We start from the raw sequence: 56711 nt of genomic DNA on the forward strand, positions 1-56711 counted from the left end.
AGCCGCCGCTCGGCGTCCTCGATCTGGGCGCGCGGCGGCATGTCGACCGGCGCGTCGTAGGCGATGTTGACCATGTCCTCGCCGATGCGGATCAGGTTCCGGCGGACGGCGAGTTCCTGGATGACACGGCCGTAGTCCTCGGCGTTGATGACGGTCGTCGCGTCGGAGGCGAGGCGCAGCAGATACTGCGTGACGCTCATCTCGGCGATCTGCGCCTCGGCCGGGAAGAAGGTCTTCAACGTGATCGGCGAGGCGACCTTGCCGGCCCGGATCAGCTGGCCGATGCGCTCGTAGATGGCACGATGCGGCTCCAGCAGGAAGTGCCCCGGCTCCAGGAAGTCGGAGACGCGATAATAGGTCTCGTTGTTGACCAGGATCGCCCCGAGCAGCTGCCTTTCGGCCTCGGCATTGTGGGGAGCGATACGGGCGAGCGCCGGGACGGTGTCCTCGACGCGACGGATCGGAGCTTTCATGGGGCGCTTGTACGGTCGTCGGCTGGGGCGGAACGAAGGTTGAGAAAGTCTTAACGACCCCCGCTCTGCCCCGGAAGCGGCGAGGCTTTCATACCGCTTCTTCCACAGGAATGATTCGGCCGTCGAGTTTATCCGACTTGACCGCTGCGCCGGTCACGGATCGACGCCGAGTCGGTCCCGTGCCGCGGTCCGGCGCGAACGAAGAGAGCCGAGCGTCGCCGCTCGGCTCTGTCGTGTCTCGGCGCCGCAGGTTCGGGCGAGCCGCCCGCCCCGCCTCACTCCGCGGCGACCTCGAAGCGCGGCGCGACGCCCTTTTCCGTCGCCTCCATCACCCGCTCCTCGTCGAGCGGCATGTGGTCGAGGCGGTAGAGGACGGCGATCAGCACTGCCGTGGCGGCGAGCATCATGTAGGGGCCGAAGAGCCACAGCACGAGCGGCACCAGCAGGAAGTAGGTGCGCATGCCGAACCAGTAGAAGCGGCCGGAACGCTCCAGCTGGGCGACCACCGTGTCGAGCGGGATGCGGCCATACTTGCCCGACAGCGGCACGTTGATCATGTAGCCGACGTGGTGGAACTGTCGGATCGCCATGGTGAAGGAGAGGAAGGCGGCGAAGAGGTCGACCAGCAGGATCAGCGTCTTGACCGTCCACAGCACCGCGCCGCTCGGTCCCATCGGGTTCAAGACGTGCCAGCTCGCCTCCAGCCGCTCGCCCTGCGCCGACAGGGTCAGCACGCCGATGATCAAGAGCACCGCGGTCGACGCCATGAAGGTCGCCGCCATGGTCGAGTTGCGCAGCGTCTGCACGGCGAGGACGTCCTTGCCCTCCGCCATGACGGCGCGCACCCAGGCGGCGCGGGACTTCGTCATCGTCGCCTGGAAGGTGAAGTTCTTGTTGTGGCGGACCTTGAAGCCGAGGAACACGTGGTAGCCGACGAGAGCCGTCAGCGTGACCAAGAGGGCCGCCAGATCGATCGCCATCGCGAGCGTCGGTTCGAAAGGCATGAGACCGGTTCCCTTCGTCGCGTCATTCGCCGAAGAAGGGGAAGGGCTTGGCGAGCGGGCTGCGCTTCTCGTCGTCGCCCTTGCGCGGCTCGCCGGAAACCCAGGCGAGGAGGCGGCGCAGGAGCGACGTGCTCTCGTCGACGGCGCGCCGATGGCGGGAGGGAAGGACTCCGAGCGAGTTGGTCAGGGCGGTCATGGGAACTCCGGCATTTTCCATCGGGCGATGCTCGGGAAGATACGGAGTCGGACTGACGTCGCCCTGCAAATATCATGAAATCGTTGTCAGGTTTCCTCGGCGTGATCGTCAGGTGCAGCGGCGAAGGCGAGGGTGACGACGAGACCGGGCCGATTGTCGCCGAGGTCGAGGCGGCCGCCGTGGTGGCGCACCACCGCATCGACCACCGAGAGCCCGAGGCCGGTGCCGCGCTGGTGGCGGCTGGCGTCGAGGCGGACGAACCGTTCGAGTACCCGTTTGCGCTCCGCCGCCGGGATCCCCGGTCCGCTGTCGGCGACACGGATCTCCACCTCCGCGCCCACTCGCCGCGTCGAGACGAGCACCCGCCCGCCTTCCGGCGTGTAGCGGATGGCATTGTCGACGACGTTGGAGAGCGCCTGGAAGAGGAGATGCCGGTCGGCCTCCACCGCCGGTGCGCCGTCCGTCGCCAGAACGAGGTCGAGCGACTTGTCCTCGGCGAGCGGCGAGAAATAGTCGACGAGATCGTCGAGCATGTGCGCCACGTCGACCCGCTCGCGCGTCGACGGCGCGCCGTGGTCGATCCGCGCGATCGACAGCAGCGATTCCAGCGTCTCCAGCAGCGTGTCGAGATCGGCCACCGATTCGGCGAGCGACGTCTCCAGCGCCTCCGGCGTCGGCTCCGAGATCTGCAACAGCTCCAGCCGGCCGCGCACCCGCGACAGCGGGCCGCGCAGATCGTGGGCGATGTTGTCGGTCACCTGCCGCGTCGCCGTCATCAGCTCCGAGATGCGGTCGAGCGCCTCGTTGAGATTGGCGCCGAGCTGGTCGAACTCGTCGCCGGAGCCGGAGATCGGCATGCGCTCGTCGATGTGGCCGTGCAGGATACGATGGGCGGAGGCGTTGAAGCCGGCGAGCCGTCGCACCACGGCGCGGCTGGTGAGGAGCCCGGCCAACACCGCCAGGAAGGTCATCGCCACCGCCGCGATCGCCGAGGATTCGCCGATGATGCGCCGCAGTTGGTCCTCCTCGGTGAGGTCGCGGCCGAGCTGCAGCGTCAACCGGTCCCTCAGGCTCACCGCGAGGAGCCGCGCCTCGTGTTCGCCGTCGGCCGGCCCGCGCCGCATGACGATGTTGGAATAGCCACCGGGCGCCGGCACGGCGCCGCGCACGATGGAGAAGTTCTCGATCAGCTCGCCGCCGTCGGCATCGACCACTCGGTAGAGACGAGCGCTGCCGCGCTCGGCGAAGATCCGGCTCTGCACCGCCTGGAGGATGCCGCTGCGGTCGGACCCGGCGAGTTCGGTCGTCAGCCGCTCGCTCTCCGCCACCAGCCCGACGTCGACCCGATGCTCCATCGCCGCCTGGGTCGAGAAGAACACGAAGGCGATGAGCGCCCAACCCGCCAGGAGATAGAGCGGCGCGGTCAGCACCGTCAGCCGGAAGGTCGCGGTCAGGATCGGGTCACGCTTCACTTCTCAGACAATATCCCGCGCCCCGCACCGTGAAGAGCATGGGCTTGGGATATCCCTTTTCGAGCTTCTGCCGCAGCCGGGAGATGTGGACGTCGAGCGTGTTGGTCTGCGGGTGGAAGTGATAGTCCCACACCGCCTCGAGCAACATGGTGCGGGTGACCACCTGATCGGCGTGGCGCATCAGGTATTCGAGCAGCATGAACTCGCGCGGATGCAGCGCCAGCGGCTGGCCGGCGCGTCTGGCCGTGCGGGTCGCAAGATCGAGCTCGAGATCGCCCACCTTCAGCACGGTCTGGGGCTGCGCTCCCTGACGCCGCCGCACGATGGCGTCGAGCCGGGCGTGCAACTCGGCGAGCACGTAGGGCTTGACCAGATAGTCGTCGCCTCCGGCCTTCAGCCCGCGGATGCGCTCGTCGACATGGGAGAGGGCGGAGAGGATGAGCACCGGCGTCACCACCCCTTCGCCGCGCAGCCGGCGGATCACTTCGAGCCCGTCGAGCCCCGGCAACATCCGATCGACGACGAGCGCGTCGTAGACCGGATCGCGGGCGAGCGCCAACCCGTCGAGCCCGTTGTCGACATGGTCGACGACGACGCCGAATTCCCCGAGGCCCCGCTTCAGGTAATTGGCGACCTCGCGATCGTCCTCGATGATCAGGATCCGCATCGTCCGTGTTTCTCTCCTTGCGGGAGACCCTAGCCGATGCCGCCGACCGTCGGCAACGCACGCCGAGCCGCAGGTGCCGCCGTTCACCCCGCCTTCGAAACACGAAGAGCCGGGCGTCGCCGCCCGGCTCCTGGTGATGTCGTATCGTCCGGAAGGATCGCCGGGACGCCTCGTGCCCCGGATCTCCGTCGCGAAGAGGCTCACGCCTCCTCGTGATAGCCTTCCTCGTCGGTGATCGGGCCGACTTCGCGCTCGAACAGGTTCTCGTTGTCGCGGGTCAGGACCTCTTCGCCGCGCGCCTGACGCTCGGCTTCTTCGGCCGAACGGGCGACGTTGACGGTCACCTTGGCCTCGACCTCCGGATGGAGGGCGATGAGGACGGTGTGCAGGCCGATGGCCTTGATCGGCGCCTTGAGCTCGACCTGGTTGCGGGCGACCGAGAAGCCGCCGGCGGTGATCAGGTCGGCGATGTCGCGGTTCGACACCGAGCCGTAGAGATGGCCCATCTCGCCGGCCGAACGGACGACGATGAAGCTCTGACCGTCGAGCTTCTCGGCGACCGCGGCCGCCTCGGCCTTGCGCTCGAGGTTGCGGGCTTCGAGCTGCACCTTCTGGCTCTCGAAGAACTCCTTGTTGGCCTTGGTGGCGCGCAGCGCCTTGCCGCGCGGCAGCAGGAAGTTGCGGGCGTAGCCCGGCTTGACCTTCACCACTTCGCCCATCTGGCCGAGATTGGCGACGCGCTCGAGGAGGATGAGTTCCATGTGTGTGCTCCTTCCGGTGTGTTCGGATGTCGATGTTCAGAACGGGCCGGCCGACGGTTTGCGCCGGCGCAGGCCCACGTAGGGTTCGAGGAGGCCGACGAGCGCCACGAACGCCGCCGGCAGAGTGAAGAGCAGGACCAGCCCCCAGATGAAGGCGAGGATGATGATCCGCGCCTGCGACCGCCGGGCGAGCGTGTGGATCACGCCGGCGCCGACGAGGAAATGCGCCGAGAACAGCGTTCCCGCGACGATCGAGGCGAGGACCCCGAGCGATCCCTCGGCGAAGGCGGCCGCGAACGCCGCGGCGAAGGCGAGGCCGGCGGCGGGCGGCAGTTCCACCGCGGCGGCATCGTCGAACGGTCGCGTGAGGCGCCCCGACTTGGCGACGATCTTCACCGCCGCCCACAGGTCGAAGACGATCACCAGGAGCCAGCTCGCCGGGAAGAAGGCCGGGAACAGCAGGACCGTTCCTCGCACCATCGGGTCGATCAGCGAGGCGTCCGGGATCTCCGCCGGCGAGACGCCGCCGCGCACCATCATGTGACGATAGGCGGTGGAGACCTGCTTCGCCGTCTCCTGCGGATCGAAGCCGATGGAGATGCCGCCGATCACGGTCGCGACCGCCACGGTGACGCAGATCGCCAGGAGCGCCCGCCCGAGCGGATACCACTCGCGGGACGCCGGATCGGCGGGATCGCTCTGTCGCGCCAGTCCGAGGAGATGGGCCGCCGCGAGGGTCGGCAGAGCGTCGAGCAGGAGGAGCGACACGCCCGCCGGGGTGCCGAAGCCCACCCACACGGTCGCCGCCGCGGTCGCCGTCGCGACGAGCCCGGCGATCGTCCCCCAGCCGATCGCGGCGATGCCGAGCGGCAGCGGCGCGAGCAGGAAGAGCGGCAGCGCGAGCATGGTTCCGCCCACCAGCGCGGCGAAGAGCAGCGCGGTCGCGAAGCCGGCTCCGAGGCCGATCAACAGAGGAGGGGCCGAGAGGGATCTCGTCATGTCGCCCAGCTGTCCCGTCTCTCACGAGAACGGTTAGAGGCGGTCCCGCCCCAACCCGATCGTTCCGACGCCTGTTGTCTCGCGGGCCGGTCGTGTCGCCCGTACGCCCCGGCACATCGCTCGGGGAGGAGAGGCGGGCCTGGTCGCCCGCCTCGATCTCGTCACCGCGCGTGAGACCGCGCGGGTCGTCGCGTCACATCACTTGATGACGAACGGCAGCAGGCCGAGGAAGCGGGCGCGCTTGATCGCCTTGGCGAGTTCGCGCTGCTTCTTGGCCGACACCGCGGTGATGCGGGACGGAACGATCTTGCCGCGCTCGGAGATGAAGCGCTGCAAGAGCTTCACGTCCTTGTAGTCGATCTTCGGCGCGTTGGCGCCGGAGAACGGGCAGGTCTTGCGACGGCGGAAGAAGGGGCGGCGGGCCGCCTGAGAGGTTTCGGCCATCACTCGTTCTCCTCGCCACCGAACTCGGCGTCTTCACGACGCGGACCACGATCACGGCGCGGGCCACGATCGCCACGGTCACCACGCTCACCACCACGACGGTCGTCGCGGCGCTCGTCGCGATCACGCTTCTGCAGCATGACCGACTGGCCTTCCTCGAGCTCGTCGACGCGGATGGTGAGGAAGCGCAGCACGTCTTCCGACAGGCGCTCCTGACGCTCGACCTCGGCGATCGCCGCGGCCGGGGCCTCGATGTTCATCAGGGCGTAGTGCGCCTTACGGTTCTTCTTGATCCGGTAGGCGAGGGACTTCAGACCCCAGTTCTCGACCTTGGTGACCTTGCCACCGAGGCCTTCGACGATGGTCTTGTACTGGCCGATCAGGGTGTCGACGGCCTGCGCCGACACGTCCTGGCGAGCCAGGAACACGTGCTCGTAGAGCGGCATGTGAAACCTTTCTGCGCTCGGGTTCCGACGCTCCCGTGTGGAACGTCGACCGCTGGGCACCGGCGCCAAGCCTCCCGGGACCCTCCGAGGAAGAGCCCGAAAACGATGACTGTCGGTGAGCGGAGACACGGGACGACGGATCGGAACCCCGATCCTGCCGCATCGATTCCCGGGGTTCCCCCCATGAAATGAACGCGACCGTCCGTTCAGCCCCCGGCCGAGTGCCCGACGGAATGGGCGGGTTCTACAGGTTTTGACGCGGGATGCAAGGGGAATTGCCGGAGCACTCACGGGAACTCGATCTCGCGGCCCCAAGACCGGCGAGACGGAGGCAGGGCGTCACATTCGGTCCCGGTGTGGTCTTTGGCGCGCCTCTCGAAGGGTGTAATGTCGTCATGGCAACCGGAGGGAGAAATGACGAAGAACATCGTGATCTTCTCGGACGGCACCGGTCAACGCAGTGGCGAGCGCTTCGAGGAGAACCGGACCAACGTCTACAAATTGTATCGCGCGACGAAGTGCGGTCCCGACTCCTCCGTCGACCCGAACGAACAGTTCGCCTTCTACGATCCGGGAATCGGGACGGTTCCGCCGATGTATGGTTTCTTCGGCGCGGTTTGGGCGACGGTCTGGAACCTGGTCTGCCAAGCGACGGGATTAGGACTCACCCGTAACATCAAGGATTGTTACAAGGCCATCGTTGCGACCTACGAGCCCGGTGACAGGATCTTCCTCTTCGGCTTCAGTCGCGGCGCCTATACGGTGCGTTGTTTGGCGACCGTATTGAAATACTGCGGCGTTCCGACCCGGGCACCCGGCGGAGGGCCCCTGATCAAAAGCGACGGTGCGCTGGAATGCGTGGCGACCGAAGCGGTCGAGCGGGTCTACCAGCACGTCGCTTGGGGGCGGGAGTCTCGTGTCTACTCCGCACGGTTCCTCGAACAGCGCCGGCTGCTCGCCGATCGGTTCCGCCAGCGCTGGTCGAGCGAAGAGGTCCACGCCCATTTCATAGGCGTCTTCGACACGGTGGCGACCGTCGGCAATCGGGTTTCACAGGTGATTGTTGCGATCCTGGCCCTCGTCGCGGCCACATTTGCCGCGTGGGCCGCCGCGGCCGTCATCGGCGGACCCTATTTCCACTGGTTCTTGCGCCTGGTGTGCTACGGCGCGGTCGTCGGTCTCCTCTGGTTTCTCGCGACACACCTCAAGATCGCATTCGGGTTGCCGGGGCACCCATGGTGGAAGACGCTGCACATCAACCCGATCCGCATGCAGTTCTACGACAAGACTCTCGATTCGCAGGTCGGTTGGGCGCGGCATGCTCTCGCTGTCGACGAACATCGCGCCGATTTCGATCGCGTCGAATGGGGGGATGAGACCACTCTGCGTGAAGTCCGCCCCGGTGAGCCGGAGTCGCTGATCCAGCTCTGGTTCGCCGGCAACCATGCCGACATCGGCGGTGGCTACCCGGAGCCCGAATCGCGTCTTTCGGACGCCGCTCTCGCCTGGATGGTCGGTGAAGCGACGTCGATTCCCGACCCCCTGCTCGTCGATCGTTCCGTCCTGAGAGACTACCCCTCGCCTGCGGGCATGCAACACGACGAAACGCTGTCCTGGAAGTTCCGTTTCGCGAAGAAGAAGATTCGGAGCATCGATCACGATGCCCCGTTGGACGGTGTCGTCCTTTCCCGCTTCGAACTCGGAGCCGTCCTTCAATCCGATGAAAGGAGGCCGTATCGGCCCGAGAACCTTCGCTTCCACGATCGCACGAAGGCCTATTACCAGGGTTCATCGAGTTCCTGAGAGCGCCGTCGCCGAGCCGTAGGCGAACCACAGCATCAGGACGCCGGTCAGTGCCTTCACCGTGATGCCCCACCAGTCGCGTGTCCCGCCCTGGTCGAAGCGGCGGTGGAGGAACACCACCGAGGCCGACCACAAGAGGCCCCAGACCAGGGCGCCGGCGAGCACGGACGCCGCGACGATCAGCAGCGAGGACATGCCGAGCGCCGTCATCTCCGGCCGGCCGATGGCGGCGAGCCAGAAGGCGACGTTCCAGGGGCTGGTCAGCGCCATCATCGCGCCGAGGAGGACGCTGGCGCGGTTCGATTCGAACCGGCTCGGCCCGGCCGGTGCAGCGCCGGCCGGGGTCCGCCACGACGACCACGCCCCGAGAAGGAAGAGCACCGCCAGCGCGATCAGCAATCCGATCGACAGGACCCCCATGACCAGCCGTGTCGTCTCGCCGGTGAACAGCGTGCCGACCCCGAGCGCCACCAGGATCGCCCACAGGGCATCGCCCGCGCAGGCGCCGAACAGCACCCCGAAGCCCGACCAGAAGCCGTTGGCGAGGCAGCGACGGGCGATCTCGGCGTTGATCGGCCCGGGCGGCCAGGCGACCGACCAGCCGAGGACGAAACCGGTGGCGACGAGGGAGAGGAGGGTGGGTTCCATGACCGCCTCTCAATCACGCCCGGCGCCGCCCCGCAAGCGGCGGCTGCGGGCGTGTCGTCGCAGCGCACCTCATCGGTGGCGGTGGTCGTGGATGTCATGGGTCTTCACGCCCTCCGCGATCGACGGCGGCGTGAACCAGTCGCGCCGCTTCAGCGTGGCGACGGCGTCGGCGCGGCCGGCGGCGCGATGCTCTCGCGCCGAGCGGACCGAGAACTCGTAGTCCTTGCTGTCGCGCGTCCCGGCGCGGGCGCGATAGATGAGGTGGAGGATGTCGACCACCCCCGGGGCCCTGAGGTCGGCGAGCAGCCGTTCGTCTTCCTCCGTGCGCGAGGGAACCCGCTCGAGCGCCGCGCGCAGTTGCTGGCGCAGACAGAAGGTCTGGGCGAAGCGGGTGGTGCCGGCGCGGGTCCGGCTGGAGTAGGTGATGTCCTTCTGGCGGGTCAGCACCTCGTTCATGTCCTGCGGCATCGCGCCTTGCGCCGGGAAGAGATCGACCTGGAAGACCAACGCCGAACAATCGCCGTCCTGATCGAGCAGATATTCGAGCGGCGTGTTGGAGACGATGCCGCCGTCCCAGTAGTGCAGATCGCCGATCTTCACCGCTGGAAGCGCCGGCGGCAGCGCGCCGCTCGCCATGATGTGGCGCACCCCGATTCGGGTCGGCTTCGTCGGATGCCGGGTGTCGAACCATTCGAGATTGCCGGTTTCCACCGCCACCGCCCCGACCGAGACCCGCATCGGCCCCTCGTTGAGCAGCCGGAAGTCGACCAGTTCCTCGAGCGTCTCGGCCAGCGCCCCCGTCTCGTAGAAACTCGTCGCCCCGTCGGAGCCACGCGGCATCAGCCAGGGGCTCGGCAGACGCGGCTTGAAGAACCCCGGTTGGCCGAGCGTCATCGCCGCGAAGGCGTTCCAGCCGTCGATCATCGGCCGCAGGAAGTCGAAGGAGCCGAGGCCGCCGAGCTGATCGTTGCGGGTGATCCTCTTCCAGAAGGTTTCGAGCCGCTCGAGCCGCCGCTCCGGCGGGTTGCCGGCGATGAGCGCGGTGTTGATCGCGCCGATCGACACGCCCGAGATCCAGGTCGGCTCGATCCCCGCTTCGGCCAGCGTCTCGTAGACCCCGACCTGATAGGAGCCGAGCGCGCCACCGCCCTGCAGGAGCAGAGCCACCCGGTCGTAGGGTGCGAGCAGCTCCGAGAAGTCGCTCGCGGCCGTGGGGTGATCGGTCGCGGACGGGGGACGGATGTCGTCGGCCATGGAACCTCGTCGTATTTCGGGGGGCGCGCGAAAGGCGGGGGCGGGGCGATCGGACCCGACGGTGAGGCTGGACCGCGCTCGTGGCGCGACTGTGACCGCCGATCGATGACGGGCGTGTCGCGGCCACGGTCTCGGCAATTCGTGGATGGGAACGGCCTCGAGGGGCTCCGGAGCCGGCCCGCCCCTTGACTTCTCCCCCTCATCGGGCTCATTCGCCGACCCCGGGGCTGGAAAATGCCGCCGCGGGCCGCCGAGGCCCGCCCCGAAAAGAACACGACCGAGGCGACCCGCATGACCATCGCGTTCACCTTCCCCGGACAGGGTTCCCAGGCCGTCGGCATGGGCAAGGCCCTCGCCGACGCCTATCCGACCGCCGCCCGCGTCTTCGCCGAGGTCGACGAGGCGCTCGGACAGAAGCTGTCGACGCTGATGTGGGAAGGCCCGGAAGCGGAATTGACGCTCACCGAGAACGCCCAGCCGGCGCTGATGGCCGTGTCGCTCGCCGCCATGCGGGTGCTGGAGGAGAAGGGCGTCCGGGTGAAGCGCGAGGCCGCCTACGTCGCCGGTCATTCGCTCGGTGAATATTCGGCGCTCGCCGCGGCGGGCGCCTTCTCGATCGCCGATGCGGCGCGCCTGCTCAAGATCCGCGGCCGCGCCATGCAGGCCGCCGTGCCGGTCGGTGAGGGCGCCATGGCCGCGCTTCTCGGCCTCGATTTCGCCGCCGCGGCGGAAGTCGCGGCCGAAGCGGCGCAGGGTGATGTCTGTCAGGCCGCCAACGACAACGCCGACGGTCAGGTCGTCGTCTCCGGCGCCAAGGCGGCGGTCGAGCGCGCCGTCGAGATCGCCAAGGGCCGCGGCGCCAAGCGCGCGATGCTCCTCAACGTCTCCGCCCCCTTCCATTGCGCCCTGATGCGGCCGGCCGCCGACGCCATGGCCGAGGCATTGGCGAGGGTCGAGATCCACCGCCCGATCGTGCCGGTCGTCTCCAACGTCCTCGCCTCGGCGATCTCCGACCCGGACGAGATCCGCAAGCGTCTGGTCGAGCAGGTCACCGGCACGGTGCGTTGGCGCGAGAGCGTCGTCTATCTCCAGCGCCACGGCGTCACCCGCCTCTACGAGATCGGCTCCGGCAAGGTTCTGACCGGCCTCGTCAAGCGCATCGTCGAAGGCGTCGAGGGCGTCGCCGTCAACACCCCCGACGACATCGAGAAGATGGTCGCCGCGCTCGTCTGAAGAAGACAGCGGGTCCGCCCGCTGCTTCGCTTCGATCCTGTTTCGAGACCCAGGAGGTCCCCCATGTTCGATCTGACCGGCAAGGTCGCTCTCGTCACCGGCGCCACCGGCGGCATCGGCGCGGCCATCGCCCGCGCCCTCCATGCCCGCGGCGCCACCGTCGCCCTCTCCGGCACCCGCGAGGCGGTTCTGAACGAGCTGAAGGCCGAACTCGGCGACCGCGCCGAAGTGTTCGTCGCCAATCTCGGCGACCGCGCCTCCGTCGACGCTCTGGTGCCGGCGGTCGAGGCGAAGTTCGGCAGGCTCGACATCCTGGTCAACAACGCCGGCATCACCAAGGACAACCTCTCCATGCGCATGAAGGACGAGGAGTGGGATCAGGTGGTCGAGGTCAACCTCACCTCCGGCTTCCGCCTGATCCGATCGGCGCTCAAGGGGATGATGAAGCGCCGTTCGGGCCGCATCGTCGGCATCACCTCGGTGGTCGGCGTCACCGGCAACGCCGGCCAGGCCAACTACGCCGCCACCAAGGCCGGCATGATCGGCATGACCAAGTCGCTCGCCCAGGAAGTGGCGAGCCGCAACATCACCGTGAACTGCGTCGCGCCCGGCTTCATCGAGACGCCGATGACCGATGTGCTCAACGACAAGCAGAAGGAAGGGATCCTCGGCGCGGTGCCGGCCGGCCGCCTCGGCACGCCGGCCGAGATCGCCGCCGCGGTGGTCTTCCTCGCCGCCGACGAAAGCGCCTACGTGACCGGTCAGACGATTCACGTCAACGGCGGTATGGCTATGATCTGATTGATGAATTCGGCAATCTTGCAGATTGCCGAGGTGGGCCTCCCACCATCCCGTCGGTCACTGGTCAAGGCCGGGAAAGTGTGCTAGCACGACCCGGTCCGGCCCGAAGAGGGCGGGGAGAGGACGTTCGGCTTTGGGAGCCGGGCGACACCTTCTCCCGAGTTTCGCCGGGGGGCGGAGAAGGACGTGGGAAGTTTTCCCGTGGTGGCTCATCCCGAGGGACGCCGCGCGGGGTCGAAGGATCGCTCCGGCGCGCGCCGGGTCGGTCCTCTCCGGGGTGCCTCACCGCACTCGGGGTCGAGCGCGAAGTCGCGAGGCGCCATCCGGAGGTTCACATCGGGGCGCCGGCGAAATGCCGGTGGTTCGGGGTCGGTTTATCCTGTTCTGGGAAGATAAGCACATGAGCGACATCGCTGAACGCGTGAAGAAGATCGTTGTCGAGCACCTCGGCGTCGACGCCGAGAAGGTGACCGAGAACGCGAGCTTCATCGACGACCTCGGCTCCGACTCGCTGGACGTGGTCGAGCTGGTCATGGCGTTCGAGGAAGAATTCGGCGTCGAGATTCCGGACGATGCCGCCGAGACGATTCTGACCGTCGGCGACGCGGTCAAGTTCCTCGAGAAGAACGTGGCGGCCTGAGTTCGGCTGCTCGGCCCGCGTCGGCTCCCGAGCCGCGCGAAGCGAGCGCGAACCGGTCCATGAAGATGTCGCGCCGGCCCTCGTGGCCGGCGTGCACGCGTCGGGCGACATCTGTCGGCCCGTCGCAGGGATGTCGGAACGGCGGCGCCGTGCCGCGTCGGAGTGACCGGGGGCGAGTCCCTCGGGACTTCGTCGTGTCGCGGCGCTCGAACCGTTTCCGGTGAAGTCACGAATGGTCATTGACGAGGTGAGGTCGCGATGCGTCGGGTGGTCGTCACGGGTCTGGGCATGGTCACGCCGCTCGGCTGCGGTGTCGAGGCGACTTGGTCGAACGTTCTGGCCGGCAAGAGCGGCGCCGTCCGCATCTCCGACTTCGAAGTCGAGGATCTCGCCTGCAAGATCGCGGCGCGCATCCCGCGTGGCGACGGCACCAACGGCACCTACGATCCCGACCGGTGGCAGGACCCCAAGGAACAGCGCAAGGTCGACGAGTTCATCACCTTCGCCATGGCGGCCGCCACGCAGGCCCTCGACGACGCCGACTGGCACCCCGAGAGCGAGGACGACCAGTTCTCGACCGGTGTCCTCATCGGCTCCGGCATCGGCGGCATCGGCGGCATCTACGATGCCTCGATCACGCTCAAGGAGCGCGGGCCTCGTCGCGTCTCGCCGTTCTTCATCCCCGGCCGCCTGATCAACCTCGCCGGCGGCTACGTCTCGATCCAGCACGGCCTCAAGGGTCCGAACCATGCGGTGGTCACCGCCTGCTCGACCGGCACCCACGCCATCGGCGACGCCGCCCGTCTCATCGCGCTGGGCGATGCCGAGGTGATGGTCGCTGGCGGCACCGAGAGCCCGGTCAATCGCCTGTCGATCGCCGGCTTCGCCGCCTGCCGGGCGCTTGCCACCGCCTACAACGACGAGCCGACTCGCGCCTCGCGTCCCTACGACAAGGACCGTGACGGCTTCCTGATGGGCGAGGGCGCCGGTGTGGTGGTGCTCGAGGAGTACGAGCACGCCAAGGCGCGCGGCGCCAAGATCTACGCCGAGGTCATCGGCTACGGCATGTCCGGCGACGCCTTCCACATCACCGCGCCGAGCGAGGACGGCAACGGCGCCTACCGCTGCATGGCCGCCGCCATCAAGCGCGCCGAGATCTCGCCCGCCGACATCGACTACATCAACGCCCACGGCACCTCGACCATGGCCGACGGCATCGAACTCGCCGCGGTCGAGCGCATCCTCGGCAACCACGCCGCCAACGTGGCGATGTCCTCGACCAAGTCGATGACCGGCCATCTGCTCGGCGCCGCCGGCGCCATCGAGGCGATCTTCTCGATCCTCGCCATCCGCGACCAGATCTGCCCGCCGACCATCAACCTCGACAATCCCTCGGTGGAGACGGCGCTCGACCTCGTGCCGCACGTGGCCAAACAGAAGAAGATCGACGTCGCGCTGTCCAACTCCTTCGGCTTCGGCGGCACCAACGCCACGGTGATCTTCCGCAAGGTCGACTGATACCGAGCGGATGAAGTTCCGACCTGTTCGGAACGTCATCCGCGAAGGCAAGCCCGAACGGGCGTCGGCCGGTCGGGCCGCAACCCACGAAATTCGGACGAGTCCGAATTTCGTGAACTCGGTATGAGACGTCGCGTCCGCGCGCCTCGGCTTGCGCCGGGGCGCCGGGGTGGTCCTAATGGGCCCGCGAGATTCGGTCGGCCGCCGCGTCCCTCGAGGAGGCGCCGGCGCGGCGAAGATACGGGATCGACGCGTTTTCGCCGCGATCGTCCCGCATCTCGACGAGACCGAACGTCAGGTAGCCACGAGCCCCGAGGTGACATGACCTCCGAGAAGACCGATCACCAGGCGGAAGCGGCCGAAGGCGCGACCCACACGCCCGATCCCGTCGCCCTCGATGCGGCGAAGGACATGAAGTCCGTCGAGGCCGCGGCCCGCGAGATCGTACCGCCCGCCACCGAGCCCACTTCCGAGTCGGTGCGCAGCGTGCCCAAGAGCCCGCGTGCCGCGATCGAACCGGCCGAGGTACCGCCGCCGCCGGCGAAGACCCGCTCGAAGGCCGCGCGCAACCCGACCATCGTCTTCCTCAACGGCGTCTTCTCGTTCCTCACCATTCTCGCCGTGGCGATCGGCGGCTTCGTTCTCTACGCCAAGCAGCGCTTCGAGGCCGCCGGTCCGCTTTCCGCGCCGGTGGTGGTGGTGATCCCCAACAACGCCTCGCCGAGCGGCATCGCCGATCTCCTCGAGAAGAACGGCGTCGTCGCCGATGCCACCACCTTCCACCTCGGCACCCGCCTGATGAAGGCGGCTGAACACCTCAAGGCCGGCGAATACGAATTCCCGCCGCACATTTCGATGCGCGACGCGCTCGAGATCATCACCGAGGGACGCTCGGTCCAGCATCGCATCACCTTCCCCGAAGGCTGGTCGAGCGACCAGATCGTGCGCCGCCTGCTCGACGATACGATCCTCACCGGCAAGATCGCCGCGATCCCCGAAGAGGGGGCGCTGCTGCCGGAGACCTATTCCTACTCGCGCGGCACCACCACCCGCGAGCAGATCCTCGAGCAGATGAAGAAGGCCCAGGACCGCCGCCTCGCCGACATCTGGGCGCACCGCGCCGACGGCCTGCCGCTGGCCACCCCGCGCGACCTCGTCATCCTCGCCTCGATCGTCGAGAAGGAGACCTCGAAGGCCGACGAGCGACCGCGCGTCGCCGCCGTCTTCATCAATCGCCTGCGCAAGGGCATGCGGCTCGAGACCGATCCGACGGTGCTCTACGGCATCTACGGCGGCAAGGCCTGGCTCGAGGGGCGCACCATCACCCGCGCCGACCTCGCTTCGCCCAATCCCTACAACACCTATCGCATCCAGGGTCTGCCACCGGGTCCGATCTGCAATCCCGGTCGTGCGGCGATGGAAGCGGTGGCCAATCCGTCGCGCACCAACGAGCTCTTCTTCGTCGCCGACGGCACCGGAGGCCACGCCTTCGCCGAGACGCTCGACGAGCACAATCGCAACGTCGCCCGCTGGCGCGCCATCGAACAGGGCAAGGTGCCGCCGCCGGTCGCGCCGACCCGCAACGTCACGCCGAAGCCGGGGACGTCGAAGCAGAACTGATGCCGGAGGCCGAAGGTGCCGCCGCACCCGGCCTTTCGAGACGCGCGAATTTCTCATGTGCATCGGCGGCATGAGAAATTCGCGTCAGGAATACCATCGGTTCTTTCCGATGTCCGATGTCCGATGTTACGAGCCAACCTCGCGGAGGCCGGTCCGACCGGCGCCCGCTCGCCCGCGTCGAGGATCCGCGCCCATGTCGCTCCACAGCATGACCGGTTTCTCCCGCCTCGACGGCTCCGCCTGCGGCCAGCGCTGGACCTGGGAGCTGCGCTCCGTCAACGGCAAGGGTCTCGACGTCCGCCTGCGTCTGCCGCCCGGCCTCGACCGGCTGGAGATCCCGGCCCGCAACCGCATCGCCGAGCGCCTCGCCCGCGGCAACGTCCAGGTCTCGCTGACGCTCACGCGCGAGGCCGGCGCCACCACGCTGCGCGTCAACGAGGAGGTGCTCGCCGCCGTCCTCGCGGCGATGAACCGCATCGCCGAGAAGATCGACGCCACCGCGCCGACCCTCGACGGCATCCTCGGCATCAAGGGCGTGCTCGAGACCGCCGAGGTCGAGGACGACGAGGCGACCCGCGCCGCTCTCGATGCCGCCCTGCTCGCCGGGCTCGCGACCGCCGTCGACGGCCTGATCGCCGCGCGGGCGAGCGAAGGCGCCGCCGTCGGTCGAGTACTCACCGGCCACATCGACGAGATCGAACGCCTGACCGCGGCGGCCGAGGCTTGCCCGGCGCGTACGCCGCAAGCGATCCGCGCCCGCCTCGCCGAACAGGTGGCGGCGCTGATGGATCAGGTGCCGACCCTCGATCCGCAGCGCCTGCATCAGGAGGCGGTGCTGATCGCCACCCGCGCCGACATCCGCGAAGAGCTGGATCGCCTCGTCGCCCATGTCGCCGAGGCGCGCCGGCTGATGAGCGGCGGCGGCGCCGTCGGCCGTCGCCTCGACTTCCTCGCCCAGGAGTTCAACCGCGAGGTGAACACGCTCTGCTCCAAGGCGAACGACCGCGAACTGACCACCATCGGCCTCGATCTGAAGGCGGTGGTCGATCAGTTGCGCGAGCAGATCCAGAACATCGAATGATCTCGGCCGCCGGCGAGCCGGCCCCCGCCTCGGAACGACGCCCCATGACCTCGACCTCCGCCGATGCGCCCTCAGCCTCCTCGCCGCGCGAGGCCCGCCGCGGCCTCGGGCTGATCCTCGCCTCGCCCTCCGGCGCCGGCAAGTCGACCCTGTCGCGCCAGCTCCTGCAGGTGGAGAGGGACATCACCCTGTCGGTGTCGGTGACCACCCGCGGCAAGCGCTCGAGCGAGATCGACGGCGTCCACTACCACTTCATCGACCCGCGCCGCTTCACCGCGATGCGCGACCGCGGCGAGCTGCTCGAATGGGCCGAGGTCCACGGCAATTTCTACGGCACGCCGCGCGAGCCGGTGGAGGCCGCCTTCGCCGCCGGCCGCGACGTGCTCTTCGACATCGATTGGCAGGGCACCGTTCAGGTGGTCGAGAAGCTGCCCGACGACATCGTCACCGTCTTCATCCTGCCGCCGTCGATGAAGGAACTGGCGAGCCGCCTGCACCGCCGCGCCGAGGACACCGAAGAGGTCATCGCCAAGCGCCTCGCCAACGCCCGCACCGAGATCGCCGAGTGGCACCGCTTCGAATACATCGTCGTCAACGACGACCTCGGCCGCGCCTTCGAAGAGGTCCGGGCGATCCTCAAGGCCGAGCGCCTGAAGCGCGAGCGCCGCGTCGGCCTGGTCGACTTCGTCGATGGGCTGCTGAAGGCGGAATGAGCGCCCGCGCTCATCCCGCGGCGAAGACGTTCGCCAGCCTGACGAACCCGGCCACGTCGATCTCCTCGGCCCGGGCCGTCGGCAGGAGCCCGGCCGTCTCGATCGCCGCCACGCCCTTCGGTCCGAGGCTCTTCAGCGATTGCCGCAGCATCTTGCGGCGCTGGCCGAAGGCGGCGGCGACGACGCGCTCGAGCACATCCGGATCGACCGCGGCCGGGGAGGGGCGGGGGATCAGCTTCACCACCGAGGATGTGACCTTCGGCGGCGGCGTGAACGCCTGGGGGGAGAGATCGAAGAGGATGCGGCTCTCCGCCCGCCAGCCGGCGAGCACCGCCAGTCGGCCGTAATGGTCGTCGTCCGGCGTGGCGACGATCCGCTCGGCCACCTCGCGTTGGAACATCAGTGTCGCCACCGACCACCACGGCGGCCACGGCTCGGCGCGCAGCCAGCCGACCAGCAGCGGCGTCGCCACGTTGTAGGGCAGGTTGGCGCAGAGCCGTGCCCTGTGGGTCGCCGGATCGACGCCGAGCGCCGCCGCGTCCCTCCCGACGATCGCCGCGAAGTCGACCTCCAGCGCATCGCCCTCGATCACCTCGAGCCGGCCGGGATAATACGCCGCGATCTCGGCGAGGGCGTCGAGGCAGCGCCGGTCGCGCTCGATGGCGACCACCTTGCGCGCCCCTTCGGCGAGGAGGGCGCGGGTCAGGCCGCCGGGGCCGGGACCGACCTCGATCACCAACGCGCCGTCGAGCTTGCCGCCGGAGCGGGCGATGCGGGCGGTGAGGTTGAGATCGAGCAGGAAGTTCTGGCCGAGCGCCTTCAGCGCTGTGAGGCCGTGCGCTGCGATCACCTCGCGCAGCGGCGGCAGGTCGTCGATCTGCGCCATCACGCCGCTCCGGTCATCGTGGCGGCCATCTTCAGCGCCGCGATCAGACTGCCGGGATGGGCCTTGCCCGTGCCGGCGATGTCGAAGGCGGTGCCGTGATCCGGCGAGGTGCGGACGAAGGGCAGACCGAGCGTGACGTTCACCGTCTCGTCGAAGGCGAGGGTCTTGACCGGGATCAGCGCCTGATCGTGGGTCGGGCACAGCGCCACGTCGTAGCTCGCCCGCGCCCGTGCATGGAACAGGGTGTCGGCCGGCAGCGGCCCGCGCACGTCGATCCCTTCTCCCCGGAGCATCGCGATGGCGGGACGCATCACCTCGATCTCCTCGCGTCCCATCGCTCCGTCTTCTCCGGCGTGCGGATTGAGCCCGGCGACCACCAGACGCGGCGCGGCGAGGCCGAAGCGGCGCCTGAGATCGGCATCGACGATTCGCGCCGTCTCGACGATCAGATCGGTCGAGAGGTCGCGCGTCGCGCGGGCGAGCGACACGTGGACGGTGATCGGCACGGTGCGCAGATCCGGCCCGGCGAGCATCATCACCGGCCGCCACGCCCCGCCGTCGGCCGGCACGGCGAACCGCCCGGCGAGATCGCCGAGGAATTCGGTGTGTCCGGGATGGGTGAAGCCGGCGTCGTAGAGCGCGTGTTTGTGGATCGGATTGGTGACGACCGCCGCGGCGAGGCCGAGCCGTACCTCCTCGACCGCACCGTCGATCGACGCGATCACCGCCGCCGCGTCGCCGACCGTCGGCCGCCCCGGCTCGCCGACGACCGTCCGGCCGAGATCGACCACCGGCAGCCCGGTGGCGAAGGCGGGGATCGTCTCGTCCGCCGCCACGACATGGATGGGAACATCGAGCCCGAGCAGGGCGGCGCGGCGGCGCAGAAAGGCCGGATCGCCGATCACGTGGAAGGCCGGCAGACGTTCGGTCTCCCGGCGCATCCAGGCCGCGAGCGTCACGTCGGGGCCGACGCCGGCGGGCTCGCCCATGGTGAGCGCCAAGGGGAGGGCACGGGCATCGGTCACGGACGGGACCTCGCTCACTTCTTGTATTCGATCACCGCGATGCGCCGGAGGTCGTTCATGTAGCGCCGCGAGTAGACCTCGCCTTCCTGATTGCGCAGGTCCTGTTCGACCTTCGAGCGGATCGAGAAGTCGCCGGCGACCTCGCGCTTGTCGCAGATGATCAGCATCTCGTAGCCGATCGCCGAGCGGTTCGGCTTCGACAGCTTGCCGACCTCCATCTTGGCGAGCTCTTCGCGGAAGTTCTCCGGCAGTTCGTCGGCGGTGCGCTTGCCGAGGTTCTTCACCAGCGCTTCCTTGATCGGCTTGACGATGTCGACGAGGCCGGAGCATCCCGACACCCGGCTGCGCAGCGCTTCGACCTCGCGCAGTCGCCCGGCGGCGTCGCCGCCCTTGGCCGGCACGACGAAGATCACCTGCTGGATGTTGTATTCGGCGGTGGTGCCGGACACGGCGTCCTGCACCGCCTTGCCGCCGTCCTTCTTCGACAGCGCGTCGACGACCTGACTGTCGGTGACGGCGATCTGCTTCGAGAAGCGCCCCATCACCAGCTGCTGCCAGATCATCTGGGTGCGAATGCGGTTCTTCAGCGTATCGGCCGAAATGCCCTGCGCCGCGAGACCCTGGGTGAGCTGCGCCGGGGTCGCCTTCATGCGCTGCGCGATGCCGGCGAAGGCGCCGTCGACCTGCGCCTGCGAGACGGAGATGCCGACGCGCTTGGCCTCCTGCTGCTTCAGCTTCTCCTCGACCAGTTCCTCCATCGCCGCGCGGGTGACCGAGGCGGCGGTGGTCGAGCGGTCGACGAGGCGCAGGAAGCGCGCCCGGGTGGCGATCTCGTTGGAGGTGATGGCTTCGCCGTTCACCACCACCTTGATCGACGTCTGGGCGAGGGCGCCGCCAGCCGAAACCAGAAGGGCGATCGTCGCGCCGGCGAAGAAGGTGGCGAAGGCGGTTGCCCGGTTCGGTCTCTGCATGATCCCCTCGTCCCTCCTCTCGTTCCGGCCATCGGGCCGTTTTCCGTCGCTCGTCTCGGATGATCCGGCGAGATCGACGCGTTTCTCGCTCATGTATCCGTCGAAGGCATGGCGATATCGTGGTCGCCGCCGCTTTCGCAGCCGAATCGTCGTCCCGACGCTCAGTTCGTCGTCGACAGACTGTTGGACAGCTGGCCGTCGCCCAGCGTGCGGAAGCCGAAGCGCAGATAGAAGGTCTGATCGTGCACCGAACCGACCGTCACCGGCAGGGTCGAGGTGTCGACCGCGGTGTAGGTCGCGTCGCTGTAGGACAGTGAGATCGAGAAGCTGTCGTTGTCGTAGCCGATGCCGACGCTGTTGCCCGAGATGAACTTGCTCTTCAGGTCGTAACGCAGACCGCCGTAGAGGCGCCAGTTCGTCGCCAGACGCAGATTGGCGTGGGTCTGCAATTCCGACCGGGCATCCTTCAGCGCGTTGCGGATCGCCGCGGCGCCGGCCACGCCGGCCGCATCGTAGGCGGTGAGCAGATCGTAGAGTTCGCGCGGCGTCCTCAGATAGGCCCAGCCGACGCCGGCGGTGAGCGGACCGCTGGTGCCCGTCGCCTGGATGTCGGCGCGATTGAGCGTGAAGTCGGATTGGTCGAAGCGCGTCTGCGCGCCGATGCGGAAGCCGTTGGCGCTGTCGAGCGAGACGCGCGCGACCCAATCGGAGGCGTTGGTCTCGAGACCCGATCCGTAGGCGGTGAGCGGCACCGGCCGTCCCAGCGCCGCCTGCGCCATGAGCGTCGTGTAGTCGGGATAGGCGAAGGAGTTCGCCCCGGCGAGCAGGTAGGACCTGCCGAACAGCGCCGACAGCGAGCCGCCGGCGGGGCCGTGGAACGTGTACTGGCCGCCGACGTTGAGGCGTGTGCCGCCTTCCGAACGGTCCCAGCCGGCGAACTTGTCGGGCCGGAACAGGGTGGTGTCGTCGAACACGACGCTCTGTGCGTCCTCGTTCGGCAACTTACCCATCCACTGCTCGTTCGGCCGCATCACCAACTGGGCGATCGGCGAGAACGTGTGGGCGCCGAAGCTCGTCTGCGCGATGAACGGGAAGCGGTATTCGAGGCCGATGGTCGGCGTGATCCGCGCCAGCGTTCCGTTGTTGACGAAGCCGACCAGGGTCGGGTCCGCCGACTTGTCGAAGAAGACGTCGCCGCGCAGCGAGGCGAAGGGCGTCACGACCTGACCGAGATCGTCGATGATCTCGCGCCGCCAACCGACCATGCCGGAGACGCGCGTGAACGTACCGGCGATGCCGAGCACCCGCCCGTAGGTGTCGATGTCGGTCTTGTCGCGCGTCAGGCTGGTCAGGTTGAGGTGTGCCGAGACCTCGCCGCCGGCCACCGGATGTTCCGAGACGAAATCGTAGTCGACGACCGGATGCACCACCGGCTGCTTGTCCTGCAGATCGTTGCCGGAGCCGAACAGCAGCATGTTGCCGTACTTGTCGTAGGCGAGATCGTCGTTGAACACCGAGAAGCGGTAGAGCCGGGCGTCGAAATAGTTCCTCAGCCCCTGGCCGGTGAGGAACACGGTCGAGATCGTGCGATCGGCGCTGTAGGGAATGAGGTGGTAGTCGGTGAGGAAGCGACGGTCGGAGACGAGCGTCGCGTCCCAGCCCCAGCTCCAGTTCTCGTTGATCGAGAACTTGCCGGTCGTCAGGAGCGCGCCGCGGCGCTCGCGATCACCGCTGGTGAACTTGAAGGCGCTCGGGTCGACCTGGTCGATGCCGAGGGCCCGCGCGGTCACCATGCCGGACTCGAACCGATGGCGCACCTCGAGGTCGAGCAGCACGCCCTGGCGCGACAGCGCCACCGGCGAGAAGGTTGCATCCCAATCCGAGGTCGGCGCCCAGAAGAACGGCACCTGCACGCCGAGACCGAGCTTGGCGGAGTTGATCACCCGCGGCATCAGGAAGCCGGTCTTGTGGGTCTCCGACGGATCCGGGTGCTGGAAGTAGGGCACCCAGGCGATCGGCATACCCAGCATCTCGAGGCGCGCGTCCTCGTAGTAGACGGTCTTCTCTTTCTGCTTGTGGATGATCTTCGCCGCCTTGATCTGCCAGAACGGCGGCCGGGTCGGCTCGTTCACGCAGGTCTGGCAGGCGGTGTAGACGCCCTTCTCGAAGACGGTGACGTCGCCGTCCGACCGCGTCGCGCTCTCCGCGGCGAATCGCGACCGGTCGATGGTGTCGATGCGCAGGGATTCGACGAAGCCGTCGACGAAGCCGTCGGAGACGTCGAGCTTCGGCGAAGTGAGGACGTTGCCGTCCTTGTCGACGAGCCGGGCGTCGCCTTCCGCGATCACCCGCTTGGCGGCGCGCCGGTAGATCACCTTGCGCGCCGTGAGCGTGTTGCCCTTGTAGTAGATCTGCACCCGGCCGAGCGCCGTGACGGTGTCGGCGTCGTTGTCGTAGACGACCTGATCGGCCTCCACCACCATGTGGGAGTCGCGGGTGGTCGGCTTGGTCTCGAGCGGCTTCACCGCCGCCGGGATCGCCGGCTTCACCTTCGGCGCCACCGGCTTCGACTTCTGCGTCGCCGGCTTCACCTCCTGCGTCGCGGCGGGAGCCGGCGCGGTGAGGGCCACCGCCGTTATCAGCGCCAGGGCCGTGGTGGCGAGCGAGCGGCCGCGGAACGCGCCGAGCACCGAGAATTTCGACGAAAGAGGCTTCTTCGTGGAGGTCGTCGACGGACGACCGCCACCGTTCGGCGCGCCGAGGCGGCCGTTCGAACCCGGTGAACTCTGGTCGTGCCGATCGAGGACGGCGCGGAGCATGTCTAACCGTCCTCCAGATACAGCAGAATGGTGAAACCCATCGACGATGCGACCACGGCGGGCGACCAAGCTGCCAGAGCTGGCGGGACCATTCCCGCGCCCCCGAGACCCCGCGCGACCTCTCCGACGACATAAAGCACGAAGCCCGCAGCGACGCCACCGAGAATCATCCGCCCGATGTTGCCGAAGCGGAACACTCGGAGAGAAACCGTCGCCGCGATCGCCACCATCGCCACCAGGAGCAGCGGTCGTGCCAGAAGCAATTGATATTGAAGCTCGAATTGATAGGCCGGCAATCCGGCGTTGCGCGCCGTCTCGATGAACGACGGCAGCGCCCAGAACGACAGCGTGTCGGGCTGGGCGAGGCTCTCGCCGACCTGTTCGCGCTTCAATCGGGTCGACAGTCGGTAGACGTCGAAGACCTGTGGATCGTGCCCCGAGGCATGGACTCGCGCCTTGGAGAGCCGCCATTGGCCGTCGTCGTAATCGGCGCTCTCCGCCTCGATCCGCTCGCGGAACTTGCCGACCTTGTCGAAGGCGTAGATGTCGACGTCGGTCAGATGCAGGCCGCGGTCGACGGCGCGTCCGGCGCGGATGATCGATTCCCCGTCCTCGCCGTCCTGGCGCAGCCACACCGCCTGCGCGGTGTCGAGCATCGTCTTCTTCTCGGGCCCGGCGAGCTCCGACACCATACGGTCGGAGCGCTCCTTCATCGCCGCGGCGAAGGGATTGTAGACGAGTGTCGCGAACAGCCCGAGCCCGGCCGCCACCGCCAGCGCCGGGGCGGTGAACTGCCACACCGAGATACCGGCGGCGCGCGCCACCACCAGCTCGAGCTTGCGCGACAGCGCCAGGAACGCCGTCATCGCCCCGAACAGCGTGGCGAAGGGCAGCACCTGTTCGGAGAAGGTCGGGATGCGGAAGAACGACGCTTGGAAGGCGATCCCCCAGCGGAAACTCGGCCGGTCGACGGTGGCGCGGATCATGTCGAGGAAGTCGAACATGAAGACGATGGCGAAGGCGATGCCGAAGATCGAAAGGATCGCCATCAGGATCCGCCGTCCGAAGTAGAGGCCGAGCGTCGATCCGATCATGCCGTCTCTCCCCCGTTGCCGAGGCCGAGGCGATCGCCGATGCGGCGCGCGAGGAAGCCGACGCCGTCGCCGACGAGATCGAGGAAGCGGTCGACCGGCGCCGGCAGCGACGGCGTACGGTCCCCCGCCACCAGAGCGAGACCGGCGACGATCGCGACGCCCGGCACGCCATAGAGCACGACGACGGCGAGCGACGAGGTCGCCGCCGCGCTCGACGCGGCGAAGTGGGCGCCACGCAAGGCCCCGGAGACGACGATGGTGGTCAGAATGGCGAAGCCGCGCCCCTGACGGGTGGTGCGAGCGTCGCCCAGCGCCAGGAATGCGACGAGCGCGAAGGCGAGCGGCAGCAGCGGTTGCGACAACCGGTCGTGCAGTTCGGCGCGCAGACGCCCGGCGGCGCGCTGCGCCTGCGGATCGTTCTGCCCCGCATCGCTCGACGCCTGCCACAGTTCCGCCGTCGAGCGTTCCGACGGCCGATAGGTCGGCGCCACGTTGGTCGGCGTCAGGCCCGAGAGGTCGAACGCGTAGGATTCGAAGTCGACCAGCGACAGGTTGCCGTCCTTGTTGGTGCGCCGGTGGATGACGCCGTCGCGCATCACCAGCAGCGTCTTGCCGAACATCTCGACGATCGCGGCACGCTCGGCGATGTAGGCGAAGGCGACATCGGGATCGCGGCGATCCTCGACGAAGAGACCGGCGAGCGAGCCGTCGCCGGATCGATTGCGGATGTGGAAGGTGAGGCCGCCCTCGATGTCGACGAAGCGTCCGGGCTGGACGATGTTGGCGACGAGGTCGACGTTGACCTTGGTCAGTTCGTTGCGGAGCGCCCTGAGCGCCGTCGGCGAACCCCACGAAGTGAGGACGAGCATGACCAGGGCGGTCACGCCCGCCAGCGCCAGCAGCGGTTTCAGCACGACGAAGCGCGACGCGCCCGAAGCGTTGAGCACGACCAGTTCGCTCTCCGCATTGAAGGCGTTGAGCGTCTGCACGGCGGCGATGAGCAGCGCGAAGGGCGCGATGACGATCACCAGGAAGGGCAGGGCGAGCGCGGTGATCTCGAAGAAGACGAGGAGGGCGGCGCCCTTGGCGGTGATGATGTTCATCTGGCGCAGCGCCTGGGTCACCCAGACGACGCCGGCCAGCGCCATCAGGGTGAGCAGGAACGCGCCTGCCGTACGACGGAAGATGTAACGCTCGATGAGCCGCATATCTCTTCCGTGGTCCTCCATCATGGGGTACGCGCGCCGGGCGCCGTCGTCGACGCCATGTTCGCGCGTCATCACGCCGTGATCGTGGCCTCCGGCGGGCCGGATCGATCGGCGCGTGTCATCCCATGTCCCTGGCGTTCATCCAAGCGCGGAATGCCTAATCGATCGCCAAGAAACATGGTTGACGAAAGGTTGATGCCGCGCGGACACGGACCTCGATGCGCCTCGGCGCTTGCCGTTCGCGTCGCGGCGCTCCACATTCGCCCCGACTTCTTCCGCGTGTCGCACGCCCTTCGTCCCTCCGGAGTTCCCCTCGATGCCGCAGCCCGCCGTCTCCTTCTCCAAGCTCGCCGCCCCCGACACCGGTGTCCTCGTCGTCCTCGTCGCCGAGGATCTGGCGCTGGCGCCGGCCGCGGCCGCCTTCGACGCGAAGGCCGGCGGAGTGATCGCCCGCGCCGTTCAGAAGGCCGCCTTCAAGGGCAAGCAGTTCGCCACCCTCGACGTCGTCGCCCCCGCCGGCACGGAGCTCGATCGGGTGATCGTCGTCGGCCTCGGAAAGCCGGCCGATCTGGCCGAGAAGGACTGGGCGCGCCTCGGCGGGGCGGTCACCGCCAAGCTCATCGAGGTCAAGGCGACGAACGCCACCCTCTTCGTCGAACGCGCCGACGGCACCGCGATCACCGCCGATCAGGCCGCCGAGATCGGTCTCGGCGTGCGCCTGCGCGGCTGGAGCTTCGACGCCTACAAGTCGAAGAAGAAGGACGAGGACGAGCCGAAGCCGCTGAAGCTCACCCTCGCGGTGGAAAATCCCGCCACCGCCAAGAAGGCTTGGGCGCCGCGTGAAGCGGTCGCCGACGGCGCCACCCTCACCCGCGACCTCATCTGCGAGCCGGCCAACGTGCTCGGCACCGAGGAATTCGCCAAGAAGGCCGCCAAGCTGGAGAAGCTCGGCGTCGAGATCGAGATCCTCGGCGAGAAGGAGCTGAAGAAGGCCGGCTGGAATGCCCTCCTCGGCGTCGCCCAGGGCTCGAAGCGCCCGCCGCGCGTCGTCTTCATGCGCTGGAACGGCGGCGAGAAGGGCGAGGCCCCGGTTGCCTTCGTCGGCAAGGGCGTGGTCTTCGATTCGGGCGGCATCTCGATCAAGCCCGGCGCCGGCATGGAGGACATGAAGGGCGACATGGGCGGCGCCGCGGTGGTCACCGGCCTGATGCACGCGCTGGCGGCTCGGCATGCCAAGGTCAACGTCGTCGGTGCCATCGGCCTGGTCGAGAACATGCCCGACGCCGGCGCCCAGCGCCCGGGCGACATCGTCACCTCGCTCTCCGGCCAGACCATCGAGATCATCAACACCGACGCCGAGGGCCGTCTCGTGCTCTGCGACGTGCTCTGGCACGTCAAGGAGGAGATCAAGCCGGCCTTCATCGTCGATCTGGCGACGCTGACCGGCGCCATCCTCGTCGCCCTCGGCAAGATCAACGGCGGCCTCTTCGCCAACGACGACACGCTGGCGAACCGCATCACCGCCGCCGGCCTCGCCACCGGCGAGACGGTGTGGCGCCTGCCGCTCGCTCCCGAGTACGACAAGCTGATCGACAGCACCTGGGCCGACATGAAGAACACCGGCGGTCGCGACGCCGGCTCGATCACCGCGGCGCAGTTCCTCAAGCGTTTCGTCGGCGACGTGCCCTGGGCCCATCTCGACATCGCCGGCACGGCGATGGGCTCGCCGGCGACCGAACTCAACAAGGGTTGGACGTCGGGCTGGGGCGTCCGCCTCCTCGATCGTCTGGTGGCGGATCACTACGAGACGAAGTGAGGGCCGGTCCGCGAAAGTCCTTTTCCCTCTCCCCGAGCAGGGGAGGGGGACCGGAGGCAGCGGGCATGGTCCAGGGCTGGAGCAGGTCGATTCTCTCGTCGTTCACTCCTCGGTCGTCCCCGGCGCGCGGAGCGAGGGAAGGGGACCCACCGGCCTTTCGCCACGTCGAGGCGCCGATGGATTCCCTTCCTCTCGGCTTCGCCTCGGTCGGGGATGACCCACCTCGTGTTCGTGCTCGAACAGGGGGGCATCGGTGGTCTTTCGGACGCACTCGTGACCATGTGAACGTCTCGCGAGAAGATGAGATACTCGCAGCTATGCCGAGGACCCCGTCATGACCGAAGTCCTCTTCTACCACCTCCAGACCCGCACCCTCGAGCAGGCGCTGCCCGAGCTCCTGCAGAAATGCGTCGAGCGCGGCTGGAAGACGGTGGTGCAGACCGGCTCGATCGAGCGCCGTGACGCGCTCGACGCCCATCTGTGGACCTTCTCCGAGGAGAGCTTCCTGCCCCACGGCACGAGCCGCGACGCCGACCCCGGCGAGCTCGCCATCCTACTCACCGCCGACCCGGCCGAGCCCGGCCCGGTCGATCCGCCCTTCACCGTCCGCTTCCTCGTCGACCGCGCCGTCGCCCCCGATCTCGCCGGCCTCACCCGCGCCGTCTTCGTCTTCGACGGCAACGACGACGAGGCGGTGATCGAAGCGCGTGCGAACTGGAAGACGGTCAAGGCCGCCGGCCACGACGCCACCTACTGGGTCCAGGACGAGCGCGGCCGCTGGGTGAAGAGGGCGTGATCGCGCCCCGTCTTCGCATTCCGCTCGCACAGTTCTAGGATCGTCGTTTCGGCGCTCGCCGTCGCCGGTGGACCACATGCTGCGCATGCTCCTCGCCCTCTTCGTGATGCTGGTGGTCGGTGTCTTCCTGGTGGTCGCCCACATCGCCATGATCTTCGGCATGATGGATCCGACCCTCCTGATGTCCGGATCTGCTCCGGCGGGCGGCCATATGGGGCACTGACCCGAACCCGCGCGCCCCGAAACGGCGAGAGCCGGCCTCGTGGCCGGCTCTCTGGCTTTCGATGGTTCTCGCTCGAACGGGGCGATCAGCCCTCCGGCACCAGCAGGTGTCCGCCGGCCGCCGCCTTGAGAGTCGCGATCGCGACCAAGGTGATGATCGCGCTGGCGAGCGCCAACACCGTCCAGCTCGCCACGATCATCGCCGCCGAGGGATGGGCGAGCGTGAAGGCCGAGGTCGCCACCGAGAAGGCGGCCGAGGGGAAGGTGTAGCCCCACCACGACATGGCGAAGGGGATGCGCCGGAAGATCGGCGTGATGGTGAGGAGCACCGCCGCGACGAAGGCGGCGAGGCCGTAGATCGCCGAAGGTCCCGGTCCGAACCCGCCGCTGAGGTTGGCGAGCGCGATCGAGCCCACCGCCGGCGGTGCCAGCAGGATCACCAGCGTCGGCTTCAACTTGTCCGGCATGGTCGGACCGGTGGCGATGCGGTTGATGATCGACGGCTGGATCAGCACCCACAGGAGCGCGCCGAGGCCGAACAGGCCCCAGGAGAGGTCGTGATAACCGAGCTTGGCGCCGATCACCGGGGCGAGGATGTTGCCGACCATCGGGATGAGGAGCGGCGGCGTCAGCGTCGCCGCCTCGCGCGGCGCGGTGAGGAGACCGCGCACCGTCCAGATGCCGATCGCCAGATGAACCACCACGGCGACGATCCACACACCCGAAGCGAGGCCGCGGGCGTAGGGGATCAGGCCGCCGGCGACGATCATCAGGCCGATGGTGATCGCGCCGACGAAGGCCGAGCGGATCGGATGCTTGAGGTCGCCGGCGAGCGCCTCCGGATGGCGCATGGCGCGGACGACGTGCAGCGCCAGGATCAGCAGCCACACCGCGGCGGCGAGCCCGAGCAGCCCTTCGCCGACGATCTTCGGCGCGCCGAGCGCATGACCGGCCTCGCGCCAGGCGAGACCGAGGCCGCCGATGCCCATCGGCGCGGCGAAGAGCGGCAGCGGCAGGTGAGCGAGCCCGCCCGGTCCGGCGTGCGTCGGGCCGCCGGCGGCGGCGGGAGTGGTGTTGGACATGGTCGAGGGTCCCCTGGGATCGGCCCGCATCGTCTTCCGCTGCGAACCCGACCGCAAGTCGATCGAGTGCAGGGCAGATATATTCGAGCCTTCGAATATATGGACGGTGATAGCGACTGGACCGTGCGGGGGCAAACGGCCTCGCCCTCACGATCGCGTGGGCGGGACGGGATGCCGCACCTTGCCGCGTCTCTCGCGGCTCCCACCGAACTCACGACGTTTCGACTCGTTCGAAACATCGTGAGCGAAGGCAAGCGCGAACGCGCGTCGGCCGGTCGGGCCGCAACGCACACGAATTTCGGACGAGTCCGGAATTCGTGTGCCCAGTATCAGACGTCGAGCGCGGCGCGTTCGGCTTCCTCGTGCTCGGCGGAGAGCTCGAGCCACGTCTCTTCCGTCTCGGCGAGCGCCTTCTCGGCGTCCGAGCGCGCCTTCATCAGCCGGGTGCCCTTGGCCGAATCGTGGGTGAAGAGATCGGGATCGGCGAGGTCGCCGTCGAGCTTGGCGATCTCCTTCTGCAGCTTGTCGATTCGGCTCTCGGCGTCCTTGATCTTCTTCCTGAGCGGCGCCAGCTGTTCACGCAACGCCGCAGCCGCGCGCCGCCGGTCGAGCGCCGAGACCCGTCCGGCCTCGCCGTCGTCGTCGCGCTTGTCGCTCTTCGCGGACGTCCCGCCCTCGATCACCAGCCGGCGATAGTCGTCGAGATCGCCCTCGAACTCCTTCACCGTGCCGTCGGCGACGACCAGCAGCCGATCGGCGGTCGCCTCGACCAGATGGCGGTCGTGGCTGATGACGATCACCGCGCCGGTATAGTCGTTGAGTGCCTGGACCAGCGCCTCGCGGCTGTCGATGTCGAGATGGTTGGTCGGCTCGTCGAGAATCATCAGGTTGGGGCCGTGGAAGGTGGCGATGCCGAGCAACAGCCGCGCCTTCTCGCCGCCCGAGAGGTCCGCGGCCTTCGTGTCCATGCGGCTGGTCGGCAGGCCCATCTGGGCGACGCGCGAGCGCACCTTCGCCTCCGGCGCGTCGACCATCAGCCGCGCCACGTGCTCGAACGGGCTCTCGGCGGGCCGGAGCTCGTCGAGTTGGTGCTGGGCAAAATAGGCGATCGACAGTTTGCCCGCCCGCGCCACCGTGCCGGACGCCGCCTCGAGCTTCTCGGCGATCAGCTTGGCGAAGGTCGACTTGCCGTTGCCGTTGGAACCGAGCAGCGCGATGCGATCGTCCTCGTCGATGCGCAGCCTGACCTTCCTCAGGATCGGCTTGCCCGGCTCGTAACCGACGGCGACGTCGTCGAGCGCCAGGATCGGCGGCGACAGTTTCGCCACCGGCTGCGGGAAGGCGATCGGCAGCGAGTCCTCCTGCACGATCGCCGCGATCGGCTGGAGCTTGGCCAGCGCCTTCATGCGGCTCTGCGCCTGCCGCGCCTTGGTCGCCTTGGCCTTGAAGCGATCGATGAAGGCCTGCATGTGGGCGCGCTGCGCCTCCTGCTTCTCCCGCATCTTCTGGGTGAGCAGCATCTTCTCGTGGCGCTGCCGCTCGAAGGAGGAATAGCCGCCGCGATAGGCGACGAGCTTCGTCTGATCGAGATGGACGATCATGTCGACGGCGGTGTCGAGCAGGTCGCGATCATGCGAAATGACGACGACGGTGTGCGGATAGCGGCGGATGTAGTCCTGCAGCCACAACGTCCCTTCGAGGTCGAGGTAGTTGGTCGGCTCGTCGAGGAGCAGCAGGTCCGGTTCGGAGAAGAGGACGGCCGCGAGCGCCACCCGCATCCGCCAGCCGCCGGAGAAGTCCGAACACGGCCGCGCCTGCGCCACGTGATCGAAACCGAGGCCGGAGAGGATGGTCGCCGCCCGCGCCTCGGCCGAATGGGCGTGGATGTCGGCAAGGCGAGTGTGAATCTCGGCGATGCGCGCCGCGTCGGTGGCGGTCTCTGCTTCGGCGAGAAGGCTCGCGCGTTCCTTGTCGGCGGCGAGGACGAAGTCGAGGAGCGTGATCGCCGACCCCGGCGCCTCCTGCGCCACCTGACCGATCTTCGCCGCCTTGGGCAATTGGATCGACCCGCTCTCCGCCGCCCATTCGCCGGTGACGATCTTGAAGAGCGTGGTCTTGCCCGTCCCGTTCTTGCCGACGAACCCGGCCTTGGCCCCGGTCGGAATCACCACCGACGCCCCCTCGAGGAGGGTGCGGCCGGCGATGCGGAAGGTGAGATCGGTGACGACGAGCATGGGGGCTTCTCTAGCCGAGATGGGCCGGGACGTCGACGGGAGTGGCGCATGGAAATCCGACGCGTTCGCGTGCATCATCGAGGGCGAGAACGAGAGGGCGACGGCGATGGCACGCATGATCCTGGTGAGGGCCGATTGGGATGGCGAGGCGAAGGTCTGGGTCGCCACGAGCGACGACGTGGGACTCGCCACCGAGGCCGGTACTTTCGAAGACCTGACCGCCAAGATCCCGACGATGATCGGCGATCTCCTCGAGGACGAACCGCCTCAAGGCGAAATCCTGATCGAGATCGTCGCTCATGCATCGGCTCGCGTCACGCCGCGTGCCGCATGACCGATTTCTATCCGGATCTGATTCGGCTCTTGTTGGATGGCGGGTGCGAGAAGGTCCGTCAGGGCAGGGGAGATCACGAGATCTGGCGCAGCCCGAAGTCGGCGCGGCCATTCACCGTCGACCGCTCGGTGAAGTCCCGTCACACCGCCAATGCGGTTCTGAAGCAGGCGGGTCTGCCGAAGGCATTCTGAACAGACGGGCACCGAGATCCCCATGCCGCGCGTCGTCGACCTCACTCACCCCTTGTCCCCCGCCTTCCCGACCTGGGACGGCGTGCCCGGCCTCGCGCTCGAACGCCGTGCCGAGGTCGCGACCGACGGCTATCGCCTCCATATCTGGCATCTCGACGAGCACATCGGCACCCATCTCGACGCCCCGCGCCACTACGATCCGCTGGGCCTCGACGCCGCCTCGATCCCCGACGAGGACCTCATCCTGCCGCTCGTGGTGATCGACGTCCGTGCCCGCGCGGCGCGCGATCCCGATCACGCCCTCGATCTCGCCGACATCGCCGTCCACGAATCGGCCCACGGCGTGATTCCGCCCGGCGCCTGCGTCGCCATGCTCTCCGGTTGGGGTGCGCGCGTCGCCGACGCGGGCTTCCGCAATGCCGATGCGAGCGGCGTCATGCACTTCCCCGGCTTCTCGCTCGCCGCCGCCCGCGTCCTCGCCGAGGTGCGCGACGCGAAGGCGCTCGCCGTCGACACCCTGTCGCTCGACCCCGGCGCCTCGCCCGACCTGCCGGTGCATCGCTTCTGGCTGCCCTCCGGCCGCTACGGCCTCGAATGCGTCGCCAACCTCGAGCAGGTGCCGGCGCGCGGCGCGACGATCGTCGTCGGCGCCCCGAAGATCGCCGGCGCGACCGGTGGTCCCTGCCGCCTCCTGGCGCTTCTGTGAGGTCCGCCGTGGGAGCCACCGGGAAGGCCGACCGGCGGCCCCGGTGACGCCCCGGCGTCGCCCGATTTCCGCCCCGGATCTTGCCGTTTCACCACGTCCGGAGGAGCGCCGACCCGCCGCCGTTAACCATGTCGCGGCGGGGCGGTGGTACGAATCGATACGAGGGCTGTGGACGACCTTCGGATTAACCTCTCGTAAACGGTCTTCGGGCGACATCGGACGCGTCGAGGGCGGGTTCCCGCTCCCCTCGGTCCACCAGATACCGCCCAGTACCGCCGCCGCCGGTCGCCCTTTCCGCGTGGCGCGTTCGCCCGTTGCTCGAGCCGAGGACGCCGACCCATGAGACGGACCATCGACACCCGCATTCTCGCCCTCGGCCTCGTCCTCGGCGCCGCCGTGCTCGTCCGCCCGATCGATCATGCCCGCGCCTCCGCCGATCCGGCCCGCGCCGGCGTCGACGCGTCGCGCTTCCAGGTCGAGACGACCGGCTCGATCCGTCCTGCCACAGGCATGCTGAAGCTGCGCTGATCGCGTCGGCGTGCTCGAGCCGCGCCGATCGGCGCGGACGCCGCCACCGCATCCACGACGTCCGAAGATCCGCGACCGCCGGGGGAGCCCTCGGCGGTTCGATTTTTTCGGGCTCGCCGCCTTCCACGTTGACGGCCCGGTCACCACTCCCCGCTAGGATCGACGCCGAATTCGCGAAGTGTGGAGAGGAAGCATGACGGTACTGGTGACGGGCGGCTGCGGTTACATCGGCAGCCATCTGGTCTGGGCGCTCGTCGATCGGGGCGAGAAGGTCGTGGTGCTCGACGATCTCTCCACCGGCTTCGATTGGGCGATCCCGGAAGCGGCCGAGCTGGTACGTGGCGACATCGCCGACCGCACCCTGCTCGACACGCTGCTGACGCGCGGCGACATCGACGCCATCGTCCATTTCGCCGGCTCGATCATCGTGCCGGAGAGCGTCACCGACCCGCTGAAGTACTATTGGAACAACACCGTCAAATCGCGGGAACTGATGGCCGCCGCCGTCCGCAACGGTGTGAAGAACTTCGTCTTCTCCTCGACCGCCGCGGTCTACGGCAACCCCGAGATCATTCCCGTCCCCGAGGACGTGCCGCTGCTGCCGGTCTCGCCCTACGGCTCGTCGAAGCTGATGACCGAGATCATGCTGCGCGATACCGCGGCGGCGCACGACTTCCGCTATGCGGCGCTGCGCTACTTCAACGTCGCCGGCGCCGATCCCAAGGGGCGCACCGGCCAGTCGACCAAGGGCGCCACCCACCTGATCAAGGTCGCCTGCGAAGCGCTGCTCGGCCGCCGGCCTTCGATCGAGGTCTTCGGCACCGACTACGCCACCCCCGACGGCACCGGTGTGCGCGACTACATCCACGTCACCGACCTCGCCGAGGCCCATGTCCTGGCGCTCGAATACCTGCGTTCGCAGAAGACCAGCCTCGTCGCCAACTGCGGCTACGGCCGCGGCTTCTCGGTGCTCGAGGTGCTGAAGGCGGTGGAACGGGTCGGTGGCAAGCCGCTGCCCGTCACCTACGGCCCGCGCCGCGCCGGCGACGCCGAGGCGATCGTCGCCCGCGTCGACAAGATCCACGCCCACCTCGACTGGCATCCGGCTCACGCCGACCTCGACACCATCGTCGGCCACGCGCTGGCCTGGGAAGAGGTCCTGATGCGCCGCAACCGTCTCTGAGCCGCGCCGCGCGCGCGGCGCGGCCACATCTGAAACCGAGCCGACGACGTTTCGACCTTTTCGAAACATCGTCGGCGAAGGCAAGCCCGAACGGGCGTCGGCCGGCCAGGCCGCGACGCTCATGAAACTCGGACGAGTCCGAATTTCATGAGCCCAGTATGAAACGCGCCGTACGCAGGGCGCGTCGGCTCGCCGCTCAGCCGATCCGACCCGCCGCGCGCGCCGCTTCGGGAAAAGCGGTGGCGAGAGCGTCGCGATTCGCCGCGACGACACCGCGTTCGGTGACGAGCCCGGTGACCAGCCGCGCCGGCGTGACGTCGAAGGCGTAATTCGCCACCCGCGCCCCCTCCGGGACGATTCGCACCGTCTCCACCCGCCCGTCGGCGGTCATCCCCGCCATGTGGCTGACCTCTTCGGCTCCCCTCTGCTCGATAGGGATCTCGGCGACGCCGTCTCCGACCCGGAAGTCGATGGTCGGCGAGGGCAGGGCGACGTAGAACGGCACGCCGTTGTCGTGGGCGGCGAGCGCCTTCAGATAGGTGCCGATCTTGTTGCAGACGTCGCCGTTCGCGGTGGTGCGGTCGGTGCCGACGATCACCACGTCGACCAGCCCATGTTGCATCAGATGGCCGCCGGTGTTGTCGGGGATGACGGTGTGCGGCACGCCGCGTTCGGCGAGTTCCCAGGCGGTGAGCGAGGCGCCCTGATTGCGCGGCCGTGTCTCGTCGACCCACACGTGGATCGGCAGTCCCGCCTCGTGCGCCATGTAGATCGGCGCCGTCGCCGTGCCCCAGTCGACGGTGGCGAGGCGTCCGGCGTTGCAGTGGGTGAGCACGTTGAGCCGCGCCCCCGCCGGCTTGTCGGAGAGGATGTCGCGGAAGATCTCGAGCCCGTGCCGGCCGATCGCCGCGCAGATCGCCACGTCCTCCTCGGCGATCTCGTCGGCTCGTGTGAAGGCGGCCGCGAGGCGATCGGCGGGGCCGAGCGGCGCCAGCAGGGACCTCATCTCGTCGAGTGCCCAGATCAGATTGATCGCCGTCGGCCGCGTGCGCGCGAGCCGCGTCCGGGCGGCGTCGAGCCCGGCATCCGAGGCGTCGGCGACCAGGGCCAGCGCCATGCCGTAGGCGGCGGTCGCGCCGATCAGCGGCGCGCCGCGCACCCGCATCGCTTCGATCGCCTCCGCCGCATCCTCGAGGCTTTCCAGCCGGCGCATCGCGAAGACGTGCGGAAGCAGGGTCTGATCGATGATCTCGACGCCGCCGTCGGCGCCGCGACGGATCGGCCTGACTCTCTCCTGCGTCATCGCGTTTCCCCTTCGTCTTCTCTCCGCTACACGCCATGCGGGTATTCTCTGCCCGTGACGGTGGGTGACGGTCGCCGCCGCCCGACCGCGATTCCTTTCACGCCGAGGCGCGCCTGTCGAGTTCGAGAGGGGATTCGGCCATTCGGAAGGGGCAGATCGCCGACGCATTTCGAGGCGGAAAACCGCCTGTTTTCTCACCACATGCGTCGAATTCGTCCAGTTCGAATTTCGGCGACCGAAAAACTGTGACGACAGTGCAACAGGGGACTTTCAAAGCCGCTCGTCCGAGCTCGGCGGCGGCGCTTGGCGCTTCCCAATGCCCGCGATGCGATTACTGTTCGAGCCAACGATGGTGCTCGCCACATCGCCCGATGGTTCGTTGTTCGTCACGTCGGGTGGGATAGCCGAAGGGCATCGTCCGGAAGCGAAACATCAGGGGGTTTCCCAACATGAACTTCAAGCTCGCTCTCGCCGCCGCCGCCGTGGTCGGCCTCGCCGGTACCGCTCAGGCCGCCGATCTCGGCAAGAAGGCCCCGGCCGCCGCGAACTACGTCAAGGTCTGCGACGCCTACGGCGAAGGCTTCTTCTACATCCCGGGTTCCGACACCTGCCTGAAGATCGGCGGCTACGTGTGGGCCCAGTACGGCGCCTACAAGGAGAGCTCCGCGTATGGTCTCGGCTACGGCACCCGCCGTGGCGAGAACGCCATCTCCACCGGCACCCGCTGGAACATCCACTTCGACGCCCGCACCAACACCGAGATGGGTCTCCTGCGCTCGTACATCGAGCTCCAGCAGACCATCGGTTCGCAGCCCTGGGCGAACGGCCTGAACGGCACCAGCCAGATCAGCCTGGAGAAGGGCTTCATCCAGTTCGCCGGCCTGACCGCCGGTCGCGCCACCTCGATGTTCGACTTCTACACCGGTGACCACCTGTCCTCGATCTTCGAGACGGCTCACTCCGACTCGATCGTCAACCTGCTCGCCTACACCTTCTCCTTCGGCAACGGCATCTCCGCCACCGCGTCGATCGAAGATCCGACCACCGGCAACGGTGCCGGCCGTCGCTGGAGCGTCGACTCCAACCCGCTGTCGCCGACGTTCAACAGCTTCGGCACCTCGCCCTATGGCGGGGTCGAGCTTCCCGACCTCGTCGCCAACGTGAACATCGCCCAGTCTTGGGGTTCGGCTCAGGTCATGGGTGTTCTCCACGAGGATCGTTCGGTGTTCCCGGCCCCGGCTCAGGCCTCGAAGATGGGCTATGCCGTCGGCGCCGGCGTGAAGATCAACCTGCCGATGCTCGGCGCGTCGGACGTGCTCGCCGTCCAGGCCGCCTATTCGAAGGGCGCGATCAGCTACGTGTCGCCCGACTGGTACGCCGGTGGCGACTTCTTCGTCGACGGTCTCGGCAACGTTCAGCAGACCCGCGCCTGGGCCGTGGCCGCCGGCCTGACCCACGGCTGGACCAAGACCGTGAGCACCTCGCTCACCGCGTCCTATGCCTCCTACGACGAGCCGACCGTCGGCGGCGTCGACTACAAGCAGTTCGACATCGGCGGCAACGTGACCTGGACCCCGGTCTCGGGCCTCAGCATCATCGGCGAAGTCGAGTACAAGGACGTCGACTTCTCGGCGGCTTCCGGCCTGGCCGATCGCGACGCGGTCGTCGGCTTCCTCCGCATCCGTCGCGACTTCTGATCGCGTCGACGATCGAGAGAATCGGAGAGGCCCGGCGGCGACGCCGGGCCTCTCTTTCTTTTCCGAGGGGCGCGCGCCTTCGAACGGAACCCGTATCGCCCACGATGATCGCGGCTGACAGCGAAGCGTGATTCTCTTTCGCGGGAGGTCCGGAGCTCTTGGTCCGGTCGTCCGAAACCGGCGTTCGCAGTGGCCGACTCGGCGACGTGGATCCAGGCGAATTTCATCTCGAGACCCACGGACGCCGCACCCGACCATGCCGGAATGCCGAGATTCGTTCGCTATTTACCGCTCGTTAACCGCGATTCCGCGGTTTTTCCTCGCTCCCCCCGCCGATCATGTGTCCTTTGCGCAACAAGGGGTCCGGAACCCGACGTGGTGGAGCCCGGCGGGGTCGAATTGCTCTTCAATCCGGCGGCGGCGTCTGTATTCTCCACTCGACCGGTGACGGAGCCGTGTCCATGAGGATCGTCCGTCGTCACGGGGCCGGGTCAGGGCCTCATCCGGTTTCTGTTGAAGACAGGGGGAACTACATGAACTTCAAGCTCGCTCTCGCGGCCGCCGCCGTCGTCGGTCTCGCCGGCACCGCCCAGGCTGCCGATCTCGCCAAGAAGGCTCCGGCCGCTGCGGACTACGTCAAGGTCTGCGACGCCTACGGCGCCGGCTTCTTCTACATCCCGGGCTCGGACACCTGCCTCAAGATCGGTGGCTACGTCCGCGTCGAACTCCGCACCGGTGACCACGACACCAACGGCGCGGCCCCGGGCGTCGGCCTCGGCTATGACCGCGGTGAGAACTACCTCAACAGCCGCGTTCGCACCCAGCTGACCTTCGACGCTCGCACCAACACCGAGATGGGTCTCCTGCGCTCGTTCATCGAGCTCTGGATCCAGAACCAGTCGGGCCAGACCGGCACCGTTTCGGTCAACATGCGTAACGCCTTCGTCCAGTTCGCTGGCCTGACCGCTGGTCGCGCCTCCTCGAACTTCGACTTCATCCAGGGCGGCTACAACATCGGCAACATCGAGCAGGACGGCTCGGATCGCCGCGTCAACCTGTTGGCCTACACCTTCTCCTTCGGTAACGGGATCTCCGCTACCCTCGGCATCGAAGATCCGACCACTGCGGATGCGGCTCTGCCGTGGGGTTGGGTGCCGGCCCGTAACGCGGCTGGTGCCATTGTCGGCATCGCTTACGATGGTAGCACCAACGTTCGCATGCCCGACTTCGTCGGCAACATCGCGATCGCCCAGTCCTGGGGCCGTGCTCAGTTGAGCGCTGCCATCCATGCCAACCGCAACGATGTCTTCTACGTCACTGCCCAGGAGAAGACGGGCTACGTGATCGGCGCTGGCGTCGAAGTCAACCTGCCGATGCTCGGTGCTGGCGACAAGATGTTCGTCCAGGGTGCCTACACCAAGGGTGCGGTCGACTACCTGCTGAACAGCACCAACACCGGTTTCGGCGTTCTTGCGCGTAACTGGGACTCGGCCACGGAGACCAACTCCAAGGCTTGGTTCGTCGCCGGTGGCCTGAACCACAACTTCTCGAAGGCCGTCGAAGCCAACCTCGGCGTGTCCTACTTCGACTACGAGGATGCGACCATCGCGGCCAACGACTACACCTCGTGGGTCATCGGCGGCGACGTCCGTTGGAAGCCGGTTGCGGGTCTCACCCTCGCTGCGGCCCTCGACTATCGCACCATCGACTACAATGCCCGTGGCGTGTCGAACGGCGACCAGTGGATGGGCACCCTGCGCGTTCAGCGCAACTTCTGATCTCGTCTGAGATCGGTAGGATTGGAACCCGGCGGGCAACCGCCGGGTTTCTTCTTTTTCGTCTCGTCCGCGAGACGTCGCCGTCGTCCTCGCGCCCGCGGGGCGGATCCCTTCGATTCCGCCGGCCGAACGGTCGGAGCTGTTCGGCGCTGCCGCGCGATGACGCCGCCGAATCGCGTCGCGCCGGCCCCTCCATCCGGGTTGATCCCTCTCCGCTCCCCGTTTCATGCTCCGACGCGGGGATTTTCCCGAGACATCGCGTCTCGGGGGTACTCCGAGCGCCGATCCTCGGTTGCCGCGGACGTCTCCTTTGTTAAGCTTCCCTCGGGTGAAGTTCACGCCGTCGCCGCCGGACGCCGTTCGGTCGGTCCGCGATGCGTGCGGTGTCGAGGGAGGGTTCGATGGGGCGCTTGTTGGATTGGGTCGTACCGACGGGAGGTGCGGCCGTGCTCCTCACCGTCGCCGGATGGCTGGTGAGTTTCGGACCGATCGCCGACGACGTTTCGGGACGAGCGGCCGAGCGGCTGAAGGCCGAGGGCCACGGCTGGGCCAAGATCGCCATCGACGGCCGCGACGTGACGCTGAGCGGCGTCGCCCCCGACGAGGCGGCCCTGCGGCTGGCGATGTCGTCCGCCGATCGCGTCTTCGGCGTCCGTGTCGTCGACTCGAAGGCGACGGTCGTGCCGCTCGCCGATCCTTATCTCTTCTCCGCGTCGCGTGACGGCGATCGCGTCACCCTCGCTGGTTCGGTGCCTTCCGAAGAGAGCCGCGCCGCGCTCGTCTCCTGGGCGAAGAAGGCGATGCCGAGTGCCACCATCGAGGACAAGCTCGTGGTCGCTCGCGGCGCTCCGTCCAATTTCGCCGCCGCCGCCGCCTTCGCCGTCGGCCAGCTCGCCGATCTGAAGAAGGGTGCGACCGAAGTGGCGCCCGCCGGCTATTCGATCTCCGGCGATCCCAAGGACCGGGCCACTTACGGGCGGCTCGAGGAGGCGCTGAAATCCGCCCTTCCGGCGGGTCTGAAGGTCGTCTCCGACAAACTCGTCGCGCCGGTGCCCTCGCCCTATCGCTTCGGTCTGGCGACCGGCGGCGGCAAGGCCACCATCGACGGCTATCTGCCCGACGCGGCGACCAAGTCGAAGGTGATCGAGGCGTTGCGCGCCCGCTTCGCCGGCGGCGTCACCGACAAGGTCGAAGTCGTGCCCGGCGCGCCGAGCGGCTTCGGCGATGCGATCCTGAAGGTCGTGCCCGGCCTCGCCCGCCTCACCGACGGCGGTTTCGAACTCTCCGGCACGTCGGTCGCGATCAAGGGCGGTGTCCTCACCGAGGCCATCGGCCGCCAGATCCTCGACAAGCTGAAGGGCCTGCTGCCGGGCGGCTTCACCCTCTCCGCCGCCACGCCGACGGTGTTGCCGCCGCCGGTTCAGGTCGATTCGGCGACCTGCCAGTCGCTCCTCGCCAAGGTCCAGACCGGCGACAAGATCTTGTTCGAAACCGGCAAGGCCAAGCTCGACGAGCGGTCGATCGCCGTCCTCGACGCCCTCGTCGGCGGGTCGCTGGCCTGCATGAGCGCCCATATCACGGTCGAGGGTCATACGGACTCCGACGGCGATTCGACCGCCAATCAGACGCTGTCTGAAGCCCGCGCCGCCGCTGTCGTCGACTACCTCGTCGCCGCGGGGATCAAGCCGGAGCGGCTGACCGCGGTCGGATTCGGCGCCACCCGCCCGGTCGCCTCGAACGACACCGCCGAAGGCAAACAGATGAATCGCCGCATCGACTTCCAGGTCGAGTGAGCGGGGGAGGCCGTCATGATCTATCTGACAACCCAGTTGTGGCCCTACATGGTCGTCGCCTTCGCCGTCGGATGTTTCGTCGGCTGGCGCCGTTGCGCGCGTTGAGAAGGAGGACGGTGCCATGTTGATGCTGACGATCGAAACCTTCCTTCTCCTGCTCCTCGCCGGCCTGCTCGGTCTGGCGGTCGGCCATCTTCTCGCCTGCGGCCGCGCCGGCGGCGGCGTCGATTGGAGCGACGACAAGCCGTGGCTGCGCGACGGCCGTGCCGTGCCGGCCGCTCCGGCTCTCCCTGCCGCACCGACACTGCTCGATGCCGGCGAACGCGCCCGCCTCGCCACGTCGCTCGCCGAAGCGAGGGCGGGCGGTGACGCGACCGATGCCCCGGCCGCCGCGCCGTCGGACGATGCCGCCGCGAAAGCCGCAGCGGAAAAGGACGCGGCCGCGAAGGCCGCTGCTTCGACCGGCGCCGCGTCGGCTGCGGCCGCGGTACCGAGCGCGGCTTCTCCCGCTTTCGATCTGCCCGCCGAGGTCGCCGCCGCTGCGATCACGCCGACGGTGGCGCCCGAGGATGCCGAGCGCGCCGCGGCCGCCGACGCCGTCGGCACCCGGCCCATGGCGATCGCCGCGCCGCTCGCCGGCAAGGCCGACAAACTGACGCTGATCAAGGGCGTCGGTCCGCAGAACGAGAAGAAACTGCACGGCCTCGGCGTCTACCACTTCGCCCAGATCGCCGCCTGGACGCCGGAGAACGCCACCTGGGCGGGCTCGTTCATGGCCTTCCCGGGCCGCATCGAACGCGAGGACTGGATCGGTCAGGCGAAACTGCTGGCGACCGGGGCGCCGTCGCCGAGTTCCTCTGCGGACGACGAGGCGGCGAAGGCCGACGCCGAAGCCGCAGCGGCGAAGGCGGAAGCCGAGAAGGCCGCCGCGGAGAAAGCTGCCGCCGAAGCTGCGGCGGCGAAGGCGGAAGCCGAGAAGGTCGCCGCCGAGAAAGCCGCGGCGGAAGCGGCGTCTGCGCCGGAGGCCACGTCCGCCTACGCTCTGCCGGCCGAGATGGCCGCGGCGGCGGTCACTCCGACGGTGGCGCCCGAGGATGCCGAGCGCGCCGCCGCCGCCGATGCGGTCGGCACCCGGCCGTTGGCGCTCGCCGCGCCGATCGGCGGCAAAGCCGACGATCTGAAGCGCATCCGCGGCATCGGTCCCGCCAACGAGAAGAAGCTCGCCGGTCTCGGCGTCTATCACTTCTCGCAGATCGCCGCCTGGACTGAGGAGAACGCCAAATGGGCGGGTTCCTTCATGGCTTTCCCGGGCCGCATCGAGCGCGAGGAATGGATCGCTCAGGCCAAGATCCTGGCGACCGGGGCGGAGACCGCCTTCTCCAAGCGGGTCGACGCCGGCGAGGTGCCGTCCAGCCAGTGATCTCAGGCGGTGATCGAGGCGTCGACGGACCCGCGATGAAGATCGGAAGAGGGGCGGCGGCGCAATCCGCCGCCCTTTCGCGTTCTCGACGGGCGATCCGGCCTCGCGGTGTCGGACCACCGCGAGCGGCGCCATCCCTCCGGGACGGTCTCCGGGCGGTTTCGCCCGCCCCCCGTCGGCATGACCTCACGCCCCGGTGCGATCGAGGAAGTCGACGATCGCATCGAGGGTCGCGGCGTCTTCGAGCAGCGGTGCGTGACCCTGATCGGCCACCTCGACCAGCTCGAGCCCGGGGTGCCGCTCCGCCATCTTCGCCACCGTCTCCACCGACAGGAGGTCGGAGAGCGCGCCGCGCAACACCATGACCGGCGCATCCGCCAACGTGTCGAAGGCCGGCCAGAGATCGGGCATCGGCGTCTCCGGCGTGATCGCCTCCAGCGTCTCGGCGAGGCGCGGATCGTAGTCGAGCGCCGGTCGTCCGCCGACGTCCCGGTGGAGGCGTCGGGCGAAGCGCTGCCAGCCGGCGTCGTCGAGCGCGGGGAACTCGCCCCGGTTGGCGAGCTTCATCGCCGCCACGACGTCGTTCCAGGAGAAGCTGTCCGGGATGGGCCGGCCGACGTAACCCTTGATCCGCATCAGGCCGGCGAGATCGACCTCGGCGCCGATGTCGTTGATGATCGCCGCTTCGACCAAGCCCGGGGCCACGGCGCCGGCGATCATCGTGACGATGCCGCCCCGCGACGTACCGAAGGCGGTGATCTTGTCTATGCCGAGGAGGGAGAGACCGAGGCGCGTGTCGGCGAGTTCCTGGACGACGTTGTAGTGCGTCGGATCGCCGTCGTACTGCGAGGCGCCGCGGCCGCGGAACTCGAAGGTCACCACCCGCCGTGGCGGGCTCGCGGCCCATCCGCCGACGAGCCGCGCCGCCACCGGTTCGAAATCGCGCGAATTGCGGGTGAGCCCCGGCAGGCAGACGACCGGCCGGCGATCCGTCGGCCCGAGTGCCGCGTAGTCGCGACCGGCGAGCACCAGCCCGTCGGCCGAGAAGAAGCGGAACGGACGAAAGACCGTTCCGAGCACGTCGATCGTTTCGGGTCCGAAGGCGACGCCGTGCGGCGGGGCGAGGGGAAAGGGCGCGTCCAAGGGGCAACTCCGTCGGCGAGGGCGATGCCGAGCCTCGTCGTTCCACCGTCACCGCGCAAGCCTCCGAAGGACGAAGCCACGAAAAAGGGGCGTCCGGGCGCCCCTTCGCGTCGATCGGATCTTCGAGGTCTAACGAACCCACGACGTTTCGACCCGTTCGAAACGTCGTGAGCCCAGTATCAGTTGCCGCCGAAGATCAGCGAACCGATGCCGCTCGGCCGCGGGGTCGGTACCGACCCGGTCGTCGTCGCCGAGCGCGCGCCGATGCCGCGTTTCAGGTCCTCGGCGATCTCGAGCTTTCGGCCTTCGAGGCGGAAGCGATAGACCTGCAGGTTCTCGAAGACGCGCTGCACGTAATTGCGCGTCTCGGAGAAGGGGATGCGCTCCATCCAGTCGACGATGTCGACCTGACCGGTGCGCGGATCGCCATAGGCCTGCACCCAATCGCGGATGCGTCCGGGACCGGCGTTGTAGCCGGCGATCGCCATGACGTAGTTGCCGTCGTAATTGTCCACGAGCCGCGCCACATAGGCCGAACCGAGGCGGATGTTGTAGGCCGGATCGTTGCGCCAGGCGTTGCGGTCGTAGGCGATCTTGAGGTATTTCGCCGCGTCGCGACCGGTGTCCGGCATCACCTGGAAGATGCCCGTGGCGCCGGCCGAGGAGACGACCGACTGGTTGAACTCGCTCTCCTGGCGCATGATGGCGAAGGCGAGCGCCGTCTCGAGGCCCGAGGTGTCGACCTTCGGCGACACGCCGATCGGCCAAGCCATCGCCTGCATGTCCATGCCGCGCTGAGCGCCCGCTTTGCCGGCGGTGACGGCGAGATGGGTCCAGCCCTGCTTCTCCGCCATCTCGATCACAGCGGCGATCTGCCCGGCGGTCGGCAGCGTTTCGGCCATGTGCCTGTAGAAGATCGAGGCGAGATCCCGGCGGCCGAGCTTGCCGATCCGTTGCGCCGCCTCGAAACGATCGTCGCGTTCCATCGCCGCGCGGTCGGAGGCCGTCGGCGAGACGTTGCGCGAGATGCCGAGATCGCGCATGCCGAGTTTGGCGCGGGCCATCTGGCCGTAGAAGGTGAAGCCGTACTGCGCCGCCTTCTGATAATAGCCGTCGGCCGATCCGCCGCCGCCGGCCTCGGCCGCGCGTCCCATCCAATAATAGGCACGGGCGCGGCTGACCGGCTTGGAGCTGTCCTCGGCCACCGCGGCGAAGTGCTTCAGCGCCGTCGAGGCGTTGCCGAGGAAGCGCAGCGAATACCAGCCGGCGTGGAAGTCGGCCTCCGCCTGATTGGCCGAGGACGACCCGGTGTGTCCGGCGACCACCCGATAGGCGGTCTTGGCGTCGCCCATGTCGAGGAGCTTGCGGCTGACGATCCGCTTCTCCTCCCACCACTCGTCGGGTCGGCCCATCGCCCGCGGATCCTTCGGCGCGCGGATCAGCAGGTCCGCCGCCTCCTTCCAGCGGTCGGCGCGCCGCGCATACTGGGCGCGCGCGAACTGATAGATCGGATCGTCCTTGAGCGATCCCGGCACCGCGTCGAGGAGCGAGCCGGCGTTGCCCTGCTTCTTCTCCACCGCCTGCGCCGCCTTGGCGAGAGTCTGATAGCCGCTGCCGAGCTTGCCGGCGGCGCGTTGCGCCTCGCTCGAATGGCCCTTCATCACCAGGAGATCGAAACGCGCCTTGTAGTCGGCCGGGCCGAGCAGCGCGCCGAACTCGCCCTCGAGGATGCTCGCCTCGTCGGATCCGAGCTTGTCGTCGCGATAGGCGTAGCGCACCCACTGCTTGGCGTCGTCCTTGCGGCCCTTCTGGACCAGGGCACGGGCGAGCATGATGCGGCCGCGGTTGGAATAGGGGCGCGACCCCTGGAAAGCGCCGATGACGTCGTCGGCCGACGGATTCTCCTTCTCCAGCGCCTGTTCGGCGCGGCGGCGGAAGAATTCCGGATCCGGCCACGTCGGATTGGCGATGGCGAAACGGGTGATCGCCGCCGACGGCAGACCCGAGCCGAGGCGGATCAGATACCAGTCGACGATCTTCTGATCGATGCGATCGAGGTTGTCGCGCATGGCGTTGACACCGGCCACGTCGCCGCGCGACGCGATCTCGATGGCGCGGGCGAGATCGCCGGCCGCGGCCGGAATCGTCGAGACGAGGACCGTCACCACGGTCGCCACCGGCGCCAGGGTGCGGAACAGTCGTCGGGTCGTCGCGAGCATCACCGTCTCCTCGAAGCGCTCCGGCTTTCTCGCCATTCCCCGATCGACGCGTCGATCGGAAACGGCGACGGCCTCCGCGCGCTCGGGCTGCGGGAGGTGGGCCGGGTCGATCCTCGACCCTAGGTCCCCCATGATGAACAATTCCTTACGATCCGGCGTTCGGCCGGATCGGCAGCCACGCACCGCTTGCCGTCGCGCGGACGTGGGACTATTGTCGCCGCCCGCTCGTGCGCACGGTCTTCATCGTGACCGCGACGGGAATATGCGCCGTTTCACACGGTTTTTCCAGGCTCCGAAGGGGTTCCACGATGTTCAAGGGCTCGATCACCGCACTCGTCACGCCGTTCTCGAACGGGCGCGTCGACGAGAAAGCCCTGCAGGACTTCGTCGCCTGGCAGATCGCGGAAGGCTCGAACGGCGTCGTGCCCTGCGGCACCACCGGCGAGAGCCCGACCCTGTCGCACGCCGAGCACAAGCGCGTGGTGGAATTGACGATCGAAGTCGCCAAGGGCAAGGTCCCGGTCATCGCCGGCGCCGGCTCCAACAACACGGCCGAAGCGATCGATCTCGCCACCCACGCCGAGAAGGCCGGGGCCGATGCGGTCCTGGTCGTCGCGCCCTATTACAACAAGCCCTCGCAGGAGGGGCTCTATCGCCACTTCATGGCGATCGACGGGGCGATCGGCATCCCGATCATCATCTACAACATCCCGCCGCGTTCGGTGGTCGACATCTCGGTGGAGACCATGGACCGGATGTTCCGTGACGGCCGCAACATCAAGGGCGTGAAGGATGCGACCGGCAATCTCGCCCGTCCGGCGCTGCAGCGCATGAAGTCGGGTCCGGAGTTCCTCCAGCTCTCCGGCGAAGACGGCACCGCTCTCGGCTTCAACGCCCAGGGCGGGGTGGGGTGCATCTCGGTCACCGCCAACGTCGCGCCGCGTCTGTGCGCGGAGTTCCAGGCGGCGATGGCGGCGGGCGACTACGCCAAGGCGCTCGAGTACCAGGATCGCCTGATGCCGCTGCATCGCGCGCTCTTCCTCGAGCCCAACCCGGCCGGCCCGAAGTACATCGCGTCGCGTCTGAACAAGATGGCGAACGAGCTGCGCCTGCCGCTGGTCGAGGCCTCCGAGGGCGTCCGCGCCGAACTCGAAGCGGCGGCCAAGCACGCCGGCATTCTCTGAGAGGTGAGATCCGATGTCCGCCGGAAAAGGCGGCGGGCATCGGCTCGCCGCCGAGAACCGTAAAGCGCGCTTCTCCTACCACATCATCGACACCTGGGAGGCCGGCATCGTCCTGACCGGCACCGAGATCAAGTCGTTGCGTGGTGGTCGCGCCAACATCACCGACGCCTATGCCGCGCCCTACGGCACGGATCTGGTGCTCTACAACGCCTATATTCCCGAATACCTCCAGGCCAATCGCTTCAATCACGAGACCCGCCGCCCGCGTCGCCTGCTCCTGCACCGCAAGGAGATCAATAAGCTGATGGGCGCGGTCGAGCGCGAGGGTCTGACCATCGTGCCGCTCGACATCCACTTCAACGACAAGGGCCGCGCCAAGGTCCAACTCGCCCTCGCCAAGGGCAAGAACGTCGCCGACAAGCGCGAAACCGAGAAAGAGCGCGAGTGGAACCGCGAGAAGTCGCGGCTGATGAAGTATCGGGAGTGATACCATCGGTCATTGGAAATGACCGATGGTATTCTTGACGCGAATTTCTCATGCCTCTGACGCAAATGAGAAATTCGCGTGTGTTCGAAGGCCGGGTGCGTCAGCACCTTCGGCCTTTGGTATGAGCGGGACGTTCATCGCGGAGGGAACAGGACGGTAGGGTGCAGAGAGCCGAAGGCGAATTGCACCGTTCGCCCTCGTCGACCTCCGTGAGATCCTCGGACGCAGCCGGTGCAGTTCGCTCCGCTCTCTGCACACTGCGAACCGGGATCGACCACCGGCGTCGTCACCTCAGTTCAGCGCCGAGACGAAGGTGGTGAGGATCCAGCCCGCCGGACGCTTCTCGAAACACAGGCCCCAGGGCATCGGGTCGCCGACCTTGTCCGCCGCAACCCAGCCGATCGCGCCGTCGGGCAGGACGATGCCGGAAAAGCCGTTCTCCTCGTCGACCTGGAACGAGCGATAGAGAACGCCCGGCGTCACCGTCGCAACGACCTTCGCCGCGCCGTCGGCCGCCGCCCGCGCCGCCACCTTCGCGGTGACGAAGACGCCGCGTTCGCCGTCGAGACCGGCCTTCTTCGCCGCCTCGGCGTCCCAGCGCGCGCCGCGCGAGGTGCACCAGGCCCGCGGCACCAGCGGATCACGCCCCCATTTCGCCGACGCCAGCACTTCGCCGATGGTTCGCATCGCCTGATCGACCCGCATCTTCGTCTGGTCGACCGGCGTCCCGCCCGGGCCGACCATGTCGCCTTCCATGTAGTTGCCGCCGATCTCGGCGAGCGCCGCCGAGCCGTCGGTGAACGGCCCCGTCTTCTCGATCCGGCGCGCCACCCCGAGGGTGATACCCGAGGAGATGATCGTCGGCCGGTCGGCCATGAAGGCGAAGACCTCGTCGGCCGAGCCCGCTTCGGCCGCCACCGCGAGCGCTTTCGCCCGTTCGAGGACCTCGGCCGGCGGTGGTCCGCCCGCGCCGATCTCCGCCGGCAGCCGCCGATAGGGCTTCTCCTTCGCCGTCGCGGAGGTCGCGGCGACGAGCGGCAGGGCGAGGAGAACGGCGAAGCGCAGCGCGAGCGATGTCATCGAGGGATCCGAAAGGGGAGGGCGCGAACGACGCCACGACGATGCCGCGTCGGCGCGCGTCCCACAACCCTGCGAACCATGACGAATGCCGTCATCTCGTCCGTGCGCCGGTCCGACCCATCGCCTCGGCGATCCCGTCGAAGACGGCGCGGAACATCTCGCGCGTCAACCGGCCGGTGTTCGTGTTGTAACGCGAGCAATGGTAGCTGTCGTGGAGCCGCAAGCCGTTCTTCAGCCGATGCACCGCGCCGTGGGCGAAGGGATGGTCGCCGAGCTTCTCGCCGACGGTCCTGAGGAACGTCTCGTGCGCCACCCGCCCGAGTGCCAGTACGTCGCCGAGCCCGGGATGCGCCGCCAACGTCGCGGTGAGGTACGGCCGGCAGGCGTGAATCTCGGAAGGCGTCGGCTTGTTCTCCGGCGGCACGCACCGCACCGCGTTGGTGATCATCGCCCCGACGAGCTCGAGCCCGTCCTGCGGATCGGCCCGGAAGGTGCCGCGCGAGAAACCGTAGTCGGCGAGCGTCTCGTAGAGGAGGTCGCCGGCATAGTCGCCGGTGAAGGGCCGCCCGGTGCGGTTGGCGCCGCGCAGGCCCGGCGCCAGTCCGACCACCAGCAGGCGCGGCGCTTCGCCCCGGAAGCTCGGCACCGGCGCGTTGAACCATCCCGGTTCCTTCCCCCGCCATTCCTCGCGGAAGGCGACGAGGCGCGGACAGGTCGGACAGTCGCGCGTGGGATCGAGCGGCGGGCGGGAAGGGGGCATGGGGAACCTCGTCGGCGGACGGACGGTGCGGGCCGAGGGATTCGGCGTCCGGCGATCATGGCGAGCCCGCGCCGGCTCGTCGATCCCGCCGCGCCGTCCCGGTCCCGGATACCCCGGCCCCTGAAACGCCCGACGCGCGGTCTCCCCTTCGGGCGACCGCGCGTCGTGTGCTCGGATCGAACTTCGCGCGGTCTCCCCTTCGGGCGACCGCGCGTCGTGTGCTCGGATCGTGCGGCGAGGCTCACGCCTCGTCGTAGTCCTCGTCGTCGCGCTCGACCTGCCGACGCTGCGCCTCGCGCTCGGCCATGCGGGCCATGCGCTCGGCCGGGTCGCGACCGATTCGGTTCTGCAGGTTCGCCAGATCGATGAAATGATCGGCCTGACGACGCAGATCGTCGGCGATCATCGGCGGCTGGGTCTGCAGCGTCGAAATGACGGAGACCTTCTTGCCCTTGCGCTGCACCGCCTCGACCAGGCGCCGATAGTCGCCGTCGCCGGAGAACAACACCATGTGGTCGATGTGGTCGGCCATCTCCATGGCGTCGACCGCCAGTTCGATGTCCATGTTGGCCTTGATCTTCCGACGCCCGGAAGCGTCGTAGAATTCCTTCGTCGGCTTGGTGACGACCTTGTAGCCGTTGTAGTCGAGCCAGTCGATGAGGGGCCGAATCGAAGAATATTCTTGATCTTCGATCAGGGCAGTATAGTAGAACGCCCGAAGAAGGTAGCTCGTCGACTTGAATTCGGTCAATAACCGCTTGTAGTCGATGTCGAAGCCGAGTGCCTTCGAAGTGGCGTAGAGGTTCGCGCCGTCGATGAACAGCGCGATCTTTTCGCGAGGATCGAACATGTTCCTATGATCTTCCCAATCAGGAGTCTTCGGATGCCTCGATGCCTAGTCTTCTCAAATCAAGCATTCGAGGCCCGGTAGTCGCGTCAACGGCTCGATTGTTCTTGCTTCTTCGCCCGACGAGAAAAAAAACTCGTTTTCCACCGACGCGAACGTCACCCTACAGCAGTTGGCGTCCGAGTGCCAGCATTTCTCGCGCGCAGTACCGGATTCGTGAAAGCCGGAGACTGTCCCGAGGTGAGGTCCCGCCCGAACCTTTGCCTCCCACGGCGGCAGGTTGCAGACCTGCCGGCCGCGACCCGCGATGATCGCGGCGGCGACGTGGGCGACGTTGCTTTTCCGCCCGTCTCGACGTATGTCTCCGCTTTCGAAGATCTCCCGAGGAGTTGGACAGAATGGCCCGCGTCACCGTCGAAGACTGCATCGACAAGGTGGAGAACCGATTCGAGCTCGTGCTTCTGGCGAGCCATCGCGCCCGGATGATCTCGTCCGGTTCGCCGATCACCATCGATCGCGACAACGACAAGAACCCGGTCGTCGCGCTGCGTGAGATCGCCGACGAGACCATCAGCCCGGACGACCTGCAGGAAGAGTTCATCCACTCGCTGCAGAAGTTCGTCGAGGTCGACGAGCCCGAGCCGGAGACCGTTCCGATGGTGCCGGTCGCCTCGGCCTCCGACGACGGCGACGAGATGCAGTTCGACCGCATGTCGGAAGAAGAACTGCTGCGCGGCCTCGAGGGCCTCGTGCCGCCGGACAAGGAAGAAGAGGACTGAGCCGAGGGCTCGTCCCGCGCGACGAGCGACGTCGCGCCGCACCCTGTTCCGCGCCCGCTTCGGCGGGCGTCGGCATTTTGGAGGGGTGCGGAAGTCGTTCGAAGCCTTGGGTTTTCCACGCCCCATCTGCTACCATGACAGTTCCCGCGTCGTTCAGGGCCGACGAGGGTGCGTGACGGAGGACCGATCCCCGGATGATGCGGCAATACGAACTCGTGGAACTGGTTCGGCGCTACAATCCGAACGTCGACGAGGCTCTTCTCGACAAGGCCTACGTCTACGGGATGATGAAGCACGGGCCGCAGAAGCGAGCCTCCGGCGACCCCTACTTCTCCCATCCGCTCGAGGTCGCGGCGATCCTCACCGACATGCGCGTCGACGACGCCACCGTCGCCGTCGCCCTGCTGCACGACACCATCGAGGACACCGACGCCACCCGTGACGAGATCGACGCCAAGTTCGGCACCGAGATCGGCGAACTGGTGGAGAGCCTGACCAAACTCGAGAAGCTCGACTTCGTCTCCAAGAAGACCGAGCAGGCGGAGAACTTCCGCCGCCTGTTGCTCGCGGTCGCCGCCGACGTGCGGGTGCTGCTGGTCAAGCTCGCCGACCGCCTCCACAACATGCGCACCCTCCAGTTCATGCGCGAGGACAAGCGCCTGCGCATCGCCGAGGAGACGATGGAGATCTATGCGCCGCTCGCCGGGCGCATGGGTATGCAGTGGATGCGCGAGGAACTGGAGGACCTCTCCTTCCGCACGCTCCAGCCGGAGGCCTACCAGTCGATCTGCGGCCGCCTGACCGCGCTGCGCGAGGAGAACAAGAACCTCATTCCGGCGATCGAACAGGCGCTGACCGAAAAGCTGTCGTCGAACGGTATCGCCGCCACGGTGAAGGGCCGCGAGAAGAAGCCCTATTCGATCTTCACCAAGGTTCAGAGGAAGAGCCTCTCCTTCGAACAGCTCTCCGACATCTTCGGCTTTCGCATCGTCGTCGACACGATCGAGAACTGCTACCGCGCCCTCGGCATCGTCCACACCACCTGGTCGATGGTGCCGGGACGGTTCAAGGACTACATCTCGACGCCGAAGCAGAACGATTACCGCTCGATCCACACCACCGTGGTCGGCCCCGGGCGTCAGCGCGTCGAATTGCAGATCCGCACCGAGGAGATGCACCGCTTCGCCGAGTTCGGCATCGCCGCGCACGCCCTCTACAAGGACGGCGATCGCACCGTCGGCGGCCGCAACATCCAGAAGCTCTCGGAGGCCTCGGGCGCCTACGCCTGGCTGCGCGAGACCATCCAGCGCCTCAACGATCCCAACCTCGCGCCCGAGGAGTTCCTCGAGAACACCCGGCTCGAGCTGTTCCAGGATCAGGTCTTCTGCTTCACACCCAAGGGCAAGATCATCGCCCTGCCGCGCGGCGCCACCCCGATCGACTTCGCCTATGCGGTCCACACCGACGTCGGCAACACCTGCGTCGGCGCCAAGATCAACGGCCGCATCAAGCCGGTGATGACCGAACTGGCGAACGGCGACGAGGTCGAGATCATCCGCTCCAAGGCGCAGGTGCCGCCCGCCGCCTGGGAGCAGATCGCGGTGACCGGCAAGGCGCGCGCCTCCATCCGCCGCGCCACCCGCGACGCGGTGAGGAAGCAGTTCGGCGGTCTCGGCCGCCAGATCCTGGAGCGCGCCTTCGAACGCGCCGGTCGCGACTTCTCCGATCCGGCGCTCGCCGACGCCATCCATCGCCTCGGCCATTCCTCGGTCAACGAGGTGCTCGCCGCCGTCGGCCGCGGCGAGATCGCCTCCGACAGCGTGTTGAAGGCGGTCCACCCCGACCTCGAGGACAAGCGCGGCCAGCCGCCGAAGCCGACCCCGGGCGACGGCTGGTTCGAAGCCGGCGCCTCGAGTGTGATGAAGTTCCGCGTCCCCGACGGCGGCGCCGACGATCGCACCGCGATCCCGATCCGCGGCCTCTCCGGCGACCTGCCGGTGCACTTCGCTCCCGAGGGCGGGGCGGTGCCGGGCGACCGCATCGTCGGCATCCTCACCCCCGGCGAGGGCATCACCATCTACCCGATCCAGTCGCCGGCACTGAAGCAGTTCGACGACGAGCCGTCGCGCTGGCTCGACGTGCGCTGGGACATCGACCCGGCCGCGCCGTCACGCTTCCCGGCGCGCATCTCGCTGTCGTCCGTGAACGAGCCCGGCTCGCTCGCCCAGATCGCTCAGGTGATCGCCGAGAACGACGGCAACATCGACAACATCAAGATGATCCCCAAGGCCGCCGACTTCCACGAGATCCTCATCGACCTCGAAGTCTGGGACCTCAAGCACCTCACCCGCATCCTCCAGCAGCTGCGGTCCAAGCCGATCATCGCCTCGGCGACGCGGGTGAACGGGTGAGTGGCGGTTCGATCTCGCGCCCGAGCGCGAGATCGAGCGAAGTCGTCCGGTGGACGATTTCGAGCCGCGAACGCCCGCCGCCCATGGCGGCGGGCCGGAGTAGGAGGGGTCCGGTAGACATCAGTGGGAAGGGGTGCCCGGAACGTAGGTGAACTTGTTCAGAGCGCTGTGATCACGTCAGTTCGAATAGCCGAGTGCCAGTGCTTTCACTATTGCGCAAGATCACGACGTGCTCGGGTTCGGAAACGAACCATGCGAAGCTCCCCCAAGCGAGTTGTGCGACCGTCTTCTTGAAGCCTGCGGATTGGCGATCGTGATACGCGGTCAGAAATGCCACCTGCTTCCGTTCGAAGCCCGCTGCGTCCGTCAGCTTGTAGATTGCATCTTGGCGTTGCGACGTGATCGCTCCGTCTGTCGCCACGACTTCGACGAAGACAAGAAGAGGATCGGCCGGCCCCAGATCGGCAAGAATGAGATCGGGGAGATTCTTATCGACCTCGATCTTGAGCCCGACCGCAGTGGCGATCCTGTCGTCACGCATGACGACTTTATTGCCACTTTCACTGAGCCAGAGAACGGCGGGGATTTGAAGGAAGCGCTTTGCGAAAACCTCGATGACACCCCGAGAAATGACCGAACTCGGCCCGGGCGCGAGTTGTCGCGTCTCGCCATTGGGGAAAGTGACGAGCATGCCGCTGCTGCCGGACGCTGCACCCGCTCGCATGATCGTCACGCGTGCCAATGCACTCTTGCTCAGATGGACATTCTGGAAATGCCCAATCGCATCTCCTAGTGCCTCTCCGAAGAGCGCCGGGTCGAATAATTTGGCGAAGTCCGTCTTCAGCGCGTAGCGGGGTAGGCCCGAAGTCGTCGGGAGGTCTTCTCGGCGGAGGATGGCTCCTATGGCGACCAATCCGTCTCGCAACGTTTCGTCACGAATGGGCTCGCGCGTGTTGTCGGCATACCATCGTGTGCCGACAACGTGCCCATTTCGCTTCATGACCTCGGCGGCATAATTCTCCCGATCATCGTTTGCCGCCTTCATCGCCTGCTCGGCGGTCATGCGATAGACATGCACCGGCCCGAGGTACCGATCCATGCCTTCGACAGCGCCGATATAGAGTGCGACGAACACGGTGCTCGCGGCCAACTCGCGGATGCAATAGTTCCGATTGGGCGTCCCTTCAGGAAAAATCAGCGGCAAGCGTTCTGCGACGAGCTCTCTTGAAACATAGGCAGGAAATAAGCCCATTATCATTCCTCACCGTAAAGGCGAGCACATTCGGCATCGATGCGTTCACGGCTGGCTCCCTGCTGCACGAGCCGAACAAGCAATGTCAGCGCCTCGACGTCGGGGAGCGGCAGCGAACACAGTTCGAAAGCTGAGACGGCAACGCTGCCACTCATGCATCTGAACAGATCGTCGACTACGCGGCTGTTCAGCAGGGCGGCCACGACGGCTGCAGACACTTTAGGATGCCCATTGGGACGAACCATGTTGAGATGGTTCTCGACGACGACTCCCCCGTGTTCCACAACGAATGAGCCGGGCATTTCGGCTGCGATCAACCTCCGCGCCTGCTCCTTGGCGGTCGTTCGCTGAACGAGCACACAGGGTTGTTCCACGAGCAGCCAATCGTCGCCGGGCTCTAGCTTGAAATAAGGTGCGTGGTTCTTCTTTTGGGCTCTAAAGACGAACCGACCGTCTGATGTCACCGCCTCGGCCCAGATCAGAGGATGAACGCGCCGACCGCCGGCCTTCGGACGCAACTGGGTCTTGAAGCGGTTCCAGACCAACGGACCTGTCGAAACCGAGTAACCCCAATCCGCCAATCGAGCCGCCATCGTTTCGGCGCGGGCGATCAGATGCCCATGCGCCGGTTCGCGAGGGGCAAGCCAAGGTGAGTACGGTCCGGCAGGCAAGCCGACCATCCCATTGCGCGTCACACGCGCCTCTCGCTCGCTGTCGACATGCAGATAGTGGATTTGAACGCGACGCAGGTCTCCACCCACCCGGTAGACAGCAAGCATCGTCTCTTGCAGGACATCTTCGAAGACGCCGCGGCGCGCATGGACGAAATCCATCGCGATAGGAGGCGCTTCGCGGGCGAGAAGGGCGCGCAACGACGCGTAGTATTGCCCGGCCAGGAAGCTCGCAGGCGTCAAATAGGCGACTAGCCCACCAGGCTTTGCCCAGCGAAGCGCGATATCGGTGAAGACGCCATAGAGGTTGGCGTGACCATAGAGGCTACGCGCATACCGACCGCGTTGCTCGCCCGTGAGTGTTACTCGCCCATAGGGGGGGTTGCCGACGACCAGATCGAAGTTCGCTTCCGGAGCTTCGTCGAGCGTATCGCAGCATCGAACCATCCGTGGGACCGGACGACCCACGGCCGTTGCCAGATCCGCAAGCACGATTTCCAATGCAGCCTGAGCCAAACCGGCGGCATGGGGATCGAGTTCCAGGCCGAGGAGGCGTGAACCGATCTGGCTCAGCACGAAATTCGGATCGACCCCCGCCATCGCTTCGCGCATGCGCAGCGCAGAATGGATGAGGAAAGCCCCTCCTCCCGCCGCAGGATCGAGAATTCTTACGGTGTTCCAACTGAGACCGGCTTCGCCAGCTTGATCCAAGAGGCGGGAACACAGCACGGGCGGGGTATAGAATGCCCCCAGCGCGCTGCGATCTTTCGCAGTCAGCAGCACGGGGTAGAGGCTCGTCACGAAATGCAACGCCTCGATTATCGGCAGTCTGGAAGCCTCATCTCCGATGCTCTCGGCCAAGCGTTGCGCGGCGGTGTCGAGGCGACCGAAGGGCACTGCAACTGGACGGCTCAGAAGATGATTGGGCGCGATCTTCACAGAAAGACGTTCGATCGCATGGCGCGCGAAAAGCGCAGCAAGATCCGTTCTTCTCGTTTCGGGAAACGCTGCCGCCCATG

At 67.7% G+C, this 56711-nt stretch carries 51 protein-coding genes (1 of these 51 running past the window's edge); 24 read left to right on the top strand and 27 right to left on the bottom strand.

Features of this window, described 5'->3' with window-relative positions; all coding sequences use genetic code 11:
• The 9 genes from V7Q42_RS12085 to rpsF form a co-directional block, all read right to left on the bottom strand.
• The coding region (locus V7Q42_RS12085; protein WP_333824329.1) for a DnaB-like helicase N-terminal domain-containing protein at positions 1–473 on the bottom strand (473 nt) is incomplete at its 3' end.
• 275 nt (positions 474–748) lie between these two features.
• On the bottom strand, positions 749–1477 hold the full coding sequence (locus tag V7Q42_RS12090) for a DUF599 domain-containing protein (protein WP_333824330.1): 729 nt from the start codon (positions 1475–1477) through the stop codon (positions 749–751).
• A 22-nt stretch (positions 1478–1499) separates the two neighbouring features.
• On the bottom strand, positions 1500–1673 hold the full coding sequence (locus tag V7Q42_RS12095) for a hypothetical protein (RefSeq protein ID WP_333824331.1): 174 nt from the start codon (positions 1671–1673) through the stop codon (positions 1500–1502).
• Positions 1674–1759: 86 nt separating this feature from the next.
• Positions 1760–3145: a sensor histidine kinase gene (locus V7Q42_RS12100; RefSeq protein WP_333824332.1), complete on the bottom strand. Its 1386-nt coding sequence runs from the start codon at positions 3143–3145 to the stop codon at positions 1760–1762.
• Positions 3135–3812: a response regulator transcription factor gene (locus V7Q42_RS12105; protein WP_333824333.1), complete on the bottom strand. Its 678-nt coding sequence runs from the start codon at positions 3810–3812 to the stop codon at positions 3135–3137. The genes V7Q42_RS12100 and V7Q42_RS12105 overlap by 11 nt, the downstream gene beginning before the upstream one ends.
• Before the next feature lie 200 nt (positions 3813–4012).
• The gene (rplI, locus tag V7Q42_RS12110) at positions 4013–4573 is read right to left on the bottom strand and encodes a 50S ribosomal protein L9 (protein WP_333824334.1); all 561 of its coding nucleotides are present in this window, start codon (positions 4571–4573) and stop codon (positions 4013–4015) included.
• Positions 4574–4609: 36 nt separating this feature from the next.
• Entirely contained in the window at positions 4610–5572 is a 963-nt protein-coding gene (locus V7Q42_RS12115; RefSeq protein WP_333824335.1) for a DUF2232 domain-containing protein, read from the bottom strand.
• A gap of 198 nt (positions 5573–5770) precedes the next feature.
• Positions 5771–6016: a 30S ribosomal protein S18 gene (rpsR, locus tag V7Q42_RS12120; RefSeq protein ID WP_333824336.1), complete on the bottom strand. Its 246-nt coding sequence runs from the start codon at positions 6014–6016 to the stop codon at positions 5771–5773.
• Entirely contained in the window at positions 6016–6462 is a 447-nt protein-coding gene (gene rpsF / locus V7Q42_RS12125; protein ID WP_333824337.1) for a 30S ribosomal protein S6, read from the bottom strand. The genes rpsR and rpsF overlap by 1 nt, the downstream gene beginning before the upstream one ends.
• Before the next feature lie 414 nt (positions 6463–6876).
• On the opposite strand from rpsF, the gene V7Q42_RS12130 reads away from it, so the two are divergent.
• Positions 6877–8265: a DUF2235 domain-containing protein gene (locus tag V7Q42_RS12130; RefSeq protein ID WP_333824338.1), complete on the top strand. Its 1389-nt coding sequence runs from the start codon at positions 6877–6879 to the stop codon at positions 8263–8265.
• Here V7Q42_RS12130 and V7Q42_RS12135 read toward each other — a convergent pair.
• Positions 8251–8913 (bottom strand): LysE family translocator, encoded by a 663-nt coding sequence (locus V7Q42_RS12135; RefSeq protein ID WP_333824339.1) that lies wholly within the window; start codon positions 8911–8913, stop codon positions 8251–8253. The genes V7Q42_RS12130 and V7Q42_RS12135 overlap by 15 nt on opposite strands.
• A 69-nt stretch (positions 8914–8982) precedes the next feature.
• Positions 8983–10167: a patatin-like phospholipase family protein gene (locus V7Q42_RS12140; protein WP_333824340.1), complete on the bottom strand. Its 1185-nt coding sequence runs from the start codon at positions 10165–10167 to the stop codon at positions 8983–8985.
• 291 nt (positions 10168–10458) lie between these two features.
• Here V7Q42_RS12140 and fabD point away from each other — a divergent pair, with 291 nt between their 5' ends.
• From fabD to gmk, 7 genes are all read left to right on the top strand, one after another.
• Positions 10459–11400 (top strand): ACP S-malonyltransferase, encoded by a 942-nt coding sequence (gene fabD, locus V7Q42_RS12145; protein ID WP_333824341.1) that lies wholly within the window; start codon positions 10459–10461, stop codon positions 11398–11400.
• A gap of 63 nt (positions 11401–11463) precedes the next feature.
• Positions 11464–12201, top strand: coding sequence for a 3-oxoacyl-[acyl-carrier-protein] reductase (gene fabG, locus V7Q42_RS12150; RefSeq protein WP_333824342.1), 738 nt, complete (start codon positions 11464–11466; stop codon positions 12199–12201).
• A 400-nt stretch (positions 12202–12601) separates the two neighbouring features.
• A complete protein-coding gene (locus V7Q42_RS12155) occupies positions 12602–12841 on the top strand; it encodes an acyl carrier protein (RefSeq protein WP_333824344.1) in 240 nt (79 codons plus the stop codon).
• A 258-nt stretch (positions 12842–13099) separates the two neighbouring features.
• Positions 13100–14359, top strand: coding sequence for a beta-ketoacyl-ACP synthase II (gene fabF, locus V7Q42_RS12160; RefSeq protein ID WP_333824346.1), 1260 nt, complete (start codon positions 13100–13102; stop codon positions 14357–14359).
• 321 nt (positions 14360–14680) lie between these two features.
• Positions 14681–15979, top strand: a complete 1299-nt coding sequence (gene mltG, locus V7Q42_RS12165) for an endolytic transglycosylase MltG (protein WP_333824348.1) — start codon at positions 14681–14683, stop codon at positions 15977–15979.
• Between the two features lie 193 nt (positions 15980–16172).
• A complete protein-coding gene (locus tag V7Q42_RS12170; protein ID WP_333824349.1) occupies positions 16173–17060 on the top strand; it encodes a YicC/YloC family endoribonuclease in 888 nt (295 codons plus the stop codon).
• 44 nt (positions 17061–17104) lie between these two features.
• Positions 17105–17773, top strand: coding sequence for a guanylate kinase (gene gmk / locus V7Q42_RS12175; protein WP_333824350.1), 669 nt, complete (start codon positions 17105–17107; stop codon positions 17771–17773).
• A 10-nt stretch (positions 17774–17783) separates the two neighbouring features.
• Here the strand turns inward: gmk and rsmA are convergent, their stop codons facing one another.
• The 6 genes from rsmA to lptF all read right to left on the bottom strand — a co-directional run bounded on the left by rsmA (position 17784) and on the right by lptF (position 25776).
• A complete protein-coding gene (gene rsmA / locus V7Q42_RS12180) occupies positions 17784–18659 on the bottom strand; it encodes a 16S rRNA (adenine(1518)-N(6)/adenine(1519)-N(6))-dimethyltransferase RsmA (protein WP_333824351.1) in 876 nt (291 codons plus the stop codon).
• Positions 18659–19684 (bottom strand): 4-hydroxythreonine-4-phosphate dehydrogenase PdxA, encoded by a 1026-nt coding sequence (gene pdxA, locus V7Q42_RS12185; RefSeq protein ID WP_333824352.1) that lies wholly within the window; start codon positions 19682–19684, stop codon positions 18659–18661. Before pdxA ends, rsmA begins: the two co-directional genes overlap by 1 nt.
• A 14-nt stretch (positions 19685–19698) precedes the next feature.
• Positions 19699–20655 carry a SurA N-terminal domain-containing protein gene (locus V7Q42_RS12190; RefSeq protein WP_333824353.1) on the bottom strand — a complete coding sequence of 319 codons (957 nt, stop codon included), beginning with the start codon at positions 20653–20655 and terminating at the stop codon, positions 19699–19701.
• Between the two features lie 161 nt (positions 20656–20816).
• Entirely contained in the window at positions 20817–23474 is a 2658-nt protein-coding gene (locus tag V7Q42_RS12195; protein ID WP_333824354.1) for an LPS-assembly protein LptD, read from the bottom strand.
• A gap of 2 nt (positions 23475–23476) precedes the next feature.
• Positions 23477–24568 carry an LPS export ABC transporter permease LptG gene (gene lptG, locus V7Q42_RS12200; RefSeq protein ID WP_333824355.1) on the bottom strand — a complete coding sequence of 364 codons (1092 nt, stop codon included), beginning with the start codon at positions 24566–24568 and terminating at the stop codon, positions 23477–23479.
• Positions 24565–25776 (bottom strand): LPS export ABC transporter permease LptF, encoded by a 1212-nt coding sequence (lptF, locus tag V7Q42_RS12205; RefSeq protein ID WP_333824356.1) that lies wholly within the window; start codon positions 25774–25776, stop codon positions 24565–24567. The genes lptG and lptF overlap by 4 nt, the downstream gene beginning before the upstream one ends.
• Before the next feature lie 316 nt (positions 25777–26092).
• Between lptF and V7Q42_RS12210 the strand changes: the two genes are divergently transcribed.
• From V7Q42_RS12210 to V7Q42_RS12220, 3 genes are all read left to right on the top strand, one after another.
• On the top strand, positions 26093–27592 hold the full coding sequence (locus V7Q42_RS12210; RefSeq protein WP_333824357.1) for a leucyl aminopeptidase: 1500 nt from the start codon (positions 26093–26095) through the stop codon (positions 27590–27592).
• A 334-nt stretch (positions 27593–27926) separates the two neighbouring features.
• Positions 27927–28388, top strand: a complete 462-nt coding sequence (locus tag V7Q42_RS12215) for a DNA polymerase III subunit chi (RefSeq protein WP_333824358.1) — start codon at positions 27927–27929, stop codon at positions 28386–28388.
• Between the two features lie 76 nt (positions 28389–28464).
• Positions 28465–28611: a DUF6803 family protein gene (locus V7Q42_RS12220; RefSeq protein WP_333824359.1), complete on the top strand. Its 147-nt coding sequence runs from the start codon at positions 28465–28467 to the stop codon at positions 28609–28611.
• 85 nt (positions 28612–28696) lie between these two features.
• Here V7Q42_RS12220 and V7Q42_RS12225 read toward each other — a convergent pair whose 3' ends face one another.
• Positions 28697–29692, bottom strand: a complete 996-nt coding sequence (locus V7Q42_RS12225; protein ID WP_333824360.1) for an SLAC1 anion channel family protein — start codon at positions 29690–29692, stop codon at positions 28697–28699.
• Positions 29693–30021: 329 nt separating this feature from the next.
• On the bottom strand, positions 30022–31926 hold the full coding sequence (locus V7Q42_RS12230) for an ABC-F family ATP-binding cassette domain-containing protein (protein WP_333824361.1): 1905 nt from the start codon (positions 31924–31926) through the stop codon (positions 30022–30024).
• 19 nt (positions 31927–31945) lie between these two features.
• Between V7Q42_RS12230 and V7Q42_RS12235 the strand changes: the two genes are divergently transcribed.
• The 5 genes from V7Q42_RS12235 (at position 31946) to galE (ending at position 34868) form a co-directional block, all read left to right on the top strand.
• On the top strand, positions 31946–32260 hold the full coding sequence (locus tag V7Q42_RS12235; RefSeq protein WP_333824362.1) for a DUF1902 domain-containing protein: 315 nt from the start codon (positions 31946–31948) through the stop codon (positions 32258–32260).
• Positions 32257–32451 carry a type II toxin-antitoxin system HicA family toxin gene (locus V7Q42_RS12240; RefSeq protein WP_333824363.1) on the top strand — a complete coding sequence of 65 codons (195 nt, stop codon included), beginning with the start codon at positions 32257–32259 and terminating at the stop codon, positions 32449–32451. The genes V7Q42_RS12235 and V7Q42_RS12240 overlap by 4 nt, the downstream gene beginning before the upstream one ends.
• A gap of 22 nt (positions 32452–32473) precedes the next feature.
• Entirely contained in the window at positions 32474–33157 is a 684-nt protein-coding gene (locus V7Q42_RS12245; RefSeq protein ID WP_333824364.1) for a cyclase family protein, read from the top strand.
• Between the two features lie 339 nt (positions 33158–33496).
• Positions 33497–33685: a hypothetical protein gene (locus tag V7Q42_RS12250; protein WP_333824365.1), complete on the top strand. Its 189-nt coding sequence runs from the start codon at positions 33497–33499 to the stop codon at positions 33683–33685.
• A 193-nt stretch (positions 33686–33878) separates the two neighbouring features.
• Positions 33879–34868, top strand: coding sequence for a UDP-glucose 4-epimerase GalE (gene galE / locus V7Q42_RS12255; protein ID WP_333824366.1), 990 nt, complete (start codon positions 33879–33881; stop codon positions 34866–34868).
• A gap of 196 nt (positions 34869–35064) precedes the next feature.
• Here galE and mtnA read toward each other — a convergent pair whose 3' ends face one another.
• A complete protein-coding gene (gene mtnA, locus V7Q42_RS12260) occupies positions 35065–36171 on the bottom strand; it encodes an S-methyl-5-thioribose-1-phosphate isomerase (RefSeq protein ID WP_333824367.1) in 1107 nt (368 codons plus the stop codon).
• Between the two features lie 449 nt (positions 36172–36620).
• Here mtnA and V7Q42_RS12265 point away from each other — a divergent pair, with 449 nt between their 5' ends.
• The 4 genes from V7Q42_RS12265 to V7Q42_RS12280 all read left to right on the top strand — a co-directional run bounded on the left by V7Q42_RS12265 (position 36621) and on the right by V7Q42_RS12280 (position 42859).
• Complete coding sequence (locus V7Q42_RS12265) at positions 36621–37868, top strand: porin (protein WP_333824368.1); 1248 nt, start codon at positions 36621–36623, stop codon at positions 37866–37868.
• 533 nt (positions 37869–38401) lie between these two features.
• A complete protein-coding gene (locus V7Q42_RS12270) occupies positions 38402–39646 on the top strand; it encodes a porin (protein ID WP_333824369.1) in 1245 nt (414 codons plus the stop codon).
• A 401-nt stretch (positions 39647–40047) separates the two neighbouring features.
• Positions 40048–41439 carry an OmpA family protein gene (locus V7Q42_RS12275; protein WP_333824370.1) on the top strand — a complete coding sequence of 464 codons (1392 nt, stop codon included), beginning with the start codon at positions 40048–40050 and terminating at the stop codon, positions 41437–41439.
• A 121-nt stretch (positions 41440–41560) separates the two neighbouring features.
• On the top strand, positions 41561–42859 hold the full coding sequence (locus V7Q42_RS12280) for a hypothetical protein (protein ID WP_333824371.1): 1299 nt from the start codon (positions 41561–41563) through the stop codon (positions 42857–42859).
• A gap of 186 nt (positions 42860–43045) precedes the next feature.
• Here the strand turns inward: V7Q42_RS12280 and V7Q42_RS12285 are convergent, their stop codons facing one another.
• Together V7Q42_RS12285 and V7Q42_RS12290 are read right to left on the bottom strand one after the other, a co-directional pair.
• The gene (locus V7Q42_RS12285) at positions 43046–44002 is read right to left on the bottom strand and encodes an alpha/beta fold hydrolase (protein ID WP_333824372.1); all 957 of its coding nucleotides are present in this window, start codon (positions 44000–44002) and stop codon (positions 43046–43048) included.
• Positions 44003–44181: 179 nt separating this feature from the next.
• On the bottom strand, positions 44182–46257 hold the full coding sequence (locus V7Q42_RS12290; protein ID WP_333824373.1) for a lytic transglycosylase domain-containing protein: 2076 nt from the start codon (positions 46255–46257) through the stop codon (positions 44182–44184).
• Positions 46258–46529: 272 nt separating this feature from the next.
• Between V7Q42_RS12290 and dapA the strand changes: the two genes are divergently transcribed.
• Together dapA and smpB are read left to right on the top strand one after the other, a co-directional pair.
• Positions 46530–47405, top strand: coding sequence for a 4-hydroxy-tetrahydrodipicolinate synthase (gene dapA / locus V7Q42_RS12295; RefSeq protein WP_333824374.1), 876 nt, complete (start codon positions 46530–46532; stop codon positions 47403–47405).
• A gap of 13 nt (positions 47406–47418) precedes the next feature.
• Complete coding sequence (gene smpB / locus V7Q42_RS12300) at positions 47419–47892, top strand: SsrA-binding protein SmpB (RefSeq protein WP_333824375.1); 474 nt, start codon at positions 47419–47421, stop codon at positions 47890–47892.
• A gap of 291 nt (positions 47893–48183) precedes the next feature.
• Here the strand turns inward: smpB and V7Q42_RS12305 are convergent, their stop codons facing one another.
• From V7Q42_RS12305 to V7Q42_RS12315, 3 genes are all read right to left on the bottom strand, one after another.
• Complete coding sequence (locus V7Q42_RS12305; RefSeq protein WP_333824376.1) at positions 48184–48972, bottom strand: hypothetical protein; 789 nt, start codon at positions 48970–48972, stop codon at positions 48184–48186.
• 91 nt (positions 48973–49063) lie between these two features.
• Positions 49064–49732, bottom strand: coding sequence for a uracil-DNA glycosylase (locus V7Q42_RS12310; RefSeq protein WP_333824377.1), 669 nt, complete (start codon positions 49730–49732; stop codon positions 49064–49066).
• Positions 49733–49973: 241 nt separating this feature from the next.
• Entirely contained in the window at positions 49974–50582 is a 609-nt protein-coding gene (locus tag V7Q42_RS12315; RefSeq protein ID WP_333824378.1) for a LabA-like NYN domain-containing protein, read from the bottom strand.
• Between the two features lie 395 nt (positions 50583–50977).
• Here V7Q42_RS12315 and rpoZ point away from each other — a divergent pair, with 395 nt between their 5' ends.
• On the top strand, positions 50978–51358 hold the full coding sequence (gene rpoZ / locus V7Q42_RS12320; protein ID WP_333824379.1) for a DNA-directed RNA polymerase subunit omega: 381 nt from the start codon (positions 50978–50980) through the stop codon (positions 51356–51358).
• A gap of 194 nt (positions 51359–51552) precedes the next feature.
• A complete protein-coding gene (locus tag V7Q42_RS12325) occupies positions 51553–53769 on the top strand; it encodes a RelA/SpoT family protein (protein WP_333824380.1) in 2217 nt (738 codons plus the stop codon).
• A 172-nt stretch (positions 53770–53941) separates the two neighbouring features.
• Here V7Q42_RS12325 and V7Q42_RS12330 read toward each other — a convergent pair whose 3' ends face one another.
• Both V7Q42_RS12330 and V7Q42_RS12335 read right to left on the bottom strand, forming a co-directional pair.
• A complete protein-coding gene (locus tag V7Q42_RS12330; protein ID WP_333824381.1) occupies positions 53942–55021 on the bottom strand; it encodes a BsuBI/PstI family type II restriction endonuclease in 1080 nt (359 codons plus the stop codon).
• 2 nt (positions 55022–55023) lie between these two features.
• On the bottom strand, positions 55024–56711 hold the 3' portion of the coding sequence (locus tag V7Q42_RS12335; RefSeq protein WP_333824382.1) for an HsdM family class I SAM-dependent methyltransferase. The gene runs 112 nt beyond the window's last position; only the last 1688 of its 1800 coding nucleotides appear in the window; its start codon lies beyond the right edge, outside the window — the gene reads right to left on this strand; it ends in the stop codon at positions 55024–55026.

The sequence above is a fragment of the Pinisolibacter sp. genome (assembly GCF_036782435.1).
Taxonomy (GTDB): domain Bacteria; phylum Pseudomonadota; class Alphaproteobacteria; order Rhizobiales; family Ancalomicrobiaceae; genus CALBKH01.

What these genes read in the sequence shown, in the direction of transcription:
- mltG (WP_333824348.1), top strand. Translation starts at nt 14,681, where the DNA reads ATGACCTCCGAGAAGACCGATCACCAGGCGGAAGCGGCCGAAGGCGCG.
- V7Q42_RS12245 (WP_333824364.1), top strand. Translation starts at nt 32,474, where the DNA reads ATGCCGCGCGTCGTCGACCTCACTCACCCCTTGTCCCCCGCCTTCCCG.
- lptF (WP_333824356.1), bottom strand. Translation starts at nt 25,776, where the DNA reads ATGCGGCTCATCGAGCGTTACATCTTCCGTCGTACGGCAGGCGCGTTC.
- V7Q42_RS12315 (WP_333824378.1), bottom strand. Translation starts at nt 50,582, where the DNA reads ATGTTCGATCCTCGCGAAAAGATCGCGCTGTTCATCGACGGCGCGAAC.
- V7Q42_RS12290 (WP_333824373.1), bottom strand. Translation starts at nt 46,257, where the DNA reads ATGGCGAGAAAGCCGGAGCGCTTCGAGGAGACGGTGATGCTCGCGACG.
- V7Q42_RS12220 (WP_333824359.1), top strand. Translation starts at nt 28,465, where the DNA reads ATGCTGCGCATGCTCCTCGCCCTCTTCGTGATGCTGGTGGTCGGTGTC.
- V7Q42_RS12265 (WP_333824368.1), top strand. Translation starts at nt 36,621, where the DNA reads ATGAACTTCAAGCTCGCTCTCGCCGCCGCCGCCGTGGTCGGCCTCGCC.
- V7Q42_RS12215 (WP_333824358.1), top strand. Translation starts at nt 27,927, where the DNA reads ATGACCGAAGTCCTCTTCTACCACCTCCAGACCCGCACCCTCGAGCAG.
- V7Q42_RS12135 (WP_333824339.1), bottom strand. Translation starts at nt 8,913, where the DNA reads ATGGAACCCACCCTCCTCTCCCTCGTCGCCACCGGTTTCGTCCTCGGC.
- V7Q42_RS12140 (WP_333824340.1), bottom strand. Translation starts at nt 10,167, where the DNA reads ATGGCCGACGACATCCGTCCCCCGTCCGCGACCGATCACCCCACGGCC.
- mtnA (WP_333824367.1), bottom strand. Translation starts at nt 36,171, where the DNA reads ATGACGCAGGAGAGAGTCAGGCCGATCCGTCGCGGCGCCGACGGCGGC.
- fabG (WP_333824342.1), top strand. Translation starts at nt 11,464, where the DNA reads ATGTTCGATCTGACCGGCAAGGTCGCTCTCGTCACCGGCGCCACCGGC.
- V7Q42_RS12170 (WP_333824349.1), top strand. Translation starts at nt 16,173, where the DNA reads ATGTCGCTCCACAGCATGACCGGTTTCTCCCGCCTCGACGGCTCCGCC.
- rplI (WP_333824334.1), bottom strand. Translation starts at nt 4,573, where the DNA reads ATGGAACTCATCCTCCTCGAGCGCGTCGCCAATCTCGGCCAGATGGGC.
- V7Q42_RS12130 (WP_333824338.1), top strand. Translation starts at nt 6,877, where the DNA reads ATGACGAAGAACATCGTGATCTTCTCGGACGGCACCGGTCAACGCAGT.
- V7Q42_RS12250 (WP_333824365.1), top strand. Translation starts at nt 33,497, where the DNA reads ATGAGACGGACCATCGACACCCGCATTCTCGCCCTCGGCCTCGTCCTC.
- V7Q42_RS12195 (WP_333824354.1), bottom strand. Translation starts at nt 23,474, where the DNA reads ATGCTCCGCGCCGTCCTCGATCGGCACGACCAGAGTTCACCGGGTTCG.
- V7Q42_RS12155 (WP_333824344.1), top strand. Translation starts at nt 12,602, where the DNA reads ATGAGCGACATCGCTGAACGCGTGAAGAAGATCGTTGTCGAGCACCTC.
- V7Q42_RS12325 (WP_333824380.1), top strand. Translation starts at nt 51,553, where the DNA reads ATGATGCGGCAATACGAACTCGTGGAACTGGTTCGGCGCTACAATCCG.
- galE (WP_333824366.1), top strand. Translation starts at nt 33,879, where the DNA reads ATGACGGTACTGGTGACGGGCGGCTGCGGTTACATCGGCAGCCATCTG.
- gmk (WP_333824350.1), top strand. Translation starts at nt 17,105, where the DNA reads ATGACCTCGACCTCCGCCGATGCGCCCTCAGCCTCCTCGCCGCGCGAG.
- V7Q42_RS12330 (WP_333824381.1), bottom strand. Translation starts at nt 55,021, where the DNA reads ATGGGCTTATTTCCTGCCTATGTTTCAAGAGAGCTCGTCGCAGAACGC.
- V7Q42_RS12280 (WP_333824371.1), top strand. Translation starts at nt 41,561, where the DNA reads ATGTTGATGCTGACGATCGAAACCTTCCTTCTCCTGCTCCTCGCCGGC.
- V7Q42_RS12270 (WP_333824369.1), top strand. Translation starts at nt 38,402, where the DNA reads ATGAACTTCAAGCTCGCTCTCGCGGCCGCCGCCGTCGTCGGTCTCGCC.
- V7Q42_RS12235 (WP_333824362.1), top strand. Translation starts at nt 31,946, where the DNA reads ATGGGCCGGGACGTCGACGGGAGTGGCGCATGGAAATCCGACGCGTTC.
- V7Q42_RS12305 (WP_333824376.1), bottom strand. Translation starts at nt 48,972, where the DNA reads ATGACATCGCTCGCGCTGCGCTTCGCCGTTCTCCTCGCCCTGCCGCTC.
- rpsR (WP_333824336.1), bottom strand. Translation starts at nt 6,016, where the DNA reads ATGGCCGAAACCTCTCAGGCGGCCCGCCGCCCCTTCTTCCGCCGTCGC.
- smpB (WP_333824375.1), top strand. Translation starts at nt 47,419, where the DNA reads ATGTCCGCCGGAAAAGGCGGCGGGCATCGGCTCGCCGCCGAGAACCGT.
- V7Q42_RS12230 (WP_333824361.1), bottom strand. Translation starts at nt 31,926, where the DNA reads ATGCTCGTCGTCACCGATCTCACCTTCCGCATCGCCGGCCGCACCCTC.
- fabF (WP_333824346.1), top strand. Translation starts at nt 13,100, where the DNA reads ATGCGTCGGGTGGTCGTCACGGGTCTGGGCATGGTCACGCCGCTCGGC.
- V7Q42_RS12095 (WP_333824331.1), bottom strand. Translation starts at nt 1,673, where the DNA reads ATGACCGCCCTGACCAACTCGCTCGGAGTCCTTCCCTCCCGCCATCGG.
- V7Q42_RS12240 (WP_333824363.1), top strand. Translation starts at nt 32,257, where the DNA reads ATGACCGATTTCTATCCGGATCTGATTCGGCTCTTGTTGGATGGCGGG.
- rpsF (WP_333824337.1), bottom strand. Translation starts at nt 6,462, where the DNA reads ATGCCGCTCTACGAGCACGTGTTCCTGGCTCGCCAGGACGTGTCGGCG.
- rsmA (WP_333824351.1), bottom strand. Translation starts at nt 18,659, where the DNA reads ATGGCGCAGATCGACGACCTGCCGCCGCTGCGCGAGGTGATCGCAGCG.
- rpoZ (WP_333824379.1), top strand. Translation starts at nt 50,978, where the DNA reads ATGGCCCGCGTCACCGTCGAAGACTGCATCGACAAGGTGGAGAACCGA.
- V7Q42_RS12190 (WP_333824353.1), bottom strand. Translation starts at nt 20,655, where the DNA reads ATGCAGAGACCGAACCGGGCAACCGCCTTCGCCACCTTCTTCGCCGGC.
- V7Q42_RS12225 (WP_333824360.1), bottom strand. Translation starts at nt 29,692, where the DNA reads ATGTCCAACACCACTCCCGCCGCCGCCGGCGGCCCGACGCACGCCGGA.
- dapA (WP_333824374.1), top strand. Translation starts at nt 46,530, where the DNA reads ATGTTCAAGGGCTCGATCACCGCACTCGTCACGCCGTTCTCGAACGGG.
- lptG (WP_333824355.1), bottom strand. Translation starts at nt 24,568, where the DNA reads ATGATCGGATCGACGCTCGGCCTCTACTTCGGACGGCGGATCCTGATG.
- V7Q42_RS12210 (WP_333824357.1), top strand. Translation starts at nt 26,093, where the DNA reads ATGCCGCAGCCCGCCGTCTCCTTCTCCAAGCTCGCCGCCCCCGACACC.
- V7Q42_RS12115 (WP_333824335.1), bottom strand. Translation starts at nt 5,572, where the DNA reads ATGACGAGATCCCTCTCGGCCCCTCCTCTGTTGATCGGCCTCGGAGCC.
- fabD (WP_333824341.1), top strand. Translation starts at nt 10,459, where the DNA reads ATGACCATCGCGTTCACCTTCCCCGGACAGGGTTCCCAGGCCGTCGGC.
- V7Q42_RS12310 (WP_333824377.1), bottom strand. Translation starts at nt 49,732, where the DNA reads ATGCCCCCTTCCCGCCCGCCGCTCGATCCCACGCGCGACTGTCCGACC.
- V7Q42_RS12105 (WP_333824333.1), bottom strand. Translation starts at nt 3,812, where the DNA reads ATGCGGATCCTGATCATCGAGGACGATCGCGAGGTCGCCAATTACCTG.
- V7Q42_RS12275 (WP_333824370.1), top strand. Translation starts at nt 40,048, where the DNA reads ATGGGGCGCTTGTTGGATTGGGTCGTACCGACGGGAGGTGCGGCCGTG.
- V7Q42_RS12090 (WP_333824330.1), bottom strand. Translation starts at nt 1,477, where the DNA reads ATGCCTTTCGAACCGACGCTCGCGATGGCGATCGATCTGGCGGCCCTC.